Here is a 49642-nt window from a genome sequence, read left to right on the forward strand (position 1 = left end):
TAAACCAGCCCTTCCCGGAGACTTCCTGCTCCGGTAAAAAGTAATGTGGTCATCTTTTTCTATAATAAAACAAAGAGACCGCCCAAAATCTCTTTTGGGTCGGCCTCTTCGTATGGTTGAAGAAGAGAGCGAGAGACTCGTAGAGCCCTATTTCGGCTCTTCTGTGGCCTTATCGGTTGTTGTACTGGAGTATCTCCTCGATGATGTCGCGACGGTTGTAGAGACGCGGAATCTTGTGCTGGCCGCCCAGTTTGTTGTGGTCGCGCAGCCAGTCGTCGAATATGCCCGGTTTGGCCGGGATTACCTCGAGGCACTCGAGGGCGATGCTCTTGAATCGCTTGGCTTCGTAGTCGGAGTTGAGGTTTTGCAGGTTCTGGTCGAGCCGTTGGGCAAACTCCTCGACCGGTACGGGCAGTTTGCTGAACTCGATGAGCCACTGGTGCCGCCCCTTGCTGTGGTCGGTCATGTATACCGGGGCTGCCGTGTAGTTGAGCACGCTGGCGCCCGTCTGCTCGCAGGTGCGGGCAATGGCCTGCTCGGCATTGTCGACCATCAGCTCCTCGCCGAAGGCGTTGATGTAGTGCTTGGTGCGGCCCGATACGCAAATCTTCAGCGGGTGTGTCGAGAGCACCTTTACGGTGTCGCCCATGCGGTACCGCCACAAGCCGCCGTTCGAGGTGATGACCAGTTCGTAGTTGTGCCCGGCCTCCACCTCCCACAGGGGAACCGCCTGCTCGAGCGCTCCGCCCAGGGGGATAAATTCGAAGAAGATACCCAGGTCGATGAGCAGTAGCATGCCGGGTGTGGTCAGGTCGTTCTGCACGGCAAAGAAGCCCTCCGAGGCGTTGTAGGTCTCGACATAGTGCATCCGGGGGCTGGAGATAAGCTGGCGGTATTGCTCGCGATAGGGGGCAAAGCTGATGCCTCCGTGGAAAAACACCTCGAGGTTGGGCCACACCTCCGAAAGGTCCTGCCGTCCGCTCTTGTTCAGGATATGCTTGATGAGGACCAGGAACCACGAGGGGACCCCCGAGAGGTTGGTGATGTCGCGCCGGCCGATGGTGCTGTTGGCGATGGCCTCGAGTTTGGTGTCCCACTCGCTCATGAGGGCAATCTTTTTCGAGGGCACCCGGATGAGGTTGACCAGCGGGCTGATGTTCTGGATGAGGATGGCCGAGAGGTCGCCGCAATAGGCCTGCCCGAAAGGATTCTGTGCCCGGCTGCCTCCCAGTATGAGCCCTTTGCCCGAGAAGAAGCGGCTTTCGGGGTTGGCTCGCAGATAGAGGGCCACGCAATCGGCTCCTCCCTGATAGTGGCAATAGCGCAGCGCCTCGGCGCTCACGGGGATGAACTTGCTCTTGTCGTTGGTCGTGCCCGACGATTTGGCAAAGTGCCGTATGGGGGTAGGCCACAGGATATTCTGCTCGCCTTGCATCGTGCGTTCGATGTAGGGCTTCAGCTCCTCGTAGCCGCTGATGGGTACGCGCTCGGTGAAACTTTTGTAGGAGTTTATTTCGTCGAACCGGAAGGTGGTGCCCAGTCGTGTTTTCCGGGCCTTTCGCAGCAGGTCGATCAGTGTTTTTTGTTGTATGATGTCGCCATATTCGGCATAGCGATCGATTTGGGCGAGTCGTTTGTCAAATACCGGGCGTAACCACTTCGTGAGATTCATTTGTCGCAAGTTTTCAATGCGGAGCAAAAATAAAAAATTCTCGTGTGATTCCTATCGTAGGCTTGTGATTTTTATATGACAATCTCGGGATTGTCGTTTTTGTGGACGGTTGCCAGTACCATTTGCCGAAACTCTTTGTCTTTGTGGAGCCGGCCTATGGCAATGTGGGCCGCATTCTGTTGCGACTCTTTTTTGGAGTATCCGATACCGATGCCGCCCGAGATGCCGCCCAGCAGGGCTTGCGACTGGAATACCGGGTTGTTGTTCTGGTCGACCAGCGTTTCGACCAGGGCAAACTGGATGTCGATTTTGTGTTTCTGGCACCACTCGATAAGTCGTGATTTGAAGTTGCTCTCCTCTTTCGAGAGTTTGTCGAGGTCGATAAACGAGTCGATGATGCGTGTCTCGACAAACCGCTTGCAAAACTCATATCCCTGGTCGAGGTAGATGGCGCCGATGAGGGCCTCGAAGGCATTGCCATACAGGTAGCTGTTGTGCGAGCTGATGTGCATGGAGCAGGTGATAAAGCGGTCGAGCCCAATCTTCAGGGCAATCTCGTTGAGCGACTCGCGCTTGACAATCTTGGCTCGCGTGTTGGTGAGGAACCCCTCCTTGCGGTCGCCGAACCGGTGGAAGAGGATGTCGGCCACGATGGCATCGAGAATGGCGTCGCCCAGGAACTCGAGGCGCTCGTTGTTGATGCGTTTCCCCTGTTCGCAAATCGACGAGGAGCTGTGCAGGCAGGCCACCTCGTACAGGTGTATGTCGTTGGGCCAGAACCCCAACAGGTCGTGGTATAGAACATAAGGCTCCTTATGACGAAGCATAAGGAGCCTTATACGGTTATAAATCGTTTTAAGCACGTTTATTTCGTGAATTTCTTTACGATTATGCTGGCATTGTGTCCGCCGAAACCAAAGGTGTTGGACAGAGCGGCGTTTACTTCGCGTTTCTGTGCCTGGTTGAATGTGAAATTCAACTTGCTGTCGATTTCGGGATCGTCGTCGCCCTCGGCATGATTGATGGTGGGAGGTACGATGCTTTCGTCGATAGTCTTCACGCAGATAAGAGCCTCGAGTGCGCCGGTAGCGCCCAGCAGGTGACCGGTCATCGACTTGGTCGAGCTGATGTTGAGGTTATAGGCGTGATCGCCGAATACTTCCAAAATCGCTTTGGCTTCTGATTTGTCACCGACGGGGGTCGATGTACCGTGCACGTTGATGTAGTCAATCTCTTCGGGAGCCATGTGGGCATCGTCGAGAGCGTTTTGCATCACGAGTTTGGCACCTAAGCCTTCGGGGTGAGTAGCCGTCAGGTGATAAGCGTCGGCCGACATACCGCCACCTACGACTTCGGCATAGATCTTAGCCCCACGGGCCAATGCGTGTTCCAGTTCTTCAAGAATAAGGCAGGCACTACCTTCACCCATTACGAAGCCGTCGCGCGAAGCGCTGAACGGACGCGATGCCGTCGTGGGCGAATCGTTGCGGGTAGAGAGTGCGTGCATGGCATTGAATCCACCTACTCCCGATACTGTGATTGCAGCTTCGGCACCACCCGATACGATCAAGTCGGCTTTGCCCAGACGGATATAGTTATAAGCGTCGATAAGGGCATGGGTGGACGATGCGCAGGCCGATACGATACCGAAGTTGGGACCCCGGAAACCGTACTGCATGGAGATTTGTCCTGCGGCAATGTCGGCAATCATCTTGGGAATGAAGAAGGGGCTGAAGCGCGGCCCTTTTTCGGGGGCAACGGCATAGTTTCCTACCTCTTGCTCAAAGGTGCTGATACCGCCGATACCGGCCGAGAAGATAACACCGGCACGGTCTTTGTTTACTTTCTCGAGGTCGAGACCCGAGTCGGCCATGCTCTCTTGCGTAGCGGCCAGAGCAAACTGGGTATAGCGGTCGAGTTTACGAACCTCCTTGGCGTTGAAGTATTTCAGCGGGTCGAAGTCCTTTACCTCGCAAGCGAATTGAGTCTTGAATTCAGATGCGTCGAAAAGCGTAATAGGTCCTGCTCCGCTTACTCCTTTCAGCAGGTTGTCCCATGTCGTGGGGACATCGTTTCCCAGCGGAGTGATTGCGCCAAGACCTGTTACTACAACTCTTTTAAGCTCCATAAAATTATTTATTCTCTTTCTCTGCGATAGCTTTTTCGATGTGAGCGATAGCCTCACCTACAGTCGTAATTTTTTCTGCTTGATCGTCAGGGATCTTGATGTCGAACTTAGTCTCGAACTCCATGATCATTTCAACAGTGTCCAAAGAATCGGCACCGAGGTCGTTGGTGAAGTTGGCTTCGGGAGTTACCTCTGATTCTTTAACACCCAATTTTTCTACGATAATTTCTTTTACTGTTGATGCTACGTCAGACATAATTTTCAAATTTTAATTAATAAATAAATTAACGTTCTTATTTTTTGCAACTGCAAAGGAATATATTTTTCTCCGAACAAAAAAAATTTTCCCTTATAAATTACTCATTTTTTGCACATTTATCGGGTTTTTGTGCAAAAATAAGCCACTTTTATCCTCTTCTATGTTCTAAAACAGTCTCTTTTTGTTGTGTGGGACAATACTTTTTCTTTAAGTCCCGGCTATAAATATGTGTATATTTATTCAATGCGAAAGCCTAATTTTTCTAAAATGATACGGTCGGTTGTCGATGCTCCCGCTACGTGGTAGGCTCCGAATTCCCGCCGCAACGGATAGAGTCCGCGTTGCATCTCGAAGGTCTCGGGCGACTTGCGCAGCCTGAGGTCGTCGTCGAAGGGGTTGTAGGTGTCCCACACCGCCTTTTGCAGAGGCGTAGGTATACCGGCGAGGTCGATATGCGGTTGCGCCGGGGCAGGGGGAGCGATGTGTTGTGTGGGAATGTTGCACCCGATCCACTGGCTCACGGCCTCGACAATCATGCGGGTAGCGGTCGACTTGCCGTCGGCCGAATATCCGGCGATGTGGGGGGTGGCGATGAAAGCCTGTTCGAGCAGTTCCCGGTCGATGCGGGGTTCGTTTTCCCAGCAGTCGAGCACGACGGCTGCCACCTGCTTCTGCTTCAAGGCCTGTTTCAGGGCCTCGGTCTCCACGATTTCGCCCCGGGCCGTATTGATGAGGAGCGGCGAGCGGGAGAGCGCATCGAAGAACCGGGTATCGGCCAGGTGGTAGGTGGGATATTTGCCGGTTCGAGTCAGCGGGGTGTGAAAGGTGATGATGTCGGCTTCGCGACAGACGGTCTCGAGCGGGGTAAACCCGGCCGTACCCTCGGCCTCCTCGCGCGGAGGGTCGTTCAGGAGAACCCGCATGCCCAGCAACCGGGCATACCGGGCCACGATGCTGCCCACATGGCCTACACCCACCACGCCCAGTGTGCATTCGTGCAGCGGCTTGCGGTGGCTCTTGCTCCAGGCCAGCAGCGAGGCGAGTATGTATTGGCCCACCGATGCGGCGTTGCAGCCGGGGCAGTTCACCCACTCGATGCCCCGTTCGCGGCAATAGGCGGCGTCGATGTGGTCGTATCCGATTGTAGCCGTGGCAATGTATCGGCAACGGCTCTGGTCGAGCAGTTGGCTGTTGCACTTCGTGCGGGTACGTATCAAAAGAATGTCGGCGTCGCGCACGGCGTCGGCGTCTATCCGGTCGGGCGAAAGGTAGTCGATACGGGCATAGGGCTCGAGTACACCCTTTAAATAGGGTATCTTGTTATCGGCTATAATGTATGGAATCGTAGTCATAATTGTCTGCTTTTTATCCAAAGGTACGAAATTTTTGCAGGATTGTATCGAAGAACTATTTTTATATTGTGAAAATAATGGTTTTTCCTAAAACTATTCTTATGTTTGTAAAATGAAACCCGGGTACACCAGGCTTGTCGACAAGAGCCTTACAGAAAAACAGGTGTGCTCATAACGATTGGGAACTATGACTTTTGCAGAAACCTGTAATCACATTTTTTGGAACACCACACAATATTATCATCGGTTCGATAATGTGGATGCTTCGTTGGAAAATCCGTATGCCGAAGGAAGTATTGAATATTATCTGTGTCTGAAAAACTGGATCGATGTGGTTCAATGGCACCTGGAAGATATTATCCGCAACCCCGACATCGACCCCAAGGAGGCGTTGGCTATCAAGCGGCGTATCGACAAGTCGAATCAGGAACGTACCGATTTGGTCGAGATGATCGACGACTATTTTCTGAAGAAATATGCCGACGTCGAGGTGAAGAGCGATGCTACCATAAATACCGAGAGCCCGGCTTGGGCCATAGACCGGCTGTCGATTCTGGCCGTGAAAATCTATCACATGCAGCAGGAGGTAGAGCGCAAGGATGCGTCGCCCGAGCATGTGGAGAAGTGCCGGGCCAAGTTGCGCGTGCTGATCGAACAGCGAGCCGACCTCTCTGCGGCCATTGACCAACTGCTCGACGAGATCGAGGCCGGCCGTAAATATATGAAGGTATATAAACAGATGAAGATGTACAACGATCCGGCTCTGAACCCGGTTTTGTATAAGAAGTAGCAGGGGTCGGGAGTATGTCGTATAGCAAGGTTTTAATTGTTCGACTGTCGGCTCTGGGCGATGTAGCCATGACCATACCTATTGTTTACTCGGTGTGTAGGGCCAATCCCGACACGACTTTCGTCATGCTCACCCAGAAGGTGGCTTCGCAACTTTTTCTGCAGGCTCCGCGCAATTTGCAAGTAGTGGTGGCCGATGTGAAGGGTCGCCACAAAGGTATCGGCGGGCTCTACGAACTGGCCAAAGAGATGCGGGCACTGTCGATTGACGCCGTGGCCGATTTGCACGATGTGTTGCGCACGAAGTTCCTGCGAATTTTTTTTAAGATGTGGGGCATTCGGGTAGCCGTCATCGACAAGGGCCGCCAGGAGAAAAAGCAGATTACCGCCCGCCACAAGTGCGAGGCGTTGCATCCGCTGCGCACTTCGTTCGAACGCTATGGCGAGGTATTCACCGCGTTGGGATTCAAGTTCACGCCCGATTTCGGTTCGCTGTTCGGCACCGAAAAGGGCGACGAGGGGCTCTACTCTCACTTGACGCCGCCCAAGCAACCGGGCGAGTATTGGGTAGGCATAGCCCCCTTTGCCAAGCATGAGGGTAAGATTTATCCGCTCGACCGTATGGAAAATGTGGTGGCCAAGCTGGCTGCCGAACCGCATGTAAAGCTGTTCTTGTTCGGGTCGGGCGAACGTGAGCGCGACATCCTCTCCGTCTGGCAGGAGCGCTATCCCCATGTAACTTCCCTGGCCGACAAACGTCACGGTTTTGCCATCGAGCTGGCATTGATGAGTCATCTCGACGTGATGGTCTCGATGGACTCGGCCAACATGCACTTGGCCTCGCTGGTAGCGGTGCCGGTCGTTTCGGTGTGGGGAGCCACCCATCCCTGTTGCGGATTCCTGGGGTGGCACCAGAGCGAGGCGAATGTAGTGCAGTTGTCGCTCGATTGCCGTCCTTGTTCCATCTTTGGCAACAAACCGTGCTATCGGAAAGACTATGCCTGCCTGGATATAGCACCGGCTGTCATTGTCGAGCGGGTGAAAAATCTGCGGGCTCGGGCCTCGCAAGCGTAATAGTAGAGATAGGCTGCCGGGTCGAAACCCGAAATTCCCCGGTACGTTTAGTTGATAAATAATTATTCGGGAAGAAGATGAAACTGGTATTGAATCCGGCATATCGCCGGCTCGAGAAGTTTATGCAGCAACTGCCGCTCGCATTCCCTACGTTGGGCGAGTGTATCTACAAGGCTCGTAACGAGCTTCGTCAATTTTCGTACGAGGGGCAGAACTATGTGGTGAAGGGGTACAAGGTACCGATTTTCATCAATCGGATAGCCTACACGTTTTTCCGCCCGAGTAAGGCCGAGCGAGCCTACAAGTATGCCCTCAGGCTGCGGGCCATGGGCATAGAGACTCCGGCTCCGATCGCTTATATCGAGGTGAAGCGGGGCGGACTGTTGTGGCATTCGTATTTCGTGTCGGAGACCTGTCCCTATACCCGCATGATGCGCGAGTTCGACGGCGGTGGCGTAGCAGGGCGCGAAGATATACTCAAGGCTTTTGCCGCCTTTACCGTCGAGTTGCACGAGAAGGGGGTGCAGCATCTCGACTATTCGGCCGGGAATATCTTGTTCGACAAGCAAGACGGGCAGATACGATTCTCGCTTCTCGACCTCAACCGCATGCGATTTCACGCCATGACCCCGAAGATGTGTCTGGCCAACTTCAGCCGCTTCTGCCACGACGAGGTCATTGTGCGCTACGTGGTGGCCGAGTATGCCCGGTTGCGGGGTTGGGACCCGCAGCGTTCGGTCGACGAGGCCCTGGTGGCCTATCGCGAGTTCTGGTCGCGCATCGAGCGGAAAGAGGAGCTGAAGCGCCGTCACAAGAGTTTAGCCTCGTAAAATAGCGGGAATCACAAAATAAATTGCTAAGTTTGCTGTCGAAATGCGGTGAACGTAAAACATCTGTGGAAAATAATCGCTTCGACATACGAGAACAGAGAATATCGGATACCGAACGGGAATTCGAGAAGGCGTTGCGTCCCCTGTCGTTCGACGACTTCAGCGGGCAAGACAAGATAATCGAGAACCTGCGGGTATTCGTGATGGCCGCCCGCATGCGTCAGGAGCCCCTCGACCATGTGTTGCTGCACGGCCCTCCCGGGTTGGGTAAAACGACGCTGGCCAATATCGTGGCCAACGAGTTGGGCGTGGGGTTCAAAATCACATCGGGACCGGTGCTCGACAAGCCTGGCGATCTGGCCGGTCTGTTGACTTCGCTCGAGGAGAACGACGTGCTCTTTATCGACGAGATACACCGGTTGAGTCCCGTGGTGGAGGAGTATCTTTACTCGGCAATGGAAGATTTCCGCATCGACATCATGATAGACAAGGGGCCGAGTGCCCGGTCGATACAGATCGAGCTGAATCCCTTCACGCTGGTGGGTGCCACCACCCGCAGCGGTTTGCTCACCAGCCCGTTGCGGGCCCGGTTTGGGATTAACTGTCACCTCGAGTATTACGACCACGCTGTGCTGACGCACATCATCGAGCGATCGTCGAGCCTGCTGGGGGTACCCTGCACCCGCGAAGCGGCTACCGAGATAGCCATGCGCAGCCGCGGTACACCCCGTATCGGCAACGCCCTGTTACGGCGGGTACGCGACTTTGCCCAGGTGAAGGGGTCGGGCAGTATCGACCTCGAGATAGCCCGTTATGCGCTCGAGTCGCTCAATATCGACCAGTACGGTCTCGACGAAATCGACAACAAGATACTCTCGATTATCATCGACAAGTTCAAGGGCGGCCCCGTGGGGCTCACCACGATAGCTACGGCACTGGGCGAGGACCCCGGTACGCTCGAGGAGGTGTATGAGCCCTATCTCATCAAAGAGGGATTTATCAAACGTACGCCCCGGGGACGCGAGGTGACCGACTTGGCCTATACCCACTTGAATCGTCACCGCCTCTCGGAACAGGGTACATTGTTTTAATCGAAAAAATATAGACGCTTATGGCCGGCATGAAGAGTTTGGCAAAGGATACCGCAATATACGGTTTGAGCAGTATATTGGGGCGGTTTCTCAACTGGTGTTTTGTATTCCTCTATGTAAACGTGTTGAAGACCACGGCCGAGTATGGTATCGTGACCAACCTCTACGCCTACATGGCCTTGCTGTTGATTATTCTCACCTACGGCATGGAGACGGGCTTCTTCCGCTTTGCCAACGACAAGGAGGAGAAAGACCCGCAGAAGGTCTACACCACCGGCCTCATCTCGCTGGCTACCACCTCGACCCTCTTTTTCGTGCTCGTGTGGCTCTTCCTCTCGCCGCTGTCGAGGCTGCTGGGCTATCCCGGGCATGAAGATTATGTGCTGATGATGGCCCTGATTATCGCCATCGATGCCTTCACGGCGTTGCCCTTTGCCTACCTGCGTTACCAGCGCCGCCCCATCCGGTTTGCCGCCGTCAAGTTGCTGTCGATTTTTCTCAACATTGCGTTGAATCTCTTTTTTATCCTGCTCTGCCCGTGGCTCTATGGCATTCACCCCGAGTGGATTTCGTGGTTCTTCGACCCCGACTTCCTGGTGGGGTATATCCTGGTGTCGAACGTCATCAGTTCGGGCGTGGTGCTGCTGGTGCTTTTTCCCGAGATATTCCGGGTGCGCTACCGGTTCGACGGCCGTCTGCTGTCGTGCATGCTCAAATACTCCTTCCCGTTGCTTATTCTGGGAATTGCCGGCATCATGAACCAAACCTTCGATAAGATGTTTTATCCTGTGCTGGCAGGGAGTCGCCCCGACGCCATGTCGGAACTGGGTATATACGGGGCAGTTTACAAGATTGCGATAGTGATGGTGATGTTTACACAAGCCTTTCGATTTGCCTACGAGCCCTTCATCTTTGCGCGAAACAAGGAGGCGGGCAACGAGAACAAGAAGTCCTATTCCGAGGCGATGAAATATTTTATCATCTTCGGCCTCTTCATCTTCCTGGCGGTGATGTTTTATATCGACATCGTGCGCTTCTTCATGCCGGCGACCTACTGCACGGGGTTGAAGGTGGTGCCTATCGTCATGCTGGCCGAACTCTTCTTCGGCATCTTCTTCAACCTGTCGTTGTGGTACAAGCTCACCGACCGCACGCAGTGGGGGGCCTGGTTCTCGCTGTTCGGGTTTGCCATTACGGCGGTAATCAATATCGTGGGTGTGCCCCGTTACGGCTATATGGCGTGTGCCTGGGCGGCATTTGCCTGCTACCTGTGCATGATGCTGGCCTCGTTTTTCATCGGGCAACGGGTCTATCCCATCAAGTACGAGCTGGGCAATGCGCTGCGTTACACGCTGCTCACGGCCGTTCTCTATGCGGTAGGTACTCTGGTGCCCATCGAGTCGCTGGCGTTGCGCCTGGCCTTCCGCACGGTGCTCTTGGCCCTGTTCCTGATCTATCTGTTCCGCCACGATTTGCCGTTGCGCGAAATTCCGGTATTGAATCGTTTTGTGTCCAGGTCGTGAAACCCGTGCGGGAGGCACGCAGGACTATCCTAATAGTTTAGACTATGACATTTTCCAATTTTATCGATTCGGTCAAACGATTTTTGACCCACTACCTCGACATGAGCCAAGATCGAGAGGACGAAGCCGCCTCGGTAGAGGCTATCCGGGCCGGGGTAGAGTTCAAGGGCTCGACCATCCTCATTCTGGTTTTTGCCATATTTATCGCCTCGCTGGGGTTGAACACCAACTCGGCGGCGGTCATCATCGGCGCCATGTTGATTTCGCCCCTCATGGGCCCCATTATGGGTATAGGTCTGGGGTTGGGCATCAACGACTACGAACTCATCAAGCGGTCGTTCCGCAACCTGGCGGTGGCCACACTCTTCAGTGTGATTACCTCGACCGTCTACTTCTGGATTTCGCCCCTGAACGAAGCCCGCAGCGAGCTGCTGGCCCGTACTTCGCCCACCATCTACGACGTGCTCATCGCCTTCTTCGGCGGGTTGGCCGGCATCGTGGCCATGTCGTCGAAGCAGAAGGGCAACGTGCTGCCCGGTGTGGCCATTGCCACGGCATTGATGCCGCCCCTGTGTACGGCCGGATTCGGGTTGGCCACGGGCAACTTCTACTATTTCTTCGGGGCCTTCTACCTCTTTTTCATCAACTCGGTGTTCATTGCCTTTGCCACCACGCTGGGGGTGAAGCTGATGAAGTATTCGAAGAAGGAGTTTGTCGATGACGAGCGCCGCAAAAAGGTCGAGCGCATTGTCTATACGATTCTTATCCTCACGATGGCCCCCAGCATCTACCTCACCTACAACATGGTGAAGGAGAACTTTTTCGAGGTCGCCGCCGCACGGTTTGTCTCGCAGAACTTCAACTACCCCGATACCCAGGTGTTGAGCAAGAGTGCCGAGATAGAGCATGGCAAGCGCATCATACGGGTGTCGCTGGTGGGGGCCGAGATACCGCAGGATTCCATCGCCGTGGCCCAGGCGCGGTTGCCGCAGTATGGTCTGGGAGGCGCCGTGCTGGAGGTTCGTCAGGGATACGGCTCCAACTCGATGGACATGACGACGCTCAGCAGTACGATGTTCAAGGATATTTATCTGCACAACCAGGAGCAGATAACCCGCCAGCAGCAGGTGATTGACTCGCTGGAAAATGTGACCTCGCATTACCAGCAATACGACTCGGTGGGTATTTCGGTGGCTCCCGAGATTAAGGTGCTTTTCCCCAACGTCACCGATATTGCCATCTCGAAAACCATCTTCAGCAGCATCGAGACCGATGTGCGCGATACCACCACGCTGGCCGTCGTGCGCTACTCGCGAGCCTTCTCGGCCACCGAGCAGAAGCAGTTTCAGGAGTGGTTGCAGGCCCGGTTGGGAGCCAAAAAGGTACAGCTCGTTCTGGAGCATTGAGCCGGATAGCCGTGCCGCGTAGCGCATGGCTATCGTTGAGGCTTGGCAATCGCCTGTACCTTGGGTCCCGAGTTATTTCCTCTCGTACCTGTCAAACCCTTGTATAAAAGCAGAGAACCCTAAAAGTCTCTCAGGACTTTTAGGGTTCTCTCTATGTAATGGGCCGTGCAACCCCGAGGGGCTGCGCGGTGTGTTTGGGGATTACTTCACGATCACTTTCACGGTCTCGGTGTAGTCGGCACCCTTGACAACCATGAAGTAGATGCCCGGCGTCAGGTCGTCGGTCGAGACGAAGGTGATGGTCTCTTTGGCCCGTTCGGCTTTCACCAAAGCACCCTGCATCGAATAGATTTCGATGCTTTCGGCCTGGTCGGCAGCTACGGCCATCTTTTGGCCCTGGTTGACGGGGTTGGGAGCTACCAGTACGCGGCTTACCGTAATCTCGTCGATAGCCGTTCCATCCTTGCCATAGACTTCGAGTTCGGCAATCGGGGTAGTCATCCATAATCCGAGGCCGATGGTAAAGGCTACAGCCTTGGTGTCGCGGGCTTCGGGCAGGTTGTACGACACGTCGGTACCCGCGGCTGCGGTGTTGACAACGTCGAAGTCGGTACCGTTTTCCGAAACTTCAAATTTCACTTCGGTAGGCAGTGCGGACTCGATATTGTCGGGCTCCAGGAAGTAGGCCTGGAAGCGGCTGACACTCTTCGGGGCGTCGAAGGTGTAGACAAAGCGTACCGACTGACCAGCTGCGGCGTAGAAGTCGGGCAGGTAGGCCGTCGAGTGGTTGCCGTCGGTCAGGTTGGTGGCCACCTCGCCCGAGGCAGCTATTTCGCCGCTCACGTCCTCGATGTCCTTACCCAGGGCCGAGTTGTGGTACCAGATGCCCTCCTTGGCCATGTTCTCGGAGTAGCCCGTCAGGCCGCTGGTGCGCTGGTACATGATGTTTCCACCCAGCGAGTATCCCAGGCGGAAGCGCTCGGCAAAGGTGTTGTGTCCCAAAATCATACCCTCGATGTTGTGCTCGTAGTAGCGTTGTTCCATCGACTTGTACGACTCCTTGCTCTGGTCGTCGATACCGTTGGTGCGGTTCTGCTCTTCGATGCTGGTATCGTAGTAGTCGAAGGAGTATTTACCTGTGGCATAGAGCCAGGGGGTGAAGTCGATCTTGATCGTGTAGTAACCGAAGGCGCGCCAACGCTCGTCCATGTTGCTGTACTGGTAGTTGATGTAGTAGGGATTCAACTCCTGCAACGTGGGGTTCACGTAGTAGATGTGACGCTGGGTGTCGCTGCGGAAGGTCTTCAGGTCGTTCAACGGGATGTTGCGGGGAATGTAGAGCAGTTGGTATACCTCGCCGCCCTTACCGTATTGGGGACGGTCGGTGGCCTTGGTGCGGCTCAGCGAGATTTTCGAGTCCATGCTCAGGTATTTGTTCATCTTCATGCCGGCCTTGAGGTCGATGTTGATTTTGCTCAACCCCTCGCCGTCGAAGAGGCCCTGGCTCTCGGTGCTGCCGAACGAGGTCCGGTAGTTGTAGTTCTCTTCGGCCTTGCCGATGGCTACGTTGTGGGTCTGGGTAAAGCCGGTGTTGAAATATTGGTCGAACTTGTTGCCGTAGTCCTTGTACTGCAGCTCCTGACCCAGCCAGCCGGTATAGGTGTGGCCGTCGAGCGGGGCGCCGAAACTCTCGAATACGTTCGGGTCGAATACGCCGCCTTTACCTTGTCCGTAGGTGGTCTGCTGCTCGAGCGAAGAGGCTACGCTGGTCCAGGTGAAGTTGCCCGAGTAGGTGACGCCGAATCCTTTCTCCTTGACACCGCGTTTCGTGGTGATGAGGATGACACCGTTTCCGGCTCGTGAACCGTAGAGGGCGGCTGCATTCGGGCCCTTCAGTACCGAGATCGACTCGATGTCTTCGGGGTTGATGTCGACAGCCGAGCCTCCCCGGTCGACACCGCCGAAGAGCGAAGCGTCGGAGCTGCTGTTGTCGCTGAAGGGTACACCGTCGACAACCCACAGCGGCTGGTTGTTGTCGGTCAACGACGAGTTACCGCGCAGGGTAATCTTGGTCGAACCGCTCAAACCGGTGCCGGCCGTGTTCATTTGCAGACCGGCCACCTTGCCGCTCAAGGCTCCGATGACCGAGGGGTCGCCGGTCGTGTTCAGTTTGTCGGCCTTGATGTCTTGCACGGCATAGCCCAACATCTTCTTTTCACGTTTGATACCGAGAGCCGTTACCACGACCTCGTCGAGATTCTGGGTGCTTTCGCCCATCTCGATGGCAAAGAAGGTACGGTCGCCTACCTTCACACTCACGGGGTTGTAGCCGACGTAGCTGAATTCGAGTACGGCTTCGGGACTCGAAACCGACAGACCGAAGTTTCCGTCCAAGTCGGTAATCATGCCATTGGTCGTTCCCTTTTCCACTACACTTACGCCGATTAACGGCTCGCCATTCTTATCCTTGACGGTTCCAGAGACAGCAATCTTTCCTTGCACGACTCCCGAAGCCGATGAATCGGCCATGGAATCCGCGCTCTTTTCGGTTGCATAAGCTGTCAGGCTGGAAGAAAATAAAGCGGCACAAAGCAACACACAGTTTGCTCCTGTCATTTTCAGTTTAAATACCATAGAACACTTATTAGATTTTTATATGATTAGATTCCTCTTTATATCTTGTTTTTCAAATAATTAGAATAGGTACATAACTCTCGTAAGGTATAATTCGACAAAAAAATTATACAGGTTAAAACTATTTTACAAAAATTTACTGTTAATATTTGGGTTTGCGATTATTAACATAAAATTGGATTTCTCGCATACCTGTTGATACAGGCGGGTAGAGCCGGTATGGCCCTTGAGTAGGAAAGGGGGAAAGTGTTGATTGACAGTTTGCAAGTGATAAATCGAAAGAGCCGTAACAGGTTCCGCATTTGCGGGCTTGTTACGACTCTCTATTGGACGATTCGAGGAAGTTTGGTTTCAATTTGAAAGTAGCGAGGTCTTTGTTTCAAGAGGGAACCGTGCACTTTCACCGAATGGGATTATTGTGCTCAACAGTATTTGTCGAGGCGGTCGAGTGCCTGTTGGGCATCTTCGTATCCCAGTTCGAGCGCCTGTTGATACAGTTTTTTGGCCTGCGGGTAATTCTGCTCGACTCCCAGTCCGTATTCAAAAGCTTCGCCCAGTACCTGATAGGCCCGGCCATACTTCTCGTTCAGGCAGGGTTCCAGCAGGTCGTAGGCTTTCTCCGGGTCTTGTTGCGTGCCTTGTCCGTAGAAAAACATTCGGGCCAGGTCGATGCGGGCCGACATGTTTCCGTGCTCGACGGCCTTTGCCAGGTAGGAGCAGGCCCGTTTGTAATCTTTGGGCAGACCTTTGCCCTCGAGGTAGTTGAGTGCCAGGTAGCGCATCGAGCCCGAGTCGCCCAGTTCGCACCCTCTGAGGTACATCTTGTTGGCCAACTCGATATTCTGGGCCGTTGCGGTACCTTGTTCGTAGAGCAGCCCCAACAGGCAGCAGGCCTCGGGGTAGTTGGCATCGTAGGCCTTTTGCAGATAGTCGAGGGCCACCTTCATGTTGCGGGCTACGCCTTCGCCAAAGTAGTAGATGCGTCCCAGATGGTACATGGCCCAGGCGTTGCCCTTGTCGGCAGCCTTTCGCAGGTAGAAGGCGGCCATGGCGTTGTTCTGGGGAACGCCTTGCCCCATCATGTAGAGCGAGGCCATGCCTTTGATGGCGTTTATCTCGTCGGCATCGATACCCTTCTGGTAGTAACGTTTGGCCTCGGCATAGTCGCGAATCTCGTCGGGGCCGTTGCGGTAGATGTCGCCGATGAAGCCCAGGGCGTAGGTGTATCCCCGTTGGGCCGCTTTTTTCAGGTATTGCAGTGCCAGTTGGGGGTCATGTATTTCGTTGGGACCGTTCCAGTAGAGGAACCCCAGGTTGAAGTAGCCGTAGACGCTGTCGCGCTCGGCTGCCTGTTTGTACAGTTCGAGCGCCTTCGTCTCGTCGGCAGCGACGCCCCGGCCGTAGAAATACATGTCGCCCAGTTGGTTGAACGACTCGGCGTGACCCTTTTCCGCCAGGTGCGAGAAGTAGGCGAAGGCCGTCTTGAACTGAGCCTTGTCGAGAGCCTCCTTGGCCTCGTTGAACAGTTCGTCGTCGCTCTTGTCGGGAATCTCGACCTCGCTGGTGTTCTCGTCGACCAGGTTCTGTTGCAGCTGTTCGAGCCACTCCCGGGCATTCTCGAAGCCTTGCGCGATTGCCTTCTGGTAGTATTCGATTGCCTTGCGGGTATCCTTTTCGAGTTGCCCGATGCCGTCGGTGTGGAGGCGCCCCAGCCAGTAGGAGGACTTGCCGTATCCCTTGTCCGAGGCCGTCGAGAAGCAGGCGATGGCTTTGGAGATGTTGGCGGGGACAATCTCGCCGAAGAGGTAGAGCTCGCCTATCTTGTTGATGGCCGCCTCTACACCGTTGTCGGCCGCCAGCTGGTAGTATCGGATAGCCGCTTCGGGGTTGGGCTCTATCCCTTCGATACCCCCTTCGAAGAGGAGACCCAGTTGGAAAGAGGCCTGGTGGTTGCCCCGTCGGGAGGCTTCGGTGAGGAGTGCGACCTCGCGTTGGCTGTCGGGCTGCAGGCCGCCGCGTCCGTTGTGCAGGTAGTAACAGAAGCGTCGCATGGCGTTGGAGTCGCCCTGCTCGATAGCCTTTTGCAGGTAGTAGACTGCCATCCGCTCGTTTTCGTCGTTCTCCTCGGCATTCATGTAGATACCTCCCAGGAAGTTGTTGGCCTGTCCCGTTTCGTCGTATTCGGCGGCGCGTTCGTAGTACTTCTTGGCCAGTTCGATGTCGCAGGGAACCCCCAGCCCGGTCTCGTAAATGAGCCCGATGTGAATCAGAGCACTGGCATCTTTGGGATACTCTTCGATGTATTGCTGGTAGTAGTCGAGAGCCTGCCGGGCCCCCTCCTCGGTATCGAGCATGTCGTAGTATCGGGCCAGGTCGCGGTTGGCGGCCGTGTAGCCTTGCTCAACGGCCAGACGGAGCATGGCCAGCCCCTTGTCGATGTCGCGGGGCACCTCGTCGGCTCCGCGCAGGAGCATGAACCCGCAACTGTACGAACCGTAGCCCGACCCCTTTTGCGAGGCTTTTGCAAAGTAGTCGTAGGCCTTGGCCATGTCGGCGGGTACCGACTCGCCGTTGAAGTAGAGGTCGCCCAGGTCGTTCAAGGCTTGGATGTATCCCAGATTGGCCGCCTGGGTGAGCAGATTGACATATCGTTCGGTCTCTTTCGCCTCGAGCGCCTGACGGGCGTCGAGGTAGGCCTGTTTGGCAAAGGGGTCTACCCCTTGCTCTTCGTCGGGCGAGGCTTGGTCGGCCTCCATCTGGTTGAGCAGCTGGAAGGCGCTCTCGTTGCCCATGGCGGCCGCCTGGCTCAGGTATTCCATCGCCTTTTCGCGGTTGGGGGCGGTCCCCTGGCCGCGCAGGTACATGAATCCTACCGAGTAGAAGGCGTAGGGATAGCCCTCGTCGCAGGCCTTCAGGTAATATTCCAGCGCTTTGGCGAAGTCTCGTTCTACCCCCTTGCCGGCATAGTAGAGGTCGCCCAGCTCGGTCAGGGCCCGGTAGTGGTTGGCCTCGGCCGCTTTTCCATACCAGTAGAGCGCCTTTTCGTAGTCGACGGTGAGCCCGTCTTCGGCCGAGTACATGTCGCCCAGGTTGCACATGGCGTCGGGCAGATTCTGCTCGGCCGCCTTGGTAAACCAGTTGGTGGCCCTCACGGGGTTTACCTTGACATTCCAGCCGAAGCGGTAGGCTTTGCCCATGTAGTTCTGGGCGTAGGAGTATCCGGCCTCGGCGGCCTGTTGTATGAGACTGAAACCCTTTTCGGTCTCACCGGCAACCTCTTTCTCAATCATGAGCATGCCCAGCCGGTAAAGGCACGAGGGGATACCGGCGTTAGCTCCCCGCTGGTACCATTCGGTGGCTTTGAGTATGTTTTTCTGCACGCCGTCGCCCTCTTCGTAGATGAGGCCGAGGGTGAAGAGGCAGGTAGGCTCGTTGTTGCGGGCGCCCATCTCGTACCATTTGATGGCCTCCTTCATGTCGCGACGACAGCCGAAAGAGCCGTAGTAATGGTATTCGCCCATGTTTTTCTGGGCCTCGGTGTAGCCGTTTTCGGCGGCGAGTTTCATGTATTTGATGACTTGAGCATGGTCCTGCTCGACAAAGAGCCCCTTCATGTACATGAAAGCGAGGGAGTATTGGGCGTAGGCGTTGTTGCTTTGGGCGGCATTGGAGAACCAGTAGTAGGCCTGTTCGTAGTCGACCTCGACCCCGGTGCCGTAGAAGTAGATGTCGCCCAAGCGGTTGGCCGCCTCGGCTTCACCCATCTGAGCCGCTTGCAGCAGCGGGGCGATGGCCTCGGTGTACCGTTCGATGTCGCACAGGTCGATGCCACGTTGCAGAAACTCGTGGCTGAGGCTCTGGGTCATGCCTGCCTGTCGGCCGGCCTGCTCGAACTTCAGGGCCTTCTGGTAGAGTTCGCTGGCCTGGGGGGCGGCATAGTCCTGGGGTGTCATCTTTTCGACGGCAATGCGCATGAGTCCCTCGTAGGCAATGTCGGCATGTTCGCCCTCGGCGATATGGGTCAGATAGGCGATGGCCTTTTCGTATCCGTTTTCCTGTCCCGACTGCATGTAGAGTTCGGCAATGGCCTTGATGGCGTCGACATATCCAGCCTCGGCCGCTTTCTGGAAATACTCCTCGGCCTTCTGCAGGTTGGGGCTGACTACCCCCTTGGCCTCGTAGTAGGCCAAACCCAGGAAGTAGTAGGCGTCGGGGATTTGCAGGGCCTCGGCCTTGCGGAAGTAGTCCATCGCCTTGAATTCGTCCATCTCGGTGCCGCGGCCGTAGAAGTAGAGCTCGCCCAGTTTGCAGAGGCAGATGCCGTCGTTGAGTTGGGCGCCCCGCTTGCACCAGTCGAAGAGTTCGCTCAGGCGGTCGGGGTCGTCCTGGATGTGGCGGATGACCTCGTGGATGGCATCGATGTCGTTGCGCTTGGCAGCTTTGATGTAGAACTCGAGCTCGCGGCCGGCGAAGGAGGCGGGGGCCTCTCCGCTCTCAATGAGTTGGGCTATCTTGAGGTAGGCGGGCGAGAAGCGCTGCTCGGCCGAGGCCAGATAGAGGCTCCAGGCCTTTGGCTTGTTGACCGGGGTGCCGAAGCCCCCTTCGTACATGGTGGCCAGGTAGTAGAGCCCGAGGCTGTCGCCCAGGTCGGCCGACTTGGTGAACCAGCGGAATGCCTGGGAATTGCCTTTGTTGTCGGGCATGTTGTAGTAGATGAGGGCCAACCCGTTCATGCCGTCGGGGTTCCCCATCTGCGCGGCACGGTAGTAGGCTTGTTGTGCCTTCTCGAGGTCCTGGTATTTCTCGTCGAACTGATAGAGAAGGCCCAGTTCGAAGTAGGCGTCGATATACTCCTTGTCGAGGGCGCGCTGTATCCACTCGAGTCGTTTGTCCGAGTTGCCCCGTTCCATCTCGAGGTAGGAGAGCTTGATCATCGACCACTCGTCGTCGCGCTCTTCGGCCAGTTGGCGATATGTCTTTTCGGCCTCTTCCCGGTTTATGGGCAGGCCGTAGCCGTTTTCCTTCATGTAGGCAATCTCGCCCAGGGCCATGATGTTGTTCTGGGCGGCGGCATTTTTGTAGTAGGAGAGGGCCGTGTCGTAGTTTTGCTCGACATGGATGCCGTTTTCGTACATGTTGCCCAGCAGGTATTGGGCGTAGGAGTTGCCTTTCTCGGCCGCTTTCTGGAACCATTCGTAGGCCTTCCCGTAGTCGCGCCCTTTCAGGCTGCCCCGATAGTAGACCCTCCCCACGATGACCTGGGCGAAGTCCATGCCCTCTTCGGCATAGGGAAGGAAGGTATCCAGAATTTCGGGCCACAACTGGTAGCCCCGCACCTTGTTGCAGAGGATGTCGCAGAGCAGATGCTGAGCCTCGATGTTGTTGGCGACGGCCAGCTTCAACAGCATCTCCGAGGCCTCTTTGTATTTGTGGTTGCGGTAGAGCTTCACGGCCTCCTGGTAGATGGCCGGGCTGACTCCGCTGCCGGTGGCTGCCACCTTGTTGGGGCTCTTTCCTTCACCCCCTTCGGCCGCAGCGCTTGTGGGGCGGAACTCGGTCCGGAGCGGAGCTGGTTGGGGCTCGGGCTGACGCTCGCTGAGCAGTTGTGCCTCGAGTGCCTGGTCTATCTTCGAGTCAATGATGTTGAGGATGCTCGTAATCATGTGGTCCCACTGGGCCTTGTCGTTGAGGTAGTTGCACAGGGGCTGCGTCTCCGAGGGGTGAATCTGCCGCTGGTAAATCCAGTCGATGATGCGCTTTGACTTCTCGGTGATGTTGCCGATGAGCAGAGGCACGATTTTCATGTCGTTCTGCTCGACCTGCTCCCGTATCCATACCAGTTCCTTGTTGACGATATAGTCCGACGAGACGAAGCTCTCGCTGATGAGCAGAATGGAGATGTGCGCCTGGACGATGTGGCTGTGAATCTCTTCGTCCCACTTTTCGCCGATGACCAAACCTTCGTCGAACCATATTTCGGCGTCGGGGCTGGTGTGGCGTCTGATGCGGGGAATGAGGTGAATATTACCGGGACCTTCGAGAACCCACTCCTTGTCTTCGTGGGCATAACTGATGAAAATGCGAGCTTTAGCCATGGCATGTAAGATTTATCTGTTGTTGTATTATTCGATTGTTATAAATAGAGAGGGTGTGTGATTATGATATCTATCGTAACAAAGATAATTCTTTTCGGCTCCAGACCGTCGGGATGGCATTATGTTCTATAACACAAAAGGCTGCCTGCGGGCAGCCTTTTGTGTAGAATTTATGGAGGAGCTTATTGGGCCTCTTTGCGGATAAATACCAGTCCCGAGGTGTCGTTGCCGCCTTCGCCCCAGGCTTCGACTTCGATGAAGAAGGGGGTACCGGCCTCGAACGCGTCGACCGAGAAACGGTATGCGGTGGTACCATCGTTCGAGTCGGAGGTCGACGATTGGGCTACCTCGGCCAGCAGTTCGTCACGTTTGTAGAGTTTCAGTCCGCCCAGTTGCAGCGAGTTTTCGCCCTTGGTAGGAATGAAGGTGATGACGTAGTCGCCGTTCCCGGCAATCTTGCCCGTGCACTCGAATCTCCACGGGGCCTTTTGGGTCTGGACGATGAGGGGTTTCCATTCGGCGGTGAACTCGCCGTACGGCTTGTAGGCTGAGTAGTCGGGGGCAAAGTAGATGGGCAGCGAGTAGTGGGTGTCGGTCACTACGGTGATGGCGTGGAAGTCGCTCTTGTCGGCTACCGTTACCGGGCCGGTGTAGATGGGCGAGTGTACCGTGGGATAGGAACCGTCGGTGGTGTAGCGTATGACAGCCTGGTCGATGGCCGGAGTCAGGGTGAATCGCAGGGCTCCGTTATCGACCGTCTCCATCTTCTCGATATGAGGTTCGGGTACGCGGTAGTGGCACCCCTTGGCATCGAGCCGGGCAAAGTGAGTGGCCAGGCGGTAGCTGAAGTCGGGGTAGTTGCGGGCGGCTTGCGGGGTCCAGGCTACCTCGGAGAGGGCGAGCAGACGGGGGAAGGTGAGGTATTCGGCATAGTTCTCAGACCGGTTCTCGTCGAGGCAGTCAATCTCTTGCAGCACGGTCCCGTGGATGAACTGGTCGCTCCAGAAGCAGCCTTGCACACCGAGTACGGTCGACTCGGGGGAGTAGTCGTTGACCTCCATGCCGTAGCACTTCTCGACCGAAATCGGGGGCATCCAGGTGGCCGCTTTCACCTCGCCGGGAGTCGAGCTCTCGGGGAAGTCGAAATACATGTGCGTGGCCGGTGAGAGTATGGCCTTGTGTCCGGTCTTGGTCGCCTCGATGGTGTCGGCCACATTGTGCCAGAACACCCCTACGACAGGCGTTTTTACCTCGCCCCGGAGCAGAATCTCTTCCCACCCTACGACGGTGCGGTTCTTCTCTTTCATCATCTCGGCCACGACATTGGTCAGATAGCCTTGCAGGTCCGAGGCCTTTTTCAATCCTTCTCGCTGGATGATTGCCTGGCAGTGGGGACACGATTCCCACCGCACATAGTTGGCCTCGTCGCCGCCGATGTTGATGTAGGCGCTGGGGAAGAGAGCCACCGTCTCGTCCAGAATATCGCGCAGGAACTGGATAGAGCTCTCTTTGCCCACACACAGCAGGTCTTTGCTGATGAAGTGTTGCGTGGGGACCTCGTGTTGCAGGCCGGTGCAACTGAGCCAGGGGTAGGCCACGATGGCCGACAGGATATGGGCCGGGAACTCAATCTCGGGGATAATCTCGACATTGCGCACCTGGGCGTAGGCAATCAGCTCCTTGATATCTTCCTGGGTATAGTATCCGCCCAGACGCTTGGCATCGGTACCGGCCCAGGCTCCCACCTCGGTGAGGCGGGGATACTTCTTGATTTCGAGGCGCCAACCCGAGTCGTCGATGAGGTGCAGCTGCAGTTTGTTGAGTTTGTACATGGCCATCATGTCGATATACTTCTTTACAAAATCCTTGTGGTAGAAGTAGCGGGCCACGTCGAGCATCATGCCCCGCCACGGCCGGTTGGGGGCATCGTATACCGTCACGGCCGGAGCCGACCACACGACATCGTGCTGGCGACGGTCGCTGTACACCTCGGTCGGGAAGAGTTGCAGCAACGTCTGTATGCCGTAGAAGACACCCCCGCGGTCTTCGCCCGTCACGGTGATGCCCTTGGGGGTCACAGTCAGGCGGTACCCTTCGGGGTGGCCCACCTCGCCCGGTTTCAGTTCGAGGCGGATGGTCGCCTTGCGGGCCTCGGGTTTCAGCGTCAGGTCCCAGCCGGTCGACTGACCGAGCAGCTGTTGCAGATATTCGGCCTGCTCCTCGAGCGCGGCATCGTAGCCGATGGTCGCTTTGGCGGTGAGCACGAAGTGGCCTTCGCCCTCTTCGACCCGGAGCGGTTTGGGTATCAGGTTGAGTTCGCCGGCCCAGGCCGTTGAGAGGGAACAAATGGTTACCAGCAGGGCTACCAGTCGTTTCCCTCGTAGAATGATGTCATGTTTCATAAGCACTTTATGGTTTTTAAATTTGAAAAATCGGGAGATAACGGTATCGTGTAGAATGTTTTTCAGATGATATTAACTTGTTGTTTCTTATGGATTTACGTTTGTATTCTTTCTTGCGGGGCTTTCTGAGCAAGTAAAGATACGTAAATATTTTTATTCCCCACGCATCGGTTGGGGAAAAATGGGAACAGGTATATTATGATGCGGCATTTCTTTTCTGATATATGTGGTGTAGATAGGGGTGGTAGAGGTGTATTGGGAGTGCATGAATTGGAGAAAGGGGTGATGGAAAAGTGGGCAATATGGCTTTTGTTAACCGTATTTAACTGTTGTAAGAGAGATAATGGTGACGATTAGACTTATATTTAACAACCATAAAATTATTTGAATAGCGGGGGCACAAGACCGGAAAAAACGGCGGAAGTCTGACTGTTGAATCATCTATGGATAAAACCTTAATTTTATAATCATGTCGATTTTGAATCTGAAGTATCCTGAAGCAAATTTTCTTGAGAACTTGAGAAATAGGTTCGATGAGGAATTTCCCGGTGTAGTGGTTGGGAAGATTCAGTATTGGGGGAATGCTCGTTATTATCATCACTATTATATACAATTTACGCCTGCGAATTTTTTACCGGGTATTCATTTCGAATATTATGTACAGAATAGGGTGGGTAGACTTGAATTTCATTTGGAGCCTGACCCGAACAATGATGAGCAGTGCCGTTTGTATAGGGATATGGGTATATCGTTGATGCATGGTCTTTTGGACCAGGGTGTCGAGTGGAATCCACAACTTGAATCTTTCTGGCTTAAAGACTGTCGTATCGATAGCCTGGATTCTTTGCTGAAGAGTTACCAGGAATTGAGTTGCCTGGTGGAACCTTTGTTGGCGAAATCGCTTATGGCCAATCGTGAAATCAAGTTAGAGCTATTGTCGTATCCCAAACAAGAGACCGGACATGTAGCGTTAATAGAACGAGGGGAGGACGTTTCGGTGAGGATCATGAATCTGGCCGAGGTTATGAAACTCGACCTGTCTCTTCCCGACTATCAGCGTGACTATTGTTGGGAAGATAGAAATATCACCGATTTATGGAACAGTCTCCTGAAGATAGAACCGGATAATCCATTTCACTTGGGAACTGTTATTCTCCACGATAACCAGCAGCATTATGATATTATTGATGGCCAGCAACGGTTGATAACGCTTACCCTTATTCTTCTGGCTTTGGGCTATGACGATTATTTGCCGCTGCTGAACGAATCGTACGAGTCGGCAGAGGCTCAAGACCACATAGCTAACTGTAAATATGTAGTGAAGATTCTGGTACAGTCATGCAAGAATCGTGAAGCTCTGCTCGACAAGATAGCCCGTCAGGTTTCGTTTGCCGTGCTTGTAGTCAGTGAGGCTAATCTGGATCTTGCATATACCTTCTTTTCGAATCAAAACTCAAAGGGCGTGCCATTGACCGATTTTGACCTGCTGAAGGCTCATCATTTACGATTTATTGCTGACGAAAAGCAGGCCGAGCATGTGGCTGTCAAGTGGAACAAGATATTGCAGCTGCCCCCTGTATATCACGATAGTAACGCCTTGTTCCGTACAATTGGAATACATATATACCGGTTAAGACGGTGGATGCGCAAAAGGGGATCAGCCGAGAATAGTTACCGATATATACAGCATGAATACCAGGCTGCACCCTCGATGCCCGATATTCCGCCGTTTGGAGAGCGGCTCGATTTTTATGAAAAGATACAAGGGGGCACCCATTTTTTTATGTATGTAGAGACCTTCATCCAACGCTATGAAGATTTTGTGCGGGAACCGTTTGTTCAGGAAGTGAGGGATAGGCTGTCCTACGGCCCTTACGAGATATTTGCCGATACCCTGGCAACATTGCTATTCGGGTATTATCTTAAGTTTGGACGTTCCTATCTGGTCGAAGCATTCTTTTGTTTTTCTCAAATGATGGCTTTGTATCGGTACAATTCGGACCGGGTTGCCACTAACGGGTCTGGGGTGAGAGATTGGGCCATGAATAGCGAATTTCTGCTTATGATCGACCAAGCCTCTTCTCCCACATTCTTTTTGGCCGAAGCTCTTGCCGCCAGTGAAAACAAGTTCCAGATAAACAGTGGACTATATCTGCCGGAAACCAAAGGGGTGAAGTGGGGCATGTATGTGGCCCTTAGAAATATCTGGAACTATGCTTTGCCCTTGGTTTCGGATACGACGATAAGAAATAAAATTATAGAAGAGTATGGTATACAATAAGATAACACCGGAACTTATTGCCGGGAAAAACATTCGGTTCTGTATCCCTCTATATCAAAGATTGTTTACGTGGCCGACTTCTCAGGTAGAGCAGTTGTTGGATGATTTGCGGTCTCATTTTGACAAGAATCCGGACAAGCCCTATTATTTGGGAATGATTACGGTTGTGCACCGGGAAGGTCGGGAAGATCGATGGGACCTTATTGACGGGCAGCAGCGTATAACGGTACTGATGTTGCTCTCCATCGGGTTCTTGCTCAGTGGCAGGACCGATTCGACTGAAGAGTGGATTGCGTTTTTTGATGATTCCAATCGGTTGTATTTCAAAGGCCGGAGCCAGGACCGTGAATTCTTAAAATACCTCGCGGATCGTAAGCCTTCGACCTATCGGAATATCAATATGGAGAATGGGCTCTCTTGTATCGAGGAATATCTGAGAAAACATTTCAGTGAGGAGGGCGCTCTCGACTTGTTTGCCAGTCGGGTATATCGTAATCTGACGCTGTTTGTTACCGAACTGCCAGGCCACTATGTTGCGTCACCGGCTTCTTTGAACGAATATTTCGAGGCAATGAACTCGAGCGGCAAGTCGCTTGAGCAACATGAGATTCTCAAAGTCGATTTGTTGCGTGGTCAAGATGATAATGATAAATTGCGCTTTACCCGCCTTTGGAACACGGTGTCGAATTTCGAGTTGCCATTGATTAAGGAATCGGAGAAAATCGACCGTGGAGAGCAAATCCGGAGATATAAAGAGGCTATATCCATGTGCCGTGAAGGCGATTTCGACGGTCTGATACGCAACTTATGTTCCAAGACAAATGAGCGGGATTCCCGTGGATCCAAGTCTATTGCCGAAATAAGAGTAGAGAAAAGGGATTTCGGGAAACCCTCCTACGACGACAGGGAAGATGCGATTATCTCGTTCCCTCAGTTTTTGCTGATGATTTTGGCTATCCACCTGAATGAAGACCGCATAGCCCGGATTCACCCCTCGAAGTTGCTCGATACTTTCAGAGATAATCCCTTGACGTGTGTTCCCCGCTTTTATCAGCAACTTGTTCTTTATCGGCTTTTGATGGATTTATATGTGGTGAGAATGAAATACTCTTCCTCATCGGGCTATCACAAACTCATGGTTAAAGACGAAGAAAATCTCTGTCATGAGCATGAACGGTTAAAACAATTCGAATCGATGTTCGATGTCTCTACCGAGCCTCATCGCTGGATATTACCCTTGTTGAAGTATGTTGCAGGGCTCGATCATGAACCCGGACAGGCAGAGTTGCTTGCTTTTTTGATGAACCTGGATAAAGAGTTGAATCATCAAGGACAATGCCCTGATGTATCGAAATTGGGTTACGAGGCCAAGCCTCGGTATTGGCTGTGGCGGCTCGATTATGCTTTGTGGGAGAAGGTGCTGCTCGAGGGCAAAGACGCGTTGGGATTTTCAAATCTTGATGCAGAGTCTGTTCGGCAATACGAGTTTCGTCAGAATCGCTCTATCGAACATCTGCATCCACAAAATGAAAATTATAACGACAAATGGTCTTGGCACGACATTAACTCATTGGGAAACCTGGCTATGATTTCGCAGAGTTTCAATTCTGCACAAAGCAATCTGCCGGTGCATGTAAAGTTTGCCAATCTGGAGGTCCAGGTCAACAGCCGTAACCTGCAAAGTATCAAACTGTATCTTATGTATCTCGAAGCCAAATGTTCCGACCAGGAGTGGACCGTGGAAACCATGCGATTGCATGAACGCAAGATGATGAAAATATTGAAGGAGAGTATCGAAGCCGCTGGCTAACAAAAAATCAAGACCGTAGTACCCATATGGGGCGGTAGCAGACTTGTGTTTAACATCGTAAATTGGATAGTATGGAAACAAAATCACCTGTCTACATTCATTTGGGCGAGGCGGTTGAAAACCCGCCGGTGGGCAGCAGCCACTGGTTTGGCTATCCCGACCTGCCGCCCGACGTGGAGATTCCGCAAATCGAGGAGGGCGGAGAGTCGTATGCGTTGACTCTGGTCTGCCAGATCAATCTGTCGGAGCTCCCGTTGCAGCCGGCACAGAAGGGGCTTCTGCTCTTTTTTGCCGATATTGCCTACTATGGCGGTCATTGGGACGAGCCGTCGATTGGCTCGGATATTTCGGACAATCGGGTCTGCCGGGTGGTCTATGTGCCGGCCGAGAAGATGGGCACACTGGTGAGTTGCCGCGAATACTTTTTCGAACAGGATGAGCCGAAGGCCATTGGTCTGATTTTCAACCGGGAGAAGCCGACGTTGGCCGAGCCCGAGCTGCAGCTGTTCGGGCGAACCGATCACCTGGAGTGGGAAGACTGGCCGAGCCCTTGCGAAGGGTGGCAACTGCTCTTGATGATGGACTCGATGTCGGGAGCAGACTATTCTTATAATTTCATCGACTGGGGTGTCTTGTGTTTCCTGATTGAGTGTGAGGCCCTCGAACGTAAAGATTTTTCCAATGTTAAAACCATAATTTTATCCACATGATACTGTTTGTTACTCTTGAGACCGATGCGTTGGGCACTGTTTCGCGCGACCATTACAGTGTTTCGCCCGACGCCGTAGACCGGGGCATCTATGTGAATGCTCTTTTTCCGGAGAGTTATGGCGATTTTGTCAAGGCTATCCGTGTACAGACCGTAGACGAGGGGGCGGCGGTGCAGATTACGAGCGAGTATGGCTCGTGCAAATATTCGGCATATGAACACGCCCAATGGGAATCGGGCTCAATCGGGTTGAGCTATGCTTCGTGCAAGGTGTTCATAAGTTTGGTCCCCAAGTATATGCCCACCTGGGACATCTTGACCGTCAAGCACGAGGGGGCTACCATGGTGTTCCAACGCGAAGACATTGTGGCCGGAGCTCATCTCGGGACTGTCCGTCCTCGTGTAGACGGCAGCCAGATTCCTTGGTTGGATACGCGGGTTGAATTTGCCGGCGACGACAGGGTTATGCTCAGCGCCTCCGAGCGAATTATGGTTGTCTTGGGGGGAGAGCCTGTCGTATCGGGTGAGGAGACGTATGAATTGTGCTCCTTCTCGACCATCGTCTACGAATGGGACGACCTGGAGAACAAACCCGTGAAGTTCGTGGTCGATACCCAGGACCTGACTGCCAGTGCCGACGATGCCGAGGCCGCACTCCGGGTGGCCGACTCTATCGAAGAGCAGCAGCCCGAGATGCTCGAGATTGTGGCCCGCTATATGGAGCATGCCGCCGACCTGGGCTCGGCCGAGGCCTTGGCCTGGTTGCGCGACTATCACGAGGTAGACGACTCGCGGCATCACCCGTATGTGTAGCCGACCCGATTAGTTGGATATAGTTTTATCTATTTCTTCTCATGTTTATAAGCGATATGATAGGCAATATCTTTTGCAATAAGCCATCGCTTTAAAACCACCGGCGCGACAAACAAACCGCACAGTCTGAGAGGGAGTAGGGATGAGGAAGCAAACAGATACCATGCTATTCTGGGAGAGTAGAAGGCAAACTAAGTTGTTTGCCCTCTACTCGATTATTGTCTATCGAAAGATGTGCTCTTTTATGGCTTGACCTTCAACTGTTTGATGATGTCGTCGCAGGCCCTAAGCACTTTTCGGTCAATGAAATACTGGATACAGATACCGGCAAAGATAGCCACGCACATGAAGGTGATGGCAGCGATGCCCCGCTCCGGGACGCGGAATGTGTTGTAGATTGCCGGAAATATGAAGCACATGAGACCTATCGCCAGAACCCACGAGACTGTATTGACAATCATGTAGTTCCGTTTGAATTTCCGTAATCGGGTTACCGTCGAGAGCAGGTCGTCTGCGCCGTATTCTATTTTCCCGAGTTTGTGGTATATGAATACATAACCCATCAGCAGCAGTACATAGAACGCTGCAAGCATGCCGGCAAGGCACATGTCAAGTCCCTTGATATAGGAGGCTGCCAATATAATCAGTATCGCTGCACCTACACCGGCCAGGGTGGTTCTCCTGTTTGAATCCAGCACATCGACATGGTTCCGCAAAACCAGTTCCATAAGTTGCCGGTTGATAATCAACTGTTTGTCCATATCTGCCTTGAGATAGTCATAGTCCGACTTCATTTGCCGGAGTTCATCATACATGGATAAATTGTCGTTCTGCATAGCCTTTTACTTAATTGTTCATTTTCTTAAGTTCCTCTTTAATCCTGTAGAGTTGGAAGGAGACATTCTTTACGGAAATGCCTATGACCGCCCCGATTTCTTCATAAGACAATCCTTCAAGCCACAGGAGAATCAGAGCACGGTCAACCAGTCCGAGGCGGTTTATCCTGTCATACAGACGTCTTACTTGCAGGGTCCTGTCGCTTATTTCTTCAAAGAAATCGACATCGATGCTTAACGGGATATGTTTGATTCCCTTTCTTTTCCTTTTCTGTCCGTTAATGCAGGTGTTGAGGCTTACACGGTAGATCCAGGTTCTGGCATCTGACTCTCCGCGGAATGCGTCATATCCTTTCCAGAGCCTGATCAGCACATCTTGAAAAAGGTCTTCCGCCTCCTCTCTGCTTCCGGAAAACATATAGCAGACGGTATAGATAACGGTCTTGTGCTGCTCTACCAATTGGGTGAATTGCTGTTCCTTCTGTTCCATCATGATTTCAGATTTCTACTATATTAGACAACAGAGTATTTGAAAAACTATAAATCATCGGTTATATTTTCGTCGTTTGAGGCTATCAAACACGTTTGGATAAACAAATAAATCCCTGCTAATCTGTTCGATTAACAGGGATTTATTTGTTATCTTGCGCTTAAGAACGCATCAATATTCTTCCTCGTTGAAGAAATTTATACATATTGATTATCAATATATTATGCAGCAATCAATGAAATTTGCGCAAACAAACAGCACCGTCTGAGACGGTCTGAGGCGATGGGAGGAAAGACGAGACAAACTTATTATCAAAGAGAGCACATAATAATATCTTGTTTATATCCCAGTAAAACATTGATATAAGTTATTGAAATCTCTAATTTCAATAACTTCAAAGCCTAATTGTTCAAGGAAAAACTTCTTACCCGGAGATATATTATTGTCAATATACCATCCTTTTAATCTTTTATCATACATCTGACTATACTTAGCACGTTGGATAAGCAACCATCTTAAAAAAACCTCATTTTCTTCAAGAGCAAGTCCAAAAATGAAAAAATCCTTATTAAATATCACATGCAGCCAAGTATTGTACCCAATCCAATTATTCCGATTCTTTCCATCGAACAATTCATTGAATCCATCACTTTGTATCATTTTACGAGCTCGTTCTACGCATCCCATATAGTCGCTTAATCCTAATCTTATACTTCTTGGATAGTCTGTCAACCCATTAATATGCCATATACCGAACCCATCTAAAGGATTTTCTATCTCATTTATACCGTAATATACATTCCATGGATAAAAATCAGTGAACTTATATTGATTTCCGTTTGGAGACAGTATGCGGCGTTTAGCCTTTATAGATTTTCCAATATAAACATCAAAGTTTGTTGTGAGAATAGGTGACTCAAATTCCTTAATTTTTGTAATCAAGTCACTCACATTATATTCTTGCTTATCAGGAAATTTACTGGCAACATTCTTTTTTATTGAATTTTTCAGGATCTGCTGTTTGGCACTATTAGTAAATAGTCCCATTACAATCTGCACGCAGTCTTGATCCGACAAAGAATCTGTACTTTCATAGTTCTGCATACAAATGTTTCTGCTGGTAGCTACAAATTCTTTATAGACATTATTAAATTGATCAATTTTTTCTTTATCTATATTATCAATATCAAATTTTGCGGGAGGTAATTTAAGGGCAAAATCAAGCATTTTTTTATGTGCAGATACATCTATCTTTTTATCTTTTATCTCATTTGCAATTCTTTTTAGCCGATCTTCATACGATATATTCGGCCTGAGTGTAATCAACTCTATTATATCATAAAACTCTGTGAACGATATCCCAGTTGGAATTTCTTCTTGTTTTCCTGTATACTCTGACCACAAATCTTCCAGCAATTTTTTCCAAGGTATATTGCAATCTTTATATTGATAATGAATACCATTTCCAATTAAAAATGCTGTTGTTGCTTTATGATTATTAAGTATAGTTCTAATTCTAGAAATGTTATTCTCATCATTATTTATAACACTCATATGCTTAGCTTTATAGATATTAATATCTACAAAAGTAACATATATCAATCACAATTGATTTAAAATATTGCATCGAAATAATTGTCTTGTTTTTAGCGATATCAATCACCTATTCAAAATTGATATTTTAATCATATTTTTGTTGATTATGACCATATAAGATACAAATAATCATTATCTTTGTAAAAACGAAAATTGTAACGACATGGAGCGTAAAATGCTAAATCGAATAAAGATTGTTCTCGCCGAGAAAGATAAAACTAACAAATGGCTTGCTGAACAATTGGACAAGGATCCGGCAATGGTATCCAAATGGGTTACGAATAAAACTCAGCCCAGTGTCGAAACTCTTATTCAGATTGCAAAAGTACTGGAAGTTAGAGTTGACGATTTATTGAGAACCGAATAAATGAATATATGGGGACAGATAAATTATATAAATATCTGGATTTTAACGGTGGACTGATGATGCTGCATTATGGCAATCTTCAATTCACTAACGCTACGCAATTAAATGACCCGTTTGATTGCCATCCCTCGTTAATTGATTTTTCCGATGTTCCGAAAGAAGCATGTGGAGGATGGACTCCGGAAATAATTGAAGAATTGAGAAGAGATCCATTTCGTAGAACCAGAGAAGAGGCATGGATATGTAGTCTTTCTAAGATATATGATTCAATTTTGATGTGGAGCTATTACAGCAAGCATAAAGGTATTTGCATCGGTCTGGATATGGAGAAAGTTAGAAAGTATCTTTCTCGCATGTATGGCAATGTCATGATCGGCTGCTCGGAAGTGGAGGTACAATATAAAGATATTGTAGAGAAGCCCGATTATTTCAGGGATGCAAAAGACTTTTTCCATTATCAAATATCTACAAAAGCAAAGGCATGGGAACATGAACAAGAGGTCAGATTGTTTATTTTAAATCCTTCTCCCGCATATATGGCATTATTGCCAGGGCAAAATGACGATAAAGGTCCAATTGATTGGAAAGAAGTAAGAGCATTCCCCGAAATTGGAGGAGAGTGTTTCGAATCCGTTTATCTGGGAATCAATATGGATGTCGAAGAAAAATCAAAAATAATCCGTGTTGCCCGAAAGCTGAATCCCGACATTAAGATTTTCCAAATGGAGATTGATGCAAATGCTTTTAGGTTAAACACCAAACTAATAGAGTAAATACGATGGCCAAGAAACAAACAAAAATAACAAAGGAGGAGACCTTAGAAACCATACTTTTCAACTGTCGCAACAGTTTGAGAGGGCGTGCGGCCATGACCGACAAGCGCGATTTGTTGCTGACTCTTGTGTTTTTGAAATTCATCGGGGAACGCTTCAAGCAGCAAAAGGATAAAATCAGGCATGAGATTATAGAGGTTCAAGGCATTCACGACGAGGCTTTTGTTGAAATGCAGCTGTCCCGTCCCAATCAGTATATGCAGGACGGAGTGTTTTTCCTGACTGACGAAACATTTTGGGACAAGCTGATTCTTACGGCACCTACCGGTATGGCCATCGCTTTCGATACAGCCATAAAGACGTTGGACGACAATGAACCTAAGCTGAAGAACGCCCTTCCACAGCAGATTTTCACGAAAACGGCTCTTGAACCGGGTGTCTTGAAAAGTGTGGTGGACGAGATTAACAAGATAGATCCCAAAAAGTTCACCGATCACGACCTCATAGGGCGTGTATATGAATATTTCTTGCAGGCTTTCTCAATCAATGCCGACAAGGAGGAAGGTGAGTTCTACACGCCGCATTCTATCGTGGAGCTTATTGCCTCACTCATCGAGCCGTTCGACGGTACGGTCTATGACCCGTGCTGCGGGTCAGGCGGTATGTTCGTGCAGGCAACCAAGTTTATTGAAGCACATGGCGGCAACACCAAAGCGGTCAACGTGTATGGACAGGAATCCGAACCGGCGACCTATCGTCTGGCAAAGATGAATCTTGCTATCCGCGGTATATCCTACCATTTGGGAGACAAAGCTGTATCCACTTTCTCCGACGACCAGCATAAAGACCTCAAGTTCGACTATATCATGGCAAATCCGCCATTCAATTTGAAGAAATATGCCGAGTATGGAGAATTTGAGACGGACCCCCGCTGGAAAGGTTATGGAGTTCCACCGACCAGCAATGCCAACTACGCATGGATTCTCCATATCCTGAACAAACTGGATGTCAATCACGGAATTGCAGGATTTCTGCTTGCCAATGGGGCATTGGACGACAGCGACACGCTTGAAATACGCAAACAATTGATCGAAAACGACAAAATCGAGGCTATCATCGTTCTGCCGCGCAACATGTTCTATTCTACCGATATATCCGTTACGTTATGGATTCTGAACAATAATAAGAAAGGTGGTCCCTGGCATGGCAGACAACTGCGTAACCGAACGGGCGAGATCTTGTTTATTGACCTGCGCACATGGAACAGTAACATATACGAAAAGAAATATGTTCGCCTGTCTGAAACGGAAATTAGCCGGGTTTGCCAAATCTATTTCAATTGGCAGACTAAAAATTTCGCCGAGTATGCCGAGCCTGAGTTATACTATGCCGCTCATCTTGACGAAATCCAACAGAAAGGATATTCGCTTGTACCCTCCAGATATATCGAGTTTATCGACCGCGATACGGAAATTGATTATAAATCAGCCCTCACCGAGATGAGCCGTAAATTTGACGAACTGAAGAAAAGATGGGATGCAAATGAAGCCGAACTCGTGAATGCCTTCAAAATTTTGGGATATGGAAAAGAATAAGCAACAAACTGATATAATAACCGAGAATTTTGTTTCCGATATTAGAACCATCATAGAGCAAGGACGGAAACAAGCTTATGCCGCAACTGGTCAAATAGCCATTATGACTTATTGGAACATTGGACGGCGTATCGTGGAAGAAGAACAGCAGGGGGCAAGCAGGGCGGCATACGGACAAAAGCTTATTCCGGCTCTTGCTGTCAGACTTGCTGCTGAATACGGAACCGGCTATGGTAAGCGTAACTTGGCATATTACCGAAAGTTCTATTTGGAATTCAAGGATGTAGAAATTTTGCACACGCGTGTGCAAAATCTTACTTGGTCACATGTTCGCAGACTTCTTTCCGTCAGCAATGTGCAAGCAAGGGAATGGTATTTGAAGACAGCCGCCGAGGATATGTGGAGTGTGGACGACCTTGACAGAAATATCTCCACCCAATATTATGAACGACGGCTTGCGGCTCAAAGGGAAAGTTCAACTCTGCCCGTACCTTATGTCGGTCAAACAGATCCGTTGGAATATATAAAGAATCCAATGGTGGCCGAATTTATGGGATTCCATCGGGATACTAATTATTCAGAATCAGAATTGGAGCAGGCACTAATTGACAACCTTGAGAAGTTCATCATGGAACTCGGTCGTGGATTTGCTTTCGTAGAAAGGCAGCAACACATTGTGACCGATACGGCTGATTTCTATATCGACCTTGTATTCTATAATTACAAGATGAAGCGGTTCGTTATCTTTGAACTGAAAACCCATAAGCTGACTCATCAGGACATCGGACAGTTGGATATGTACATCCGTATGTACGATGATTTGGTTAAAGGAGATGATGACAATCCGACCATCGGTGTGTTACTCTGCACGGATACGGACAACACCATAGCAAAATATTCAGTGTTACATGACAGCGACCAGATTTTTGCCGCTAAGTATATGACATATATGCCTACCGAAGAGGAACTGCGCCGAGAAATCGAACAGCAGAAACGCTTCTTTATGGAACAGCGTGGAAAAGAAGAGGTGTGATATGGAAAGTGGCGGTGTAAAATGGGGCCGGATCGGGGATTATATCGAGTGGTGTGACGAAAGGAATACGGCCGGTCGTAACTATCCTGTTATCGGCATAAATAGAGATAAAACATTTATGCCAACGGTTGCCAATCTGGATGGTGTTGATATTACTAAATACAAAATTGTTTCCAAAGGGATGTTTGTATTTAGTGGTATGCAAACAGGTCGTGATATATGCATTCGAATTGGATTATACGACAAAGCACAACCCGCTTTGATTTCGCCTGCATATACGACTTTTTTCATCAATAAAGAGAACGACGTTTTACCGGAATACTTTTTTATGTATTTCAATCGAGAGGAAAGCGACCGTTATGGCTGGTTTATTAGTGATTCTAGCGTCCGAGCCAATTTGGACTGGCCTCGTTTCCTTGATATTGAGATTCCTCTTCCATCTGTTGCCGAACAGCAGAAAGTGGTGAACGCATGGAGAGCATTCCGGGAAATTAAAGAGCAAAACGAAGCTAAGGCAGCCCCGCTTATGCAACTCTGCCAAAGCTATATCCAAGAAATAAGAAAGAAGAAGAATGTACGAAATTATCGTATTGGTAATGCTATAGAAGTCATAGATAAGACCAATAAAGATGGTTCTCCCTATGAAGTATTAGGATTAAACAATAATAAAATGTTTATGCCGACTGTTGCTTCTATGGACACAATAAACACAAGCAAATATAAAATTATTAGAAAAGGAGAATTTGCATTTAGTGGCATGCAGACAGGCCGAGATAAGTGTATTCGTATCGCTTTGTACGACAAAGATATTCCAGCTTTAATTTCGCCTGCTTATACAACTTTCATCTTTGATAAGAAAGAGCCTATTCTTCCAGAATATTTTATGATGATATTCAAAAATTCAGAAATGGATAGATTAGGCTGGTTTTATAGTGACTCAAGTGTGAGAGCAAATTTGGATTGGAATAGATTTATTGACATAGAAATACCTCTTCCCCTCATTGAAGTTCAACAGGCTATTGTTAATATCTACAAATGCGCCAACGAGGCAAGGCAGATAGCCGAAGAAGCCGACCGGCTTTCTCGTGAAGTGTGTCCGGCATTGCTTCAACACGTTATACATTCTTAAATCGCAGCGATTATGGTAGGCAAAGGGAAATATTATGAAAGCCAGTTTGAGGAGGCGACTATCGAACTCCTCCGCGAGTCGCATTGGCAATATACATTTGGTGATGAAATCCACCGGAAATATACCGACCCGCTTATTGAAGAAGACCTGCGGACATTTCTTGCCGCTCAATACAAGGACAAAAAACTGACCGTAACCGAAGTGGACGGCATTGTTGCCAATCTGCGGAACACGGGCGGCCAGAACGATTATTATGCCCTGCAAAACACCTTCCTGCTCTATCGGGACGGATACGATTTTACATACAGCGATGGCAGGGACAATCCGTTCCGCCTGCAATACATCGACTTCGAGCATCCCGACCATAATATTTTCCGTTGCGTCAACCAATTTATCATGGAACAAGGCCGTGAGAACCGCCGGCCCGACATCCTGCTTTTTGTAAACGGCATACCGGTCTGCATCGTCGAACTCAAAAACCCGACCAAGCAGAATGCCACCATACGCGATGCCCACACGCAGATTTGTACCCGTTATATGCGGGATATACCAGCCTTGCTGAAATATTGTGCACTGGCAGTTATCAGCGACGGAGCAAAGAACGAATTGGGAACGCCCTACACGCCATTCGAATTTTTCTACGAATGGAAGAAAATCGACAATGAAGACAAAGCCGGCAAGGGGCTTGATACGCTTCGGACCCTTGTTCGCGGAGCGCTTTCGCCGGAACGTATCTTGGAGATCCTGCGCGACTATGTCTATTTCCCCGATCCGACGAAAGAGGATGACACGACCGAAGTTGTGTGCCGCTATCCACAATTCTTTGCCACTCGTAAGTTACGAGACCATATCCTCTCCCATTTGCGCTCTGTTGGCGGCGATGGTAAGGGGGGCACCTATTTCGGCGCCACCGGGTGTGGAAAGACCTATACCATGCTGTTCCTTGCTCGCCAGTTGGCACTGCGTTGCCGAGAGCAACTGGGTAGTCCAACAATCCTTATTATCGTTGATCGGGAAGATTTGGAGACTCAGAGCGGAAAACTGTTCTGCCGCTCGAAACGCTACCTTGAAGACGAGGCCGTAAAGGTATTTGAGACCCGCAAGGAACTTGCCGAAGAGATGAGTATGCGCAAGACCGGCGGGGTCTATATTACCACGATCCAGAAATTTGCAGAGTCCACTGGATTGCTTACGGAGCGTTCCAATGTGATTTGTCTGAGCGACGAGGCGCACCGTTCTCAAAACAACCTCGGGTCGAAACTGTCGATACAGACAGAAGGCGACACCGGGAAAATAGGGGCAAAAATTACATACGGATTTGCCAAATACCTGCGTGATGCCTTGCCTAACGCCACATATGTGGGCTTTACCGGAACACCCATCGACGAGACCATACATGTATTTGGAGATGTCGTAGATCAATACACGATGAAGGAGTCGGAAGATGACGGCATCACCGTACCTATCAAATACGATCCCCGACTGGCGCGTGTTTTCTTGAACAAGGAGCAAGCCGAGAAGGTTGAGGAATACTACCGGATCTGTGCGGACGAAGGGGCTACGCCTGAAGATATTGCCAAGAGCAAAGCCGCCATGTCGAGCATGGAGGTAATTATCGGCGATGAAGATGTGTTGCGCCGGGTTGCTAAGGACATTATCGATGACTACAAACGCCGAACAGAAACAACCGACCGTCTGCAAAAAGCGATGATTACCTGCGCCGACCGCACAATCGCGTTCCGATTGTATAAAATCATGCGGGAGCTGCAACCCGATTGGTTCGAGAAGAAAAAGGCTTTGAATGAACTTGTATTAACGGCAGATGAAAAGGACAAACTCAATGACATCGCTTTTGTCAATATGGTCATGACCCGCGACAAGGACGATGAAAAGGAGTTATACAATTTGCTTGGAGACAAGGAATATCGCAAATTTCTTGATGCCGAGTTCAAATCAGAGAAATCCAATTTTCATATCTCCATCAATGTTGATATGTGGATTACTGGATTCGATGTGCCGTGCCTGACCATGCTTTACAACGATAAGCCTCTGTCGAAACACACATTGATACAGACCATATCGCGAGTGAACCGTCGATACGGCACTAAGGAATTTGGCTTCATCATCGACTACATCGGTATCCGCGAGGAGATGAAGAAGGCCATGAAGAAATACGGAGGTGAGGTAGGACCACAAGAGGATTTGGATACAGCCCATGATATACTGAAAAACGAATTGCAGCTTTTACAGGAGAGATTGTCTGGCCTTTCATTCAAACGCTTTTTCGGAGACAATGACCTTGCGCGGCTTCAGTTCATTCAGGAGGCGGCCGAATATATCCTTGCCAACAGCGTGGAACGGAAAGGAGAAGTGTCATTCCTCAAACTTTTCAAAGAACACGTCAAACGACTGCGCTCGGCATACAACATCTGCAATCCGGCCGGAATCCTGACTGATGAAGAGGTGACATGGAGCCAATGTTTTATGGGAATCTGTTCATACGTCAACAAAATGACCGCCACCGAGCACGATACGGAAAGTATGAACCGACATGTGGAACAGATGGTTCAGGAGGCTATCCTCGCCAGTGGTGTGGAACGGGTTATGAACGAAGGTGTTGAAGAAAACATTTTTAGCGACTCGTTTTCCAAAGAAGTGGAAGAGATAAAGATGCCGTTCACCAAGTTCCAGATTCTTTGTAAACTTGTAGCCAAAGCGATCAGAGCATACAGTCGGACAAACAAGATACAGGCCGAACATTTTCAGAAGATGCTCGAGGAAACGATTGACGCATATAATACCCGTGATAAGCTGACATTCACCAATGATGTGACCCAGAATGTTGTAAATGATGTTTATGACATTGTTTCATACAAAATTAACGGACTTTCTAACAAACTGATGGGTATCCTGAAAGAACTTAAAACAGACAGTGAAAAGTTCAAGGTATTGGGCATCACATTCGAGGAAAAGGCATTCTTTGATGTACTTGTTGAAGTCCGTGGTAAACATGGCTTTGAGTATGCAGATGATCGTTGTATTGAGTTGGCCAAGAAAATCAAAGCACTGATAGACGACACTGCCATCTATGCAGACTGGCTGAACAATGACAACCTCAAAAGCAAACTTGCCAGCCAGCTTACTTTCCTTCTGTATAAAGAGGGTTATCCGCCCCAGTGGGATGAAGAAGTCTTCCAGAAAGTACTGGAGCAGGTGGAGAATTACAAGAAATATGAATAGGAACTAACTACTTTAGAATGAATATACTTTACATCTTTGGTAATGGCTTTGATAAAGCACAAGGGATGGCAACCAGTTATCCTGAGTTTTATAAATATTTGCAGGATCATGTAACAAGTGGCAGCAATTTATTAAATCAGATGAAAGTTGAAATAACTGAAGATCAAAAGCTGTGGTCCGATATGGAAGAACGTTTGGGTGCTTTTACAGATGTATCTAACAACGCTGATGAGTTTTACGATTTCTATTTTGAATTGAACGAACATCTTCAAAGATATCTAACAAAAGAGAATGAGAAGTTTTTACCAACGCATAAACTTAAGACAAAATTTCAGGACGATTTTATTAACATCAGCAAATATCTAGGGGCATCAGATAAAGAGCGTTTTAATAGATTTATGAAGAAACACAACTTTTCTTCCAAAGATATCTCTGTTATTACACTAAATTATACAAATACTCTCGAAAAAATATTAGACCTTAGTGGCGGCGCAACAACCAAAGTATTTAATAGTATTAATACACTACGTAATCTTATTCACGTTCATGGCCTATTGGGCCAATCGATCATCGTAGGTGTCGATAATGAAACTCAAATTAAAAATGAAGAGTTCAAAAAAAATGACGATATTAAAGATTTGATGATAAAAGAACAATCGAATCTGGTGATGAAAGAGACAAGGCATATACAATGCGAGACTTTAATTAATAATGCGAATGTAATTATATTGTTTGGAGTCTCACTTGGAGATACTGATGCTCGGTGGTGGAAGATAATAGGGAATAACCTCATTAACAGAACGAATATAGCTATTATTCAACATCTGTATGAACCTAAAGCGATTAGTCGCACACAATTACAGAAACGAGGACGATTGGAACGAGAACAACAAAAATGCTTTATGCAGAAAATGAGAATAGAAGAAAAAAACTGGTCTGAGGATTTAACAAGCAGATTGTTTTTCACAGTAAATGAACCGACATTCATTTTAAAATAATTATATAGGCCATATAAATAGTTCTGTATCAACAATACTAATAATTTCCATCAAAATCCTCCGATGAAACACAATCAACATGTTTATCGGAGGATTCTTAGAATTTAACGCGTTTTCTTACACATAATTCTCTTTTGAGAATTATGGACGATTCGTGCCACATATAATAGACACCTTCTCCTATACACCTCTTTCTCCTCATCCGGCCTTCTTCCGTCCCAGCGAAGGTCTGAATCGGAGTTGCCACCGCCAGATGAAACAGCAACAGGTTGTCCGCCAATCAAAGCATCAGCGATGGTGAAGATTCGTTCCCGCACAGAAGGCTCAGCCAGCTGGTCAAGAAATGTCTGCATCTGTTCAGTCTGATTATTGTTGAGATCCGTCAGTCGTGCATACTCCTGTTGCAGCCATTTAAGCTCCCGATAGTCCAGCAACGTATTACTCTGCACCGCTTGTATTTGCTGTTCGGCATCCTTCCGATACAGTTCTTCAATCTGACGGACAATCTTCACGAATCGGCTGGCGATAGACCTGTTCTGCTCCTCAATCCATTTGTCAACCCCGAATATCGGAGGTTTACCAGTGATTCGTGGCGGCTCAAAATCTATCTTGTGATTGCGGAAAGGTTGCGCCACTCTACCGACACGGTCTATATTCTTTGTCATCTTCTCCAGTTCCTGCTCCTTTTCTTGAAGCTTACCTGCCTTGTCTTCAAGCTTGGACTGGTATTCGGAAATCTGTTTTTGTATCCTGGTCTTTTGAATTTCATATTCCTGAAGAGCGATTTTGCCGGAAGTCAGAGACTTCTCAATTTCTTCAAGTTGGGATTGAGACCTGAATATCTGTGCTTCCAACCTCCGTATCATAGTCTGCAGCCCCTTGACTGCTTTCTCCGCCTGTTTCGCATCTTTGGACAGTTTCCGGATATAATCGCGTTTACTAAGATGGTTGACGTTCCGGCCTTCAATACTGTCACCACGTTCCAGCCCGTACTTGCTCCCAACCTCTTCATATAGCGAGGTGTGCATTTCCCGAAGAATATGGCCATACTCATAACGGCTCTTCCCAAACTTAGCCGACCACATGACGCATTCGCGTCCGCTTTTGGCTCGTTGTCCGACCGGAACAATCAAGGCATGGATATGCGGGCTGCTCTCATCGAGATGAACCTGGAAGCCGATGATGTTCTCCTGCCCGTATCGTCGGGCGCACCAGTCATAGACATCTTTTGCCCATTGTTCGATTTCCGGACATCGCTGGATATGACTGTTATCTGCACCCTTTTCCAGATTTACGGTTTGGGTCCCAAATGCCATCTCAAGTGTACGGTCATGATTGCCTCCAAAGATAAATTTCGCACAACAGTTTGGTTGAATTTTGCTGTCCGGCTTGAAGGGTTTCCAGCCCAGTTCAGTCAACCGTTCCTGCAAACGTACTTCAAGCGATTTCTCTTGATAGCCTAACGGATGAACTTTCCCATCGGGCCCAATCTCGAAATTCAGTTTCATTCGGGTCTTGTCATAGTGATTGGTCGGATCCTGATTCTTTCTGTCAATCTTGTCGTCATTCCAATGCCTTTCGTTTTCATTCGCCTCTGATGTGCCGAATGACTTCCCGGCTTCAACATGCATGGCCTGTTTAATATCTGTATTCATATAGGGTATTCTTTTGATAAATGATTAATATTTGAGCTTGCTCTTGTGCCAGTCCGCTCTGCGGGACAATGACCGGATTTTATTGCCGTCAGGCAAAAAGTCCTTATTGTGTTAAGGACTTTCTATAAATCCTCGGAACAAGTTCCTTTACTATTCAATAAGTTCCAAATCCAGTTCATCAATGAGCAACTGCAATGTTGGATTACGTTGTATCATCTGATGGAGTATCTGTCTCTTTGATGGTGAATACAGGAAGAAGTCTGCAATATCCAATCCTTGGCTGCGTTGCTCTTCATCGGATGTACATTCCAAAACATTGGACACAACAACCCGTTTGCATATTCCAGACAACAAAGCAGACTTTTCTTGCCATTGTTCTGTTGCTCCTAAATCAGGGATGAGAGTAACCTCCCTGCCTTTGAGGACCTGCATGGCTTCACTATTGAAACAACCGTTCTTTCCGCCTGTTGCCAACCATATATAATCGGGAATAAAATGGCTCATTACGACAGCGGTCTTTTCACTTTCCACCAGCATTACCGGAGACGATGAGCTTTTCAGAAGATGTTCCCCGTACAGACATTGCTTCAAATGGAAATCCTGCAATTTCAACTCGGAGTGCGCCCAACTGACAAAAGCCTGAGGCACTTTAACCCGGTGTCCTGTCTCCGCATTATAGCACATTACCTTACCAGTTCTTACCTGTCCATTTATATCTATCTGCCAGAAAACCGCTGAACCTCCCCATTTTGCGGATGTCCCTATACGATACATTCCAAACAACCTGTCTGTCTCATCTTCACCAAATACATGGCAGAAATATTGATACAAAGGGTTAATAGAATAATGCGACTGACTTTTTAACACATAAGATAAAGGAATATACGAAGGGGCAATACATACGGATGTTTTATCTACCGTCTTATAAGGGGCAGAAAGGAGTGACTTGTTAGATTCTTTATTCATTTCCAACACATCAGGATTATCCTTGAAGTATTCCTTAGGTGTATAGTGGTAGCCGCAACTGTTCTCGTGATCACACTTGCCGACATTACCGGGAAAGCTAATGCTGCCTTGTTCATCAATATACCTGACAAAACATCGGCTTTTACCACAGTTCGGACAAGTAGTCTTGCTTCCAGGGCGGTATTTCTGCAAATGGAATCTGTATTCACTCATGGTCTTCTGATTTTAGTGTGGTTGCACTCTGCACTTTTGCACTTTGAGAAGATTGCACGGTATCTTGACAAGATGAAAGTGCAATAGTGCAAGGTGCATCAGTATTTTCTGTCATAAGTTTGCGATAGACTCCATGCTGAAGCTTTTCTATAAGAGGGTGCTTAAGCCGGCATAATTGGTCAAGCGCATAATAGACGGTACGTCGGGACATATCAACTTTTCTACCGGCAATAACAGCATCCCCGGAAGTGAACCGATCTTCCAACAGAGAAAGCCAGGCTTCTTTCGTTTCGCCGATACTGTTTATGACAATGGTTTCCTGAATCCTCCTGTATGTTTCCTCATAATAATCAATCATACGGATCGCCGATTCTACGGAATCCCGCTCAATATATTGCATATCTCCACTATCAGTAGCCCATTTCATTACCTGAAACAACAGGGCAAGACGTGCTACATGGCCGTTGAGTTTCATCTTCCGGCTTTCAACATCCGCATCATCCTCAATGGCATTTACAGCATCTATAATTCCATTGTACCATTCATAAAAATATTCTTCCGCATCGTCAGACATTGTAATGATACGGGGATTGACCGTTGTACCCTTATCATCAAGGATACAGGGGATGCTTAGGATTCTGTTGATTATTGTCCTCCATTGATTCATGATATCAGGACGGGCTGTATCTTCCCGTCTCCATCCGGATATCTTCCTGTTTTTAGGATAGACAAACAGAAAACGGTCAAGCAATCCGTTGGCAAGGAACTCTGCACGGAAGACTTCCTGCAGCATATTCGTCTGTACTGAACCGATGACATTTATACATGGATTCTTGATTAGAACAGGACGTGATTCTGATTTGCGGATAATCTTTAACGGCTGTCCGCTATAAGCTGTCAGCAGATCTTCAATGAGGTTGTTCTTGCTGTTGTACCTTTTGACGGAATTGAACAAAGCCAGGATTTCATCGACGACCAATGTTATCCCACGCTGATTATGCTGATGAATATTCATCATCGCCTCCGGGGTGGAATCATAAATGACCGTCGTTACAAAATTCGGTTTCTTGAGCAGTTGTTCTTCCCCGTCACTTCCGTGCTTGCCTGCTGACATGGCTCTTTCATATTCGTCATATTCCTCGTTATATTTCTCATGCAGCCGGTCATCATACTCATTAATCGGCTTATAAATAAAACCGAGAGGAGGTGTTTTCCCAAGCCCTGGACGACCGACCAACATCATATAAATGGATGGACAAGTTTTCCACTCGCCCTTTATACGGATATGACAAGAGTTGCCTATTGCAGTAGCAACAGCGGAAAGAATAATAGACGCAGTATATTCCACATTGAAATTTTCGTATCTGGCAAGATTGAGGATAATCTCCTGTATCCTGTCCGGAAAGGCATCCAACGGAAGACCTGTTTCCGGAATGCCTTCCACTTCCGAACGAAGCATGTTGGTCAAATGAATGGTGTCAAACATAGCCACCTCCTTCCTGTTTGGGAAGTTCATCACCAATAGCGAAAGCTTCATAATGGAAACGACGCAGAAAGCGGTCCACGTCTTCCTGCGTGTACCAGTATTTATCACCTTCACGCGAGTAGCCGAGATAACCGTTGTCTCGCAACTTTTTCAGATACTTATCTTTAATGTTCAACATCTCCATCAAAGACTTGTTGTCATAAAGACGATGCCCACTTTCATGAGCGAGAGGCGGCAGTTTCTCCTGTTTCTCTACTATGCTGAGAATCTTTTCAAGCAGTTCCCGGTCGCATAGTTTCTTTTCTCCATTTAATTTTTGAGCCATAGTTTATAGTATTATGGCTTAACCTTCCTTATGCACACTCGGACTGTAAGCCGGGTTTACGTGCTATGATACGACTGTGCACATCGTACCAAAAGCTCGGTGCAAAGGTTCAAACTCCTTAGGAATCTTGGTGTTAGAATGAATTAGATACTATGTTAGAGGTCGTGTTAGAGTTGTATATAACACGGAGGTGATGAATTTATAATCTGCTGCTTATCAAACAAAAAAAAGAGTAGCACATTGGCTACTCAAATAACTTGTCAATTTTCTCGGATCCTGTGGGCGCAGCTTTGTTTTTTCGGGTATGCCTTGATTGAGTCAGATCTTTCATGTTAAATAACTTATCTAATTCAGTACCCGGAAATAATTCCACCCTGCCAGGCATCCAGTACATCTTCTCATCATATATTGTTTTCTCAGGATAATCTTCGCAATAGATACGTCCACACATATATGCAAGAAGAACTTTGTTCAAAGTCCACTCATAATGATCATCGTCGATAATGATATATCCTTCTTCAATGGCTTTATCAAAGATCTTTCTTGCCAATTCAGTATCAAGCCGAGGCGGTAAAGTCACTTTATGGTGGTCTGGAACCATATCTTTTTGCACAGATTCAGTTTCTGCGATTTTCTTTCCCTTAATTCGCTTCTTTTGATACAAGTCCTCTGCTGCATAGATCAACGTTATTGCACATCCGATAGCAGTACTGATTCCGACAATGACAGCCGTGCCGGTTTCTGTTCCCCAAGATGGACGAAGCACCCCTAAGCCAAGAAGAATGAGGATACCGATAATGGTAGTGAGTCCTACTCCCCAGAATACCTTACGGCTGTTTAACTTGTATATATAGGTTACAGCCAGTACAATAAGGAATCCTGCTATCAGGATACATGCAACTCGAAATGGCAATGATATCATGTTTCTTTATCTTTTCACAGTGATTATATAGTCAAGTTGATTAATTCTCCGCTTAGTTTTGCCACCTCTGCCGATAGTGTTTCCGGCAGGAAACGGGCATAAACCTTCTCTGTAATATCCGTGCTGCTATGTCCGAGCAGACGACTGACAACCGACATGGAAAGCCCCTTGTTAAGCGCAAAAACCGCAAATGAGTGCCGGGCCGTGTGCATAAGTAACAGGAAAGCAAGCGATAACAGAAATGAGTAGATAAAACTTAAATGGTTGGTATTTAGTATATTTGCTGGATTCTGCCAAATGAGTAAAACGCAAAAAAGGTGATTTGTAGTATTTGTTCAGTTACCAAAGCGTTAGCTGTCCAGTTACCGAAGCATACAGGTAACGCAATGAGGAGTACAGAAGTTATCACGATGGGCTATTATTCACTGGTTGTCAATATTTTGCATATCAAAGAACGCTTATAAATTAGGTAATTTTGCCATTAAAGAATAAGCGTATGAAAATAGAAAAATTCAAGGTGTTGCTCTACCTGAAAAAGAGCGGTCTTGACAAGTTCGGAAAGGCTCCAATTATGGGACGAATAACGGTGAACAACACGATGGCGCAATTCAGTTGCAAGCTGTCATGTACTCCAGAGTTATGGAATCCACGTGAGAGTCGGTTGAATGGAAAAAGTAAAGAAGCGGTGGAAACCAATGCAAAAATCGACAGGTTGCTATTGGCTGTAAACGCTGCCTTTGATTCTCTCGTGGAACGGAAACATGATTTTAATGCAACGGATGTAAAAGAAATGCTTCAAGGTAGCAAAGATACCCAAATGACATTGCTCAAGCTGTTCGACAGGCATATCGAGGAAGTGAAGTCCCGTGTGGGGATAGACATATCCCACCGTACACTTCCAAACTATATTTATACCCGTAACCGTCTTGCAGAATTCATAAATTGCAGATTCAAGGTGTCAGACCTTGCCTTTTGCCAGCTTAATGAGCTGTTTATACGTGAATTTCAGGAATATGTTGTAATTGAGAAACGACTGGGAGTCCAGACTGTACGTCACTATCTGGCCATACTGAAAAAGATTTGCCGTATCGCATTCAAGGAAGGGCATTCGGACAAGTCCTATTTTGAACACTACCAGCTGCCAAAACAGAAAGAGACACCCCCGAGAGCATTGAGCAAGGATGATTTCGAAAAAATAAGAGATGTAGAGCTTACCGGCTGCCGCCCCGAACACTCTATAGTCAGGGATATGTTTCTTTTCGCCTGCTACACCGGGACTTCGTATGTTGACGTAGTTGCAATTACTCCTGATAACCTATCCAAGGATGATCAGGGAGCGCCATGGTTGAAATACCGAAGAGGCAAAAACGGACAACTGTGCCGTGTCAAGCTGTTGCCGGAAGCCGTGGCTCTTATTGAAAAGTACAAGGATGAGACAAGGGCTACCTTGTTTCCTGTCATCCCCTACCAGGCTTTGAAATGGTGTCTTACAAGCATCAAAATGAAAGTCGGGATAAAAGGCCGTTTGTCATACCACATGGGGAGACATTCGTTCTCGACCCTTATGACATTGGAAAACGGTGTGCCGATTGAAACTGTCAGCAGGATGCTGGGACACGCGGATATAGGTACAACCCAAGTATATGCCCGTGTGACTCCCAAAAAACTTTTTGAGGACATGGACAAATATATCGAGGCGACAAAAGACCTGAAACTGATTCTATAACTCTTAAAATATTTAAACAATGCGAAGTACATTTTCTATTCTCTACTATATTAACCGAGGCAAGGTTAAAGCCGACGGGACAACAGCCATCATGTGCCGTATCACGATTGACGGCAAGAGCAGTGTATTTACTACCGGATATTATTGCAATCCTGAATGCTGGAATACCAAAAACGGAACGGTAAAAGATGGCAGGACAAACGGTCTTCTTGCAGACCTACGGGCAAGGCTTGAAACTTCTTACACGAACCTGTTAAAGGAAATGGGTATGATAACTGCTGAAATGCTGAAAAACGAAATAACATGTATAGGGACTGTTCCTGTAACTCTCTTGAAAGCCGGAGAAGAAGAACGTGAAAGGTTGAGAATCCGTTCCGTAGCGATAAATTCTACCTCATCTTACCGTCAGTCCAAGTCTACTCAGGCATACCTGCACGAATTCCTCCTTTCTATGGGGAAGAATGACATAGCCTTTGAAGACATTACAGAAGATTTCGGTTGGGAATACAAACGATATCTGAAAGGCAAAGGTTGCGGTGCGAGTCACATCAACCATTGTTTTACATGGCTGAACAGACTGATATATATTGCCGTTGACAGGGAGATTCTCCGTTTCAACCCGCTTGCGGATGTTCCTTACGAGAAAAAGCCTACAGGCAAATTGAAACATATAAGCAGGGCTGAGTTGCAAAGGATTATGGAACAGCCTATGCCAGAAAGATTACAGGAACTTACACGCAGGGCTTTCATATTTTCCTGCTTCACCGGATTGTCTTACGTTGATGTTAAACGGCTCTATCCTTCACATATTGAAACGACTTTAGACGGAAGAAAGTACATCCGTATCAACCGTAAAAAAACGGATGTGGAGTCATTCATACCCCTTCATCCCATAGCTGAACAGATATTGGCTATGTATAACACAACGGATGAAAGCAACCCCATATTCCCATTGCCCAAACGTGACATGTTATGGTACTGCATACATGAGATAGGTATCGTGGTTGGTATAAAGGAGAATTTGAGTTATCACGCCAGCAGGCATTCGTTCGGTACTTTGATGCTTTCTGCAGGTGTCCCGATAGAAAGTATAAGTAAAATGATGGGACACACGAGTATTAAAACGACACAAGGATATGCCAAAGTAACCGATGATAAAATATCCGAGGACATGGACAAGCTGATGAAACGAAGACAAAAGCAAAAGGACAATCCCAGACAGTCGCCCGTTCCCTCTGCCGTCCATAGAAGTTAGTACAGACTCTATTGAAAGCGAAAAGGTCAGGCAGCTATGATATTTCGGACTGAATATACTTTAGGGACTGTCGTAAAAAGAATAAAACTTTATAATAAATTGATTGCCAATGTAATATAAAATTTGTATCTTAGCTAAAGATAAAAAGAATACCTCCAATTGCCCTAGA

The 49642-nt window shown here is 49.1% G+C and carries 35 protein-coding genes and 1 pseudogene; 19 read left to right on the forward strand and 17 right to left on the reverse strand.

Going from position 1 to position 49642, the window contains the following annotated elements:
• Positions 1 to 169 precede the first annotated feature (169 nt).
• The 5 genes from B5F38_RS12185 to pdxB form a co-directional block, all read right to left on the reverse strand.
• Positions 170 to 1672 carry a GH3 auxin-responsive promoter family protein gene (locus tag B5F38_RS12185; protein ID WP_087409477.1) on the reverse strand — a complete coding sequence of 501 codons (1503 nt, stop codon included), beginning with the start codon at positions 1670 to 1672 and terminating at the stop codon, positions 170 to 172.
• Between the two features lie 71 nt (positions 1673 to 1743).
• Positions 1744 to 2499, reverse strand: coding sequence for a ribonuclease III (gene rnc, locus B5F38_RS12190; RefSeq protein WP_087409478.1), 756 nt, complete (start codon positions 2497 to 2499; stop codon positions 1744 to 1746).
• Between the two features lie 38 nt (positions 2500 to 2537).
• Positions 2538 to 3800, reverse strand: coding sequence for a beta-ketoacyl-ACP synthase II (gene fabF / locus B5F38_RS12195; RefSeq protein ID WP_087409479.1), 1263 nt, complete (start codon positions 3798 to 3800; stop codon positions 2538 to 2540).
• Between the two features lie 4 nt (positions 3801 to 3804).
• Positions 3805 to 4056, reverse strand: coding sequence for an acyl carrier protein (locus B5F38_RS12200; RefSeq protein WP_025278500.1), 252 nt, complete (start codon positions 4054 to 4056; stop codon positions 3805 to 3807).
• Positions 4057 to 4295: 239 nt separating this feature from the next.
• Positions 4296 to 5411 carry a 4-phosphoerythronate dehydrogenase PdxB gene (gene pdxB / locus B5F38_RS12205; protein WP_087409480.1) on the reverse strand — a complete coding sequence of 372 codons (1116 nt, stop codon included), beginning with the start codon at positions 5409 to 5411 and terminating at the stop codon, positions 4296 to 4298.
• A gap of 187 nt (positions 5412 to 5598) precedes the next feature.
• Between pdxB and B5F38_RS12210 the strand changes: the two genes are divergently transcribed.
• From B5F38_RS12210 to B5F38_RS12235, 6 genes are all read left to right on the forward strand, one after another.
• The gene (locus B5F38_RS12210) at positions 5599 to 6201 is read left to right on the forward strand and encodes a DUF4254 domain-containing protein (RefSeq protein ID WP_087409481.1); all 603 of its coding nucleotides are present in this window, start codon (positions 5599 to 5601) and stop codon (positions 6199 to 6201) included.
• A gap of 14 nt (positions 6202 to 6215) precedes the next feature.
• Entirely contained in the window at positions 6216 to 7274 is a 1059-nt protein-coding gene (locus tag B5F38_RS12215; RefSeq protein WP_087409482.1) for a glycosyltransferase family 9 protein, read from the forward strand.
• A gap of 77 nt (positions 7275 to 7351) precedes the next feature.
• A complete protein-coding gene (locus tag B5F38_RS12220) occupies positions 7352 to 8104 on the forward strand; it encodes a lipopolysaccharide kinase InaA family protein (protein WP_087409483.1) in 753 nt (250 codons plus the stop codon).
• Between the two features lie 65 nt (positions 8105 to 8169).
• Positions 8170 to 9195, forward strand: a complete 1026-nt coding sequence (gene ruvB, locus B5F38_RS12225; protein WP_087409484.1) for a Holliday junction branch migration DNA helicase RuvB — start codon at positions 8170 to 8172, stop codon at positions 9193 to 9195.
• Positions 9196 to 9215: 20 nt separating this feature from the next.
• Positions 9216 to 10718, forward strand: a complete 1503-nt coding sequence (locus tag B5F38_RS12230) for a polysaccharide biosynthesis C-terminal domain-containing protein (RefSeq protein WP_087409485.1) — start codon at positions 9216 to 9218, stop codon at positions 10716 to 10718.
• A gap of 44 nt (positions 10719 to 10762) precedes the next feature.
• Complete coding sequence (locus B5F38_RS12235) at positions 10763 to 12124, forward strand: TIGR00341 family protein (RefSeq protein ID WP_087409486.1); 1362 nt, start codon at positions 10763 to 10765, stop codon at positions 12122 to 12124.
• 201 nt (positions 12125 to 12325) lie between these two features.
• Here the strand turns inward: B5F38_RS12235 and B5F38_RS12240 are convergent, their stop codons facing one another.
• From B5F38_RS12240 to B5F38_RS12305, 3 genes are all read right to left on the reverse strand, one after another.
• Complete coding sequence (locus B5F38_RS12240; protein ID WP_241147865.1) at positions 12326 to 14653, reverse strand: SusC/RagA family TonB-linked outer membrane protein; 2328 nt, start codon at positions 14651 to 14653, stop codon at positions 12326 to 12328.
• Positions 14654 to 15180: 527 nt separating this feature from the next.
• A complete protein-coding gene (locus B5F38_RS14220) occupies positions 15181 to 20853 on the reverse strand; it encodes a TIR domain-containing protein (protein WP_087881025.1) in 5673 nt (1890 codons plus the stop codon).
• 182 nt (positions 20854 to 21035) lie between these two features.
• Positions 21036 to 23255 carry a family 20 glycosylhydrolase gene (locus B5F38_RS12305; protein ID WP_087409488.1) on the reverse strand — a complete coding sequence of 740 codons (2220 nt, stop codon included), beginning with the start codon at positions 23253 to 23255 and terminating at the stop codon, positions 21036 to 21038.
• A 478-nt stretch (positions 23256 to 23733) separates the two neighbouring features.
• On the opposite strand from B5F38_RS12305, the gene B5F38_RS12310 reads away from it, so the two are divergent.
• The 4 genes from B5F38_RS12310 to B5F38_RS12325 all read left to right on the forward strand — a co-directional run bounded on the left by B5F38_RS12310 (position 23734) and on the right by B5F38_RS12325 (position 28868).
• Positions 23734 to 25536: a DUF262 domain-containing protein gene (locus B5F38_RS12310; RefSeq protein WP_158096880.1), complete on the forward strand. Its 1803-nt coding sequence runs from the start codon at positions 23734 to 23736 to the stop codon at positions 25534 to 25536.
• Entirely contained in the window at positions 25523 to 27346 is a 1824-nt protein-coding gene (locus B5F38_RS12315) for a DUF262 domain-containing protein (protein ID WP_087409490.1), read from the forward strand. Before B5F38_RS12310 ends, B5F38_RS12315 begins: the two co-directional genes overlap by 14 nt.
• 71 nt (positions 27347 to 27417) lie before the next feature.
• Positions 27418 to 28056 carry a DUF1963 domain-containing protein gene (locus B5F38_RS12320; RefSeq protein WP_087409491.1) on the forward strand — a complete coding sequence of 213 codons (639 nt, stop codon included), beginning with the start codon at positions 27418 to 27420 and terminating at the stop codon, positions 28054 to 28056.
• Positions 28053 to 28868, forward strand: coding sequence for a hypothetical protein (locus tag B5F38_RS12325; RefSeq protein ID WP_087409492.1), 816 nt, complete (start codon positions 28053 to 28055; stop codon positions 28866 to 28868). Before B5F38_RS12320 ends, B5F38_RS12325 begins: the two co-directional genes overlap by 4 nt.
• 242 nt (positions 28869 to 29110) lie before the next feature.
• On the opposite strand, the gene B5F38_RS12330 is transcribed toward B5F38_RS12325, so the two are convergent.
• The 3 genes from B5F38_RS12330 to B5F38_RS12340 all read right to left on the reverse strand — a co-directional run bounded on the left by B5F38_RS12330 (position 29111) and on the right by B5F38_RS12340 (position 31748).
• Positions 29111 to 29704 (reverse strand): hypothetical protein, encoded by a 594-nt coding sequence (locus tag B5F38_RS12330; RefSeq protein ID WP_087409493.1) that lies wholly within the window; start codon positions 29702 to 29704, stop codon positions 29111 to 29113.
• 10 nt (positions 29705 to 29714) lie between these two features.
• Positions 29715 to 30194, reverse strand: a complete 480-nt coding sequence (locus B5F38_RS12335) for a sigma-70 family RNA polymerase sigma factor (RefSeq protein WP_087409507.1) — start codon at positions 30192 to 30194, stop codon at positions 29715 to 29717.
• Between the two features lie 339 nt (positions 30195 to 30533).
• Positions 30534 to 31748 (reverse strand): hypothetical protein, encoded by a 1215-nt coding sequence (locus B5F38_RS12340; RefSeq protein ID WP_143240979.1) that lies wholly within the window; start codon positions 31746 to 31748, stop codon positions 30534 to 30536.
• Between the two features lie 205 nt (positions 31749 to 31953).
• Here B5F38_RS12340 and B5F38_RS12345 point away from each other — a divergent pair, with 205 nt between their 5' ends.
• The 7 genes from B5F38_RS12345 to B5F38_RS12375 are packed head-to-tail and all read left to right on the forward strand — an operon-like array spanning position 31954 to position 40925.
• A complete protein-coding gene (locus B5F38_RS12345; RefSeq protein WP_087409495.1) occupies positions 31954 to 32157 on the forward strand; it encodes a helix-turn-helix transcriptional regulator in 204 nt (67 codons plus the stop codon).
• An 8-nt stretch (positions 32158 to 32165) separates the two neighbouring features.
• The gene (locus B5F38_RS12350) at positions 32166 to 32930 is read left to right on the forward strand and encodes a DUF2971 domain-containing protein (RefSeq protein ID WP_206422494.1); all 765 of its coding nucleotides are present in this window, start codon (positions 32166 to 32168) and stop codon (positions 32928 to 32930) included.
• A 5-nt stretch (positions 32931 to 32935) separates the two neighbouring features.
• Positions 32936 to 34525 carry an N-6 DNA methylase gene (locus B5F38_RS12355; protein ID WP_087409496.1) on the forward strand — a complete coding sequence of 530 codons (1590 nt, stop codon included), beginning with the start codon at positions 32936 to 32938 and terminating at the stop codon, positions 34523 to 34525.
• The gene (locus B5F38_RS12360; RefSeq protein ID WP_087409509.1) at positions 34512 to 35558 is read left to right on the forward strand and encodes a PDDEXK nuclease domain-containing protein; all 1047 of its coding nucleotides are present in this window, start codon (positions 34512 to 34514) and stop codon (positions 35556 to 35558) included. Before B5F38_RS12355 ends, B5F38_RS12360 begins: the two co-directional genes overlap by 14 nt.
• A 1-nt stretch (position 35559) precedes the next feature.
• On the forward strand, positions 35560 to 36687 hold the full coding sequence (locus B5F38_RS12365; RefSeq protein ID WP_087409497.1) for a restriction endonuclease subunit S: 1128 nt from the start codon (positions 35560 to 35562) through the stop codon (positions 36685 to 36687).
• A 12-nt stretch (positions 36688 to 36699) separates the two neighbouring features.
• Positions 36700 to 39927, forward strand: coding sequence for an HsdR family type I site-specific deoxyribonuclease (locus B5F38_RS12370; protein ID WP_087409498.1), 3228 nt, complete (start codon positions 36700 to 36702; stop codon positions 39925 to 39927).
• Between the two features lie 17 nt (positions 39928 to 39944).
• On the forward strand, positions 39945 to 40925 hold the full coding sequence (locus tag B5F38_RS12375; protein WP_087409499.1) for an AbiH family protein: 981 nt from the start codon (positions 39945 to 39947) through the stop codon (positions 40923 to 40925).
• A gap of 104 nt (positions 40926 to 41029) precedes the next feature.
• Here B5F38_RS12375 and mobV read toward each other — a convergent pair whose 3' ends face one another.
• The 6 genes and pseudogenes from mobV to B5F38_RS12405 form a co-directional block, all read right to left on the reverse strand.
• A complete protein-coding gene (gene mobV, locus B5F38_RS12380) occupies positions 41030 to 42580 on the reverse strand; it encodes a MobV family relaxase (protein ID WP_087409500.1) in 1551 nt (516 codons plus the stop codon).
• 150 nt (positions 42581 to 42730) lie between these two features.
• The gene (locus tag B5F38_RS12385; protein ID WP_087409501.1) at positions 42731 to 43759 is read right to left on the reverse strand and encodes a DUF6371 domain-containing protein; all 1029 of its coding nucleotides are present in this window, start codon (positions 43757 to 43759) and stop codon (positions 42731 to 42733) included.
• Complete coding sequence (locus B5F38_RS12390) at positions 43752 to 45245, reverse strand: DUF3987 domain-containing protein (RefSeq protein WP_087409502.1); 1494 nt, start codon at positions 45243 to 45245, stop codon at positions 43752 to 43754. Before B5F38_RS12390 ends, B5F38_RS12385 begins: the two co-directional genes overlap by 8 nt.
• Positions 45238 to 45570: a helix-turn-helix domain-containing protein gene (locus B5F38_RS12395; RefSeq protein WP_013611297.1), complete on the reverse strand. Its 333-nt coding sequence runs from the start codon at positions 45568 to 45570 to the stop codon at positions 45238 to 45240. Before B5F38_RS12395 ends, B5F38_RS12390 begins: the two co-directional genes overlap by 8 nt.
• Before the next feature lie 244 nt (positions 45571 to 45814).
• The gene (locus B5F38_RS12400; protein ID WP_087409503.1) at positions 45815 to 46492 is read right to left on the reverse strand and encodes a hypothetical protein; all 678 of its coding nucleotides are present in this window, start codon (positions 46490 to 46492) and stop codon (positions 45815 to 45817) included.
• Between the two features lie 23 nt (positions 46493 to 46515).
• Positions 46516 to 46704 (reverse strand): annotated as a pseudogene (locus tag B5F38_RS12405) (tyrosine-type recombinase/integrase); the annotation flags it as partial.
• Positions 46705 to 46988: 284 nt separating this feature from the next.
• On the opposite strand from B5F38_RS12405, the gene B5F38_RS12410 reads away from it, so the two are divergent.
• Together B5F38_RS12410 and B5F38_RS12415 are read left to right on the forward strand one after the other, a co-directional pair.
• Complete coding sequence (locus B5F38_RS12410) at positions 46989 to 48218, forward strand: site-specific integrase (protein WP_087409504.1); 1230 nt, start codon at positions 46989 to 46991, stop codon at positions 48216 to 48218.
• Positions 48219 to 48237: 19 nt separating this feature from the next.
• The gene (locus B5F38_RS12415) at positions 48238 to 49473 is read left to right on the forward strand and encodes a site-specific integrase (RefSeq protein WP_087409505.1); all 1236 of its coding nucleotides are present in this window, start codon (positions 48238 to 48240) and stop codon (positions 49471 to 49473) included.
• Positions 49474 to 49642: the final 169 nt, after the last annotated feature.

The sequence above is a fragment of the Barnesiella sp. An22 genome, from assembly GCF_002159975.1.
GTDB classification, from domain to species: Bacteria; Bacteroidota; Bacteroidia; order Bacteroidales; family Barnesiellaceae; genus Barnesiella; species Barnesiella merdigallinarum.

Coding starts and splice junctions, on each gene's coding strand:
- B5F38_RS12340 (WP_143240979.1), bottom strand. CDS start 31,748: ATGAGTGTTATAAATAATGATGAGAATAACATTTCTAGAATTAGAACT.
- fabF (WP_087409479.1), bottom strand. CDS start 3,800: ATGGAGCTTAAAAGAGTTGTAGTAACAGGTCTTGGCGCAATCACTCCG.
- B5F38_RS12400 (WP_087409503.1), bottom strand. CDS start 46,492: ATGATATCATTGCCATTTCGAGTTGCATGTATCCTGATAGCAGGATTC.
- B5F38_RS12350 (WP_206422494.1), top strand. CDS start 32,166: ATGGGGACAGATAAATTATATAAATATCTGGATTTTAACGGTGGACTG.
- B5F38_RS12215 (WP_087409482.1), top strand. CDS start 6,216: ATGTCGTATAGCAAGGTTTTAATTGTTCGACTGTCGGCTCTGGGCGAT.
- B5F38_RS12390 (WP_087409502.1), bottom strand. CDS start 45,245: ATGTTTGACACCATTCATTTGACCAACATGCTTCGTTCGGAAGTGGAA.
- B5F38_RS12185 (WP_087409477.1), bottom strand. CDS start 1,672: ATGAATCTCACGAAGTGGTTACGCCCGGTATTTGACAAACGACTCGCC.
- B5F38_RS12335 (WP_087409507.1), bottom strand. CDS start 30,194: ATGGAACAGAAGGAACAGCAATTCACCCAATTGGTAGAGCAGCACAAG.
- B5F38_RS12415 (WP_087409505.1), top strand. CDS start 48,238: ATGCGAAGTACATTTTCTATTCTCTACTATATTAACCGAGGCAAGGTT.
- B5F38_RS12235 (WP_087409486.1), top strand. CDS start 10,763: ATGACATTTTCCAATTTTATCGATTCGGTCAAACGATTTTTGACCCAC.
- B5F38_RS12410 (WP_087409504.1), top strand. CDS start 46,989: ATGAAAATAGAAAAATTCAAGGTGTTGCTCTACCTGAAAAAGAGCGGT.
- B5F38_RS12330 (WP_087409493.1), bottom strand. CDS start 29,704: ATGCAGAACGACAATTTATCCATGTATGATGAACTCCGGCAAATGAAG.
- B5F38_RS12230 (WP_087409485.1), top strand. CDS start 9,216: ATGGCCGGCATGAAGAGTTTGGCAAAGGATACCGCAATATACGGTTTG.
- B5F38_RS12375 (WP_087409499.1), top strand. CDS start 39,945: ATGAATATACTTTACATCTTTGGTAATGGCTTTGATAAAGCACAAGGG.
- B5F38_RS12315 (WP_087409490.1), top strand. CDS start 25,523: ATGGTATACAATAAGATAACACCGGAACTTATTGCCGGGAAAAACATT.
- rnc (WP_087409478.1), bottom strand. CDS start 2,499: ATGCTTCGTCATAAGGAGCCTTATGTTCTATACCACGACCTGTTGGGG.
- B5F38_RS12210 (WP_087409481.1), top strand. CDS start 5,599: ATGACTTTTGCAGAAACCTGTAATCACATTTTTTGGAACACCACACAA.
- B5F38_RS12325 (WP_087409492.1), top strand. CDS start 28,053: ATGATACTGTTTGTTACTCTTGAGACCGATGCGTTGGGCACTGTTTCG.
- B5F38_RS12320 (WP_087409491.1), top strand. CDS start 27,418: ATGGAAACAAAATCACCTGTCTACATTCATTTGGGCGAGGCGGTTGAA.
- pdxB (WP_087409480.1), bottom strand. CDS start 5,411: ATGACTACGATTCCATACATTATAGCCGATAACAAGATACCCTATTTA.
- B5F38_RS12365 (WP_087409497.1), top strand. CDS start 35,560: ATGGAAAGTGGCGGTGTAAAATGGGGCCGGATCGGGGATTATATCGAG.
- B5F38_RS12305 (WP_087409488.1), bottom strand. CDS start 23,255: ATGAAACATGACATCATTCTACGAGGGAAACGACTGGTAGCCCTGCTG.
- B5F38_RS12220 (WP_087409483.1), top strand. CDS start 7,352: ATGAAACTGGTATTGAATCCGGCATATCGCCGGCTCGAGAAGTTTATG.
- B5F38_RS12240 (WP_241147865.1), bottom strand. CDS start 14,653: ATGGCCGATTCATCGGCTTCGGGAGTCGTGCAAGGAAAGATTGCTGTC.
- B5F38_RS12200 (WP_025278500.1), bottom strand. CDS start 4,056: ATGTCTGACGTAGCATCAACAGTAAAAGAAATTATCGTAGAAAAATTG.
- B5F38_RS12355 (WP_087409496.1), top strand. CDS start 32,936: ATGGCCAAGAAACAAACAAAAATAACAAAGGAGGAGACCTTAGAAACC.
- B5F38_RS12360 (WP_087409509.1), top strand. CDS start 34,512: ATGGAAAAGAATAAGCAACAAACTGATATAATAACCGAGAATTTTGTT.
- B5F38_RS12395 (WP_013611297.1), bottom strand. CDS start 45,570: ATGGCTCAAAAATTAAATGGAGAAAAGAAACTATGCGACCGGGAACTG.
- B5F38_RS12370 (WP_087409498.1), top strand. CDS start 36,700: ATGGTAGGCAAAGGGAAATATTATGAAAGCCAGTTTGAGGAGGCGACT.
- B5F38_RS12345 (WP_087409495.1), top strand. CDS start 31,954: ATGGAGCGTAAAATGCTAAATCGAATAAAGATTGTTCTCGCCGAGAAA.
- mobV (WP_087409500.1), bottom strand. CDS start 42,580: ATGAATACAGATATTAAACAGGCCATGCATGTTGAAGCCGGGAAGTCA.
- B5F38_RS12385 (WP_087409501.1), bottom strand. CDS start 43,759: ATGAGTGAATACAGATTCCATTTGCAGAAATACCGCCCTGGAAGCAAG.
- B5F38_RS14220 (WP_087881025.1), bottom strand. CDS start 20,853: ATGGCTAAAGCTCGCATTTTCATCAGTTATGCCCACGAAGACAAGGAG.